Genomic DNA, 57059 nt, shown 5'->3' with positions numbered 1-57059 from the left:
CTGGTGCGCGACAGCCGTTTTCGCGAAGACCTTTTTTACCGGCTGCATGTGCTGCCGGTGCGCGTGCCACCGCTGCGCGAGCGGCGCGGCGACATCCCCGCGCTGGTGGAGGTGCTGGGCGAAGACCTGGCGCTGCGCAACGGCACGGTGCCGCCCGAGTTGCAGCCCGACGCCATGGCATTGCTGGCGGGCCAGCCCTGGCGCGGCAATATCCGCGAGCTGCGCAATGTGCTGGAGCAGGCCGCCATGCGCAGCGATTCGCAGTCCATCGATGCCTACCAGCTCGAAAGCATCCTGCGCGAAGCAGGGGTGGAACCGGCCGCACCCGTGCCGGCTGCCGTGGCCGACCCCGGGGCACTGGGCGACGAACATTGCCTGCGCCCACTGGCCGAACAGGTGGCGGAGCTGGAGCGGCGCGCCATTGCCGCAGCGCTCAAGGCCCATGGCGGCAACAAGCAGGCCACGGCCAGGCAATTGGGTATTTCGCGGGCCACGCTCTATGCACGTCTGGAAAACCCTGAATAAAAAACAGCCATATGTCTGAATTTAAGGCATGTACTGTGTCTGGAATTCAGGCGTTTTCATTGCGTTTGCACCATTGATTCCTATAAATCAACGCCTTGATGATTGGCACGAACTGTGCTGTGTGCAGGCATACCCAAAGGAGACAGTCCCCATGCAACGACGCACCCTGGTCGCGCTGGCCGCCTTGGCCGCCACCCTTTCGGCTCCGGTTTTCAGCCAGTCGGGCGAGATCCGCATCGCCCATGTCTACAGCAAGACGGGCCCGCTGGAAGCCTATGGCAAGCAGACGCAGACCGGCCTGCTGATGGGGCTGAACTACGCCACCGGCGGCAGCATGGCCATCAACGGCAAGAAGATCGTGGTGATCGAGAAGGACGACCAGGGCAAGCCCGACCTGGGCAAGAGCCTGCTGGCATCGGCCTATTCGGATGACAAGGCCGACATCGCCGTGGGGCCCACGTCCTCGGGTGTGGCGCTGGCGCTGCTGCCCGTGGCCGAGGAATACAAGAAGATCCTGCTGGTCGAGCCCGCCGTCGCCGACGCCATCACCGGCGACAAGTGGAACAAGTACATCTTCCGCACCGGCCGCAACAGCAGCCAGGACGCCATCAGCAATGCGGTGGCCATCGACAAGCCGGGCGTGACCATTGCCACGCTGGCGCAGGACTATGCCTTCGGCCGCGACGGTGTGAAAGCCTTCAAGGACGCCATCAGGAACGCCAAGCTGGTGCACGAGGAATACCTGCCCACCAGCACCACCGATTTCACCGCCGGCGCCCAGCGCCTGATCGACAAGCTCAAGGACCAGCCCGGCCGCAAGATCATCTGGGTCCTCTGGGCCGGCGCGGGCAACCCGTTCAAGATCGCCGACCTGGACTTGAAGCGCTACGGCATCGAGATCGCCACGGGTGGCAACATCCTGCCGGCCATGGCCAGCTTCAAGAACTTCCCCGGCATGGAAGGCGCCACCTATTACTACTTCGGTATCCCCAAGAATCCGGTGAACGAAGCCCTGGTGGCCGCGCACTACAAGGAGTTCAAGGCGCCGCCCGACTTCTTCACCGCGGGGGGCTTCAGCTCGGCCATGGCACTGGTCACGGCGCTCAAGGCCACGGGCGGCGACACCGCCACCAACAAGCTCATCAAGACCATGGAAGGCATGAGCTTTGACACGCCCAAGGGCAAGATGACCTTCCGCAAGGAAGACCACCAGGCGCTGCAGAGCATGTACCACTTCAAGATCAAGGTGGACCCGGCCTTCGCCTGGGGCGTGCCCGAGCTGGTGCACGAAATCAAGCCGGAAGAGATGCAGGTTCCGATCCGGAACAAGCGCTGACGGCCAGGGCCCGCTGCGCACCGGCGGGCCTGTAAATCCTTTTTTGATAGCTGAAAGCGCTTTCCATCAGGCGCCGGGGCTGCTTTCTACCTTCATTCCTGCGGAGCCTCGACCTGCGATGCTGGCGACCCATGACCTGACCATCCGCTTCGGTGGCCATGTGGCGGTGAATGCCGTGACCTGCGCGTTCGAGCCGGGCACGCTCACCGCCATCGTGGGCCCCAACGGGGCAGGCAAGACCACGTACTTCAACCTCATCTCGGGGCAGCTCAGGGCCACCAGCGGCAGGGTGACGCTGGGCGGGCAGGATCTGTCGGGCCTGTCTCCGTCGGCGCGCACGCGCGCGGGGCTGGGCCGGGCGTTCCAGCTCACCAACCTGTTTCCGGGGTTGAGCGTGCTGGAGAACGTGCGCCTGGCCGTGCAGGCCACGCAGGCCGGCAGCCACCGCCGGGGCCTGAACCTCTGGAGCATCTGGAGCGACCACGGCCAGCTCACCGCGCGGGCCGAGCAGATCCTGCAGTCCGTGGCGCTGCTGGAGCGGCGCGACACCCCCGTGGCCAGCCTGCCGCACGGCGACCAGCGCAAGCTCGAAGTGGCCCTGCTGATGGCACTGGAGCCGCAGGTCTACATGTTCGACGAGCCCACGGCCGGCATGGGCCACGACGAGGCGCCCGTGATCCTGAACCTGATCCGTACGCTGAAGCAGGACAAGACCAAGACCATCCTGCTGGTGGAGCACAAGATGGACGTGGTGCGCGAGCTGGCCGACCGCATCATCGTGCTGACCAATGGCACGCTGGTGGCCGACGGCCCGCCTGCCGAGGTGATTGCCTCGCCCGTGGTGCAGGAGGCCTACCTGGGCGTGGCAAAAGACGCAGACAGGGAGGCCGCATGAGCATGGTTCTGATGACTGCGGCCGGGCTGTCCCACGGGGCCAGCACCCCCCCGGTGGTGCGTGAAACACGCGCGGCGGCCAGCGCAGGGGCCTTGCTGGAATTGAAGGGCGTGCATACGCACATCGGCGCCTACCACATCCTGCATGGCGTGGACCTGGCCGTGCCCAAGGGCCAGCTCACCATGCTGCTGGGCCGCAACGGCGCGGGCAAGACGACCACGCTGCGCACCATCATGGGCCTGTGGCAGGCCTCGCAGGGCCAGATCGCTTTTGACGGGCACGACATCACGCGCATGCACACGCCGCAGATCGCGCACCTGAACATCGCCTATGTGCCGGAAAACATGGGCCTCTTCGCCGACCTCACGGTGAAAGAAAACATGTTGCTGGCCGCACGCAAGGCCGGCAACGCCGCGCAGATGGACGCGCAGCGCCTGCAGTGGATCTTCAAGCTCTTCCCGGCCGTGGAGAAGTTCTGGAACCACCCGGCCGGCAAGCTCAGCGGCGGGCAAAAGCAGATGGTGGCCGTGGCGCGCGCCATGGTGGAGCCGCGCGACCTGCTGATCATCGACGAGCCCAGCAAGGGGCTGGCACCGGCCATCGTCCACAACATGATCGAGGCGTTCGACCAGCTCAAGAAGAGCGGCGTGACGATCTTGCTGGTCGAGCAGAACATCCACTTCGCGCAACGCCTGGGCGACACCGTGGCCGTGATGGACAACGGCCGGGTGGTACACGCGGGCAGCATGGCCGCGCTGGCCGAGGACGAGGCGCTGCAGCGCCAGCTGCTGGGATTGTCGCTATGAATTACACACCCAAAAAACCTCCGGCGATTGATGGCCGTTGGCTAGAAGCTATCCAAAAAGAAGCGTTGAACATGTCCGTGGGAGGCTGCGCATGAACCGGCAGCTGGACTGGAGTCCGCTGGCGCTGGTGCCGCTGCTGGCCCTGCTGGTGCTGCCCTTCATCGGCTCGGCCAGCACCTGGCTCACGCTCACGGTGGCGGGGCTGGCCATGGGCATGATCATCTTCATCATTGCCTCGGGCCTCACGCTGGTGTTCGGGCTGATGGACGTGCTCAACTTCGGCCATGGCGTGTTCATCGCGCTGGGCGCCTTCGTGGCCACCAGCGTGCTGGGTGCCATGGGCGACTGGACCGGCTCCGACCAGCTGTGGCGCAACATGGTGGCGGTGCTGCCGGCCATGCTGGTGGCCATGGCCGTGGCCGGCGCCGTGGGCCTGGCGTTCGAGCGCTTCATCGTGCGGCCGGTGTATGGCCAGCACCTCAAGCAGATCCTCATCACCATGGGCGGCATGATCATTGGTGAAGAACTCATCAAGGTCATCTGGGGGCCCGCGCAGATTCCGCTGCCGCTGCCCCAGGGCATGCGCGGCAGCTGGCTGCTGGGCGATGCCGCCATCGAAAAATACCGCGTGGTGGCCGTGCTGGTGGGGCTGGCGGTGTTCGCGCTGCTGGCCTGGACGCTGTCGCGCACCAAGGTCGGCCTGCTGATCCGGGCCGGCGTGCAGGACCGCGAGATGGTCGAAAGCCTGGGCTACCGCATCCGCCGGCTGTTCGTCGGCGTGTTCGTGGCGGGCTCGGCGCTGGCTGGCCTGGGTGGCGTGATGTGGGGGCTGTACCAGCAAAGCGTGGTGCCGCAGATGGGTGCGCAGGTCAATGTGCTGATCTTCATCGTCGTCATCATCGGCGGGCTGGGCAGCACGGGTGGGGCGCTGATTGGCGCGCTGCTGGTGGGCCTCATGGCCAACTACACCGGCTTCCTGGTGCCGAAGGTGGCGCTGTTCTCCAACATTGCGCTGATGGTGGCCATCCTGCTGTGGCGCCCACAGGGTGTCTATCCCGTCACCAACCGTTGAAGAGGAACGCCACACATGCTGAACCGACTCCTCTCCGGCGACTACCCGCGCAGCCAGTTGCTGGCGCTCATGCTCGTGGCCATTTTTCTGGGGCTGGCGTTTGCGCCTTTCCTGTTTCCGGGCGTGAAGGCGCTCAATGTGGCCGCCAAGGTGCTGGTCTTCGTCGTGCTGGTGGCCAGCTTCGACCTGCTGCTGGGCTACACCGGCATCGTGAGCTTTGCCCACACCATGTTCTTTGGCATCGGGGCCTACGGTATCGCAGTGGCCACCACGCGTTTGGGGCCTACGTGGACGGCGCTGGGCGTGGGCATTGGCGGTGCGCTGCTGCTGTCGCTGCTGCTGTCCTTGGCCGTGGGGCTGTTTTCGCTGCGCGTGCGTGCCATTTTCTTCGCCATGATCACGCTGGCCGTGGCGGCGGCGTTCCAGACGCTGGCCTCGCAGCTCTCGGACATCACGGGCGGCGAGGACGGGCTCACGTTCAAGGTGCCCGAGATCCTTTCGCCGAGCTTCGAGCCGTTCGAGGAAGCCTTCCTGGGGGTCACCATCGACGGTCGCCTGATCTGCTACTACCTGCTCTTCGTGGCCGCCGTGGCCCTGTTGCTGGCCCTGCTGCGCATCGTCAACTCACCCTTTGGCCGCGTGCTGCAGGCCATTCGCGAAAACGAGTTCCGCGCCGAGGCCATCGGCTACCGCGTGGTGGTGTACCGCACCACGTCGAGCGTGCTGTCGGCCCTGTTTGCGACCCTGTCCGGTGCCATGCTGGCGCTCTGGCTGCGCTACAACGGGCCCGACACCTCGCTGAGCTTCGAAATCATGATGGACTGCCTGCTCATCGTGGTGATCGGCGGCATGGGCACCATTTACGGCTCGGTCATCGGTGCCGTGCTGTTCGTGGTGGCGCAAAGCTACCTGCAGGACCTTTTGCGCCTGGGCAGCGAGGCCACTGCCGGCCTGCCGTGGCTGTCTGCCTTGCTCTCGCCCGACCGCTGGCTGCTGTGGCTGGGCGTGCTGTTTGTTCTTTCGGTCTATTACTTTCCCGCGGGCGTTGTGGGACGCCTGCGATTCCTGCGCGCCCAGGCCTGAGCGCGCTTTTCTGTGGCAGTAGAAAAAGGAGACAACATGAAAGTGCATCTGCAGGACAAACGTGCCCTGAAAGTGGCCATGACCGCGTTGGCAGGGGCCGTTCTGGCCGCGTGCGGTGGCGGGTCTTCGGCCCCGACCAACCAACTTCCTACCGGCGTGACGCAGGTCAGTGCCACGGTCTATCCCGCGACCACGGTGGGCACGGGCGCCACCGCCGCCACGCAGGATCTGCTGACCGGCGGTATCGGCAAGACCGGCCTGGGCGGGGCCACACCGGCCTATGCCGATCCCGCCAATCCCACGGCCGCCGAGCTGCGCCGCAACGCGCTGTATTCCAACTACCGCGGCATCCTCGACCCCTCGGTGGGTGGTGGCTACGGCACGCTGTACGGCCCCAACGTGACTGCGGCCGGTGCCGTCACCACCAGTGAAGGCCTGATTCCGGGCCGCGAATATGTGGCGGTGCTCGACGATGGCTCGGGCCGCAAGCGCACCGTGATCGCGGTGCAGGTGCCCGACAGCTTCAACCAGGCCAGCCCCTGCGTGGTGCTGGGTGCTTCGTCGGGCTCGCGCGGGGTCTATGGCGCCATTGGCACGGCCGGTGAATGGGGCCTGAAAAAGGGTTGTGCCGTGGCGTTGACCGATGCCGGCAAGGGCGTGGGCCTGTACGACATGATGGATGACACCGTGCACAAGATCGATGGCACGCGCGCCACCCGCACGGCGGCCGGCACCCTCAATTTCTTTGCCGCCAATATCACCGATGCGGCCAGGGCCGCCTACAACGCCCTGTTCCCGAACCGGCTGGCCCTCAAGCAGGTGCACTCGCAGCAGAATCCGGAAAAAGACTGGGGTAACGATACGCTGGCGGCAGGCCGCTATGCGATGTTTGTGCTGAACGATCGCTATGGCACGGTCGACAATCCGGTGCCGTTCACGCCCGGCAACACGATCGTGATTGCCGGCTCGGCCTCCAACGGCGGTGCGGCCTCGCTGGGCGCGGCCGAAAAAGACAGCGGGGGGCTGATCGACGGCGTGGTGGCCTCCGAGCCCGTGACCGAAATGCCCACCGCCAGCGGCTATGGCATCCAGTTCGGCGGTGCGGCCGTGACCGGCTATGGCAAGACGCTGGCCGATTACACGACCTACGGCAACATCTACCAGCCCTGTGCTGCGCTGGCAGCGGGTGCGGCCATGGCGGAAACGTCGGTCTTCAACTACATCCAGCTGGTGGGCATGGCGGCGCGGGCCACGGCACGCTGCGACGGCCTGGCGGCCAAGGGCCTGGTCAGTGGCGCCGACACGGCGGCCCGTTCGCTGGACGCGCTCAACAAGCTGCGTGCCTTTGGCTGGACACCCGACAACGACCAGATGCACAACGCCCACTATGCGCTGGGCAACGGCCCCATCCTGTCGGCCATGTACCCGGTGAGCTATGGGCGCTTTCCTGTCGAGGCCAATGTCTGCAACACCAGCTTTGCGGCCGTGAATGCCGCCACGGGCGTGCCGGTGGCCGTGTCACCCACGGCACTGGCGCAGAGCTTTGCCACGGCCAATGGCACCGCCAACGGCACGCCGGCCACGGTGGTCTACAACGACTCGGTGGGCGGAGCCAAGGCCTGGCAATTCGCCATTTCGCCCTCGACCGGCGTGGCCGACTTCGGCCTCGATAACGCCCTGTGCCAGCGCGCGCTGGTCACGGGCACCGACCCGGTCAGCGGCACGGCGCTCACGGCCGCCACCATGCCCACCAAGGCGCAGAGCGACGCCGTGCGCGCCGGCATCGCCGAGGTGGTGCTCAATGGCAACCTGCGCGGCAAGCCCACCATCATCGTCAGCGGCCGCAGCGACGCCCTGGTGCCGGTCAACAACAACGCGCGTGCCTATGCCGCCTACAGCAAGGTGGTGGAAGGTGCTGCCAGCAAACTGCGCTACATCGAGGTGACGAACGGCCAGCATTTCGATGCCTTCCTGCCGTTCAGCGGGTTCGATACGCGCTTCGTGCCGCTGCACCCATACTTCAACCAGGCCATGGACGCGATGTATGCGCACCTGAAGTCCGGCACCGCGCTGCCCGCCAGCCAGGTGGTGCGCACCACGCCGCGCGGGGGCAATCCCGGTGCAGCACCGGCCATCACGGCCAGCAACGTGCCGCCCTTTGTGGCGGCGCCCGTGGCGGCGAACCAGATCGGGTTTGCCGGTACCTCGCTGAGCGTGCCCAACTGAGCACCTGCGAGTCCATCCGCCATGCCCTTGGGAGCGTGAACGCATTTTCACGACCCGCACGGGGCATGGCGGGTTCTTTCCCCTGATCGAACACGTGACTACTTTCGCCGCGAAATCCGAAGCATCGTGATCATGATCGCCATCTACAAACCGGCTGCGGCCTTCATCCAGCGCTACCGCGAACAAGGCGGCGGCGCGCAGCTGTACAGCATCTCGGTGGTGGCTCCCGTCGCGCTGGTCCAGCGGGCCGGCCAGCAGAACGCGCCGGGCCCGGGCATCCGCCATTCGCCCACCAACCGGGTGGGGTCGCGCTGTGTCGGGGCCACGGTGATCGGCATCAACGGCTGTCTGATGCTGTAGGCGCGGGGCCCCGCTGTTTTTCTCCAGGCTGACCACCATGCTGTTCTCTTCGCGCTACCTGCGTTGTGCCGGTTACGAAATTCACGCCACCGAATGGGGGACCCCGGATGCACCCGCCGTGATCGCATGGCATGGCCTGGCGCGCACGGGGCGTGACATGGATGAACTGGCGCGGCACCTGGCGCCGCGCTACCGGGTGATCTGCCCCGACACCATCGGCCGGGGTCTGAGCCAGTGGGCGCGCGCGCCGCAGGACGAATACCGCCTGTCGTTCTATGCCCGCATCGCCGCAGACCTGTTCGACCAGCTGGGCATCCGCCAGGCGCACTGGATCGGCACCTCCATGGGCGGCGCCATTGGCACGGTGTGCGCGTCGGGCCTGTTCGAGCCGCAGCTCAAGGGCCGCATCACCCGCCTGCTGCTCAACGACAACGCACCGCGCCTGGCCGATGCGGCGCTCGCGCGCATCAAGGCCTACGCAGGCCAGCCGCCCGCGTTTGACACCGTGCTGGAGCTGGAGGCGTTTTTCCGGCAGGTGTACCAACCCTATGGCTGGCTCAGCGATGCGCAATGGCGGCTGCTGACCGAAAGCAGCACGCGCCGCCTGCCCGATGGCCGCGTGACGCCGCACTACGACCCGGCCATGGTGCAGCAGTTCACGCACCACGCCAACGACTACCTGATCTGGGAGCACTACGACGCACTCGACATTCCGGTGCTGTGCCTGCGCGGTGCCGATTCGGACCTGGTGCTTCCCGAGACCACCGCCGAAATGCTCACGCGTGGCCCGGGGGCCAGGGGCCTGGTGCGCGTGGTGGAGGTGCCCGGCTGCGGGCATGCGCCAGCGCTGAACGTGCCGGCACACTTCGCCCTGGTGGACGGGTTCTTGTCGGGCGCCTGAATCCACAAACCTCCAGGTCTGTGCTGCCGACAGGCTCTCAGTGGCCCTGCCCAGGCATGGCGCCGCGCATGACCCGGCCCCGCCTGGTGTGCCCTGCGCTCTGGCAGGCACGCCGGAAGGCGCGCAGGGTTTGCTCGGCCCGGCTGAGCACGGTGCCCTCGACATCGGCGGCCCGTTCTGGCAACACGCCCGGCACCATGCCCGAAGCCTCGCCTGTCAGCAGCGCAATGCCTTCGCTCACATGGCCCACGGTATAGACATGGAACAGGCCACGCTCCACCGCCTCCACAATGGCGCGGCCCAGCATCAGGTGGCGCAGGTTGCGGGCGGGGATCAGCACGCCCTGGGTGCCATCGAGCCCGGCCGCTGCACAGGCGTGGAACCAGCCTTCGATCTTTTCGTTGATGCCGCCCACGGGCAGCACTTCGCCGTGCTGGTTGAGGGCGCCGGTCACGGCAATGCCCTGGCGCAGCGGCAGGCCCGACAGGCTGGACAGCAGCGCATACAGCTCGGCGCACGAGGCCGAGTCGCCCTCGACGCCGCTGTACTCCTGCTCGAACACGATGGACGCGTTGAGCGCCAGCGGCGCCACATGGCTGAACAGGGCGGTCAGGTAGCTGTGCAGGATCAGTACGCCCTTGTCGTGGATGGGGCCCGACATATCGACTTCGCGCTCGATGTTGAGCAGGCCCTCGTGCCCGGCAAAAGTGCGCGCCGTGATGCGCACCGGAAAACCAAAGCGGTAGTCGCCCAGATCGACCTGTGTCATGGCGTTGACCTGGCCCACCACGGTGCCGTGCAACGTGATCAGGCGCTCGCCCTCGGTGATGGACTCGTGCAGCTGCTCTTCGGGGTAGTTGTGGCGCAGCGCGTGGGCCTGCAGCGCTGCGTCCACATCGGGCGCTTGCACCAGCGTGCCGCCGCGCGAGCGGCACAGCGCGGCGCTCTCGATCACCAGGGCTTCGGTGTTGGCAAACAGCGCGCTCTGGCGGCTCTGGTCGTCGGCCTCGCGGTGGGTCTGTTCCAGCAGGCGCGCCACGGCATCGGGGGCAAAGTGGGGCAGGCCGCGCTTGTGGCAGCTGTGGGCCACAAAGATGGCCGTGGCGTGGCGCGTGGCGGGGCTGGCGGCAAAGCGCTCGGCAAAGTCCACCTTCACGCGAAAACGGCGCGCGGTGTCGGGGTCGGCCTCCTGCAGGGCGTAGTACTCCTCGACCGAGCCGATCAGCACGATCTTCACATCCACATCCACCGCCTCGGGCTGCAGCGCAATCGGCGCCGTGGGGCCGTGCGCTGCGGCGCTGCCCTCGTCGATCTGCAGGCGGCTGCAGCGCAGAAACCGGCGCAGCCGCGGCCACAGGCCTTCGTCTTCCACCAGGTCCCGCAGGTGCAGCACGATGAAGCCGCCATGGGCCTTGAGCAGGCTGCCCGCGCGAATGCTCGAAAAATCAGCGTGCGGCGGGTCGGTGTCGGTCTGCAGGTCGATGGCGCCAAACAGGCTGCGCATCTGGGGGTTGTCCTCCACGATCACTGGTGCGCCGTCGCGGCCGTCGTTATCGACCGCCAGGTTCACCTGGCAGCGGGCCAGCAGTTCGGCCAGATGTGCCTTGCGCTCGTCCTCGGCATCGTCGTCGGCATCGCCGGCTTCGAACAGCGCCAGCCGCGCCAGCACTTCGCGCTCCACCTGGTCGAGCCACTGGTCCAGCTTGGCGGCGTCCTTGATCTGTTTTTTGAGGCCCTGGCGGATGTCCTGCACCGCATGTTCGAGCAACGGCTCGATGGCCTGGCGGCGCAAGGTGGCCAGGGCCTCGTCGCGGGCGCGTTCCAGTGGGCGCATGGTGTCCAGAAAGCGGGCAATCTCGGCGCGCAGGGCCTGCTCGGCGGCATCGATTTCGGCGCGGCGTTCGCGTGGCAGGGCCAGGGCCTCGTTTTCGGTCAGCGGGTGGCCCTTGTCGCCCGTGAGGGTGAAGACCAGCTGGCCCCCTTCGCGCGAAAGTCGGAAGTGGCGCGCCTCGGCGAAAGCGTCGAGCGTGGCAAAGGCGCTGGCTTCTTCTTTTTGCCAGGCTTTGTGGATGGCTTCGGCCTCGGCCTTGCAATCGGGGCTGGCCAGGCGCTTGGGGATGTCGGCCTGCAGCATCCTGGCCATCTCCAGCAGGGCCACGCGCAGCTGGCGCCCCTGGCCGGCGGGCAGGCGCAGGGCGCGGGGGCGCTCGGGCGCGTCAAAATTGTGCAGGTAGCAAAGGTCGGGTGGCACGGCACGCTGGGCTGCCGCGGCCTGCGTGGCCTGGCGCAGCAGCGAAGTGCGCCCGCTGCCCGCCTCACCCAGCACGAACAGGTGGTAGTCGGGTTGCTGCAGGCCCAAGCCAAACTGGGTGGCGGCCTGGGCGCGCTCCTGCCCGATCCAGGGCAGGGGCAGGTCCTGCAGCTCGGCGGTGCTGGCAAAGCCCAGCGATTCGGGTGCGATGGTCAGCCGCAGCTGATGGGGTTCAAGGGCAATGGCGGGCATGGGAGATGGCGGTGGCGCCGTGGATATTGGACTCAAACAGTCTCTGGCACTTGATGGATAGGTGCTGGTAGCTATGAAAATAATAGTCAATGCGCCACTGGGCAAACCCCCGCAGGCGCACCGCCTGCCAGCGCCTTGGTGCGCGCATCGGCCAGCGCAGCGGCATCGGGTACGCTGGTGGGCCAGCCGGCCAGGTGCTGCTGGGCCACCTGGCTCAGGGCGGTGATCCAGTGGGTGCTGTCGTTCAGGCAGGGGATGTAGTGGAACTCCTGGCCGCCGTGGTGCAAAAAGGCCTCGCGCACTTCCATGTTGATTTCTTCCAGCGTCTCCAGGCAGTCGCTGGTGAAGCCGGGGCACACCACATCCACGCGCCGGGTGCCCGCCTTGCCCAGCGCTTCGACGGTGGGCTGGGTGTAGGGCGTGAGCCACTTGGCCTTGCCAAAGCGTGACTGGAAGGTGATCTGGTAGTGGTCCTTGCGCAGGCCCAGGCGTTCGGCCAGCAGGCGGCCGGTCTTGAGGCTTTCGCAGTGGTAGGGGTCGCCCAGGCGCAGCGTGCGCTCGGGCACGCCATGAAAGCTCATCACCAGCTGGTCGGGGCGGCCGTGGTGCTTCCAGTGGGTTTCGATGCTGCGGGCCAGCGCGTCGATGTAGCCGGGGTGGTCGTGGTAGCGGTTCACAAAGCGCAGCTCGGGCACGCTGCGGGTGCTGGCAGCCCAGGCATACACCGCGTCGAACACACTGGCCGTGGTGGTGCCCGAGTATTGCGGGTACAGCGGCAGGATCAGGATGCGGGTGGCGCCCTCGGCCTTGAGGGCATCGAGCTGGCTGGCAATGGAGGGGTTGCCGTAGCGCATGGCATGGCGCACCAGCACGCTGTGCCCGGCCTGGCCCAGCCAGCCGCGCAGCAGCGTGGCCTGTTTGGCGGTCCACACCGCCAGGGGCGAGCCCTCGGGGGTCCAGACGCTGGCGTACTTGGCGGCGGATCTGGCCGGCCGGGTGCGCAGGATGATGCCGTGCAGGATGGGCCACCAGGCCAGCTTGGGAATTTCGACCACGCGCTGGTCACCCAGGAAATCGGCCAGATAGCGCCGCACGGCAGAGGCCGTGGGTTCGTCGGGGGTTCCCAGGTTGCACAGCAGCACGGCGGTGCGTTCGGCCTGGCCGTGGTTAAAGGGTGGTTCGGTTTGAAAAGGCATGCGGCATTTTCACGCAAGGCAGGGCCGGTGCGCCGGCATGGGCTTTGGCCGCAGGCCCGGTTGCGGCCCCGGCGCTGCAGGATCAGGCGCGCGTCTTGGCGTGGCCCTGTTCCCAGCGCGACTTGCAGGCCACGCAGTGCTGCGTCTGCGGCTCGATCTTGAGGCGCTCGAACGGGATGGCGCAGCCACATTCGGCGCACAGTCCATAGCTGCCATCTTCCATGGCCTCCAGGGCGTGGTCGATGCGCTTGACGTCAGCGGCGTCGATGTTGGTGAGCGCCTGGTCCACCTCTCGCACCACATTGCCCTGCTCGATGCCGTCCTGGTCGGCGGCGGGCGGCGCGAGGTTCTCGCGGTTTTGCTGCATCTGGGACTCAAGGCTGCGGCGCGCCGCCAGCAGCAGGGCCTTGAGTTCTTCGCGTTGGGCGGCGGTCAGTGTTGCGTTCATGGTTTTCTCCGTTAGGGTTGATCTGTGCGTTCAGGTGCTGGCAGCGGCGCCTGCTTCTATTATGGGCAGAGTGCCAGGGCAAAAAAATCTCTCGCGCCCTCGTCGCTCCACTCTCGGTGGCTGCGTGGGGTATTCTCTGGCTGGACTTTCCAGGGCAACGCCCGCAACCCCCGCTTTCCCTGCATCGACTGTGTCCGCTTGCTCCCTCGATATCTCCCGCATCCGTGCCGTTACCCTTGACCTGGACGACACCCTGTGGCCCATCTGGCCCACCATCACCCGGGCCGAAGCAGTCTTGCTGCAATGGCTGACCGTGCATGCCCCCGCCACCGCAGCGCTGTATTCCGACACCACGGCGCTGCGCGCCATCCGCAACCAGATGGGGAGCCTGCGCCCCGACCTGCGGCACGACCTGGGTGCCTTGCGCCGCGAGTCCATCCGCCTGGCCCTCACCCAGGCCGGGGATGAAGCGGCGCTGGCCGAGCCCGCGTTCGAGGTGTTCTTTGCCGAGCGCCAGCGGGTGGAGCTGTTTGACGATGCACACACCACGCTGGCGTTCCTTTCCGGACGCTACCCGGTGGTGGCCGTGTCCAATGGCAACGCGGATGTGCACCGCGTGGGCATCGGGCATTACTTCCAAGCCAGCATCAGCGCACACGAATTTGGTGTGCCCAAGCCCGACCCGCGCATCTTTCATGCCGCCGCCAGCACCCTGGGGGTCGAACCCCATGAGGTGCTGCATGTGGGCGACGACGCCACGCTCGATGCGCTGGCGGCCATCACCGCCGGCATGCAGGCCGTATGGCTGAACCCGGTGCGCAAGGACTGGCCCCACGACACACAGCCCCATGCCACCGTGGCCAGCCTCACCGAGCTGTGCCGTCTGCTGGACGACCCGGCGATACCCCGTTAAACCGCTTTTGCCGGAAGAACCGATGCGCTTTACCCCGCCCCCCCTGCCCGTCGTCCGCACCGTCGGGCTGATGCAACCGCTGGCCTGGCTGGCCCTGGGCTGGCGCGACATGGCGCGTGCCGGCTGGATCAGCTTTGCCCACGGCCTGGCCATCACGCTGCTGGGCGCCGCCATCATGGCCGTGGCCTACAACCGTTTCTGGCTGCTGGCGGGTGCGCTGTCGGGCTTTCTGGTGGTGGCGCCGGTGCTGGCCACCAGCCTGTATGCCCTGAGCCGTGCGCTGGAGCGGCGCGAAAGCGCCAACACCGCCGTGGTGCTGAAAACCTGGCTCAACTGGCAGAACAGCCATGTCAACAAGTGGGGCAACGATTATTGGTGCATGGTGCAGTTCGGCGTGCTGCTGGCGCTGGCCGCCACCGGCTGGGTGGTGACCTCGGCGGCCCTGATCACCCTGCTGGCGCCCGTGCCCATCGAGACGCCGCGAGACTTTTTGCTGCATGTGGTGCTGGCCCGCGAGGGCTGGCTGTTCGAGCTGTGGCTGGCGCTGGGCAGCCTGATGGCCGCGCCCATCTTTTTGTCCAGCGTGGTGGCCATGCCCTTGCTGCTGGACCGGCGCGCCAGCCTGCGCCAGGCCATCCTGACGAGCTGGCAGGCGGTGCTGGCCAACCCGGTGCCGATGGCGCTGTGGGCTGCGCTGATTCTGGGGTTCACGCTGCTGGGGCTGGGTTCGTTGCTGCTGGGGATGGTTGCCGTCATGCCCATGCTGGGCCATGCCAGCTGGCATGCCTACCGCGACCTGGTGGATGCCTCCAGCCTGCCGCCGCGCGATTCGTACAAGGGTCCTGCCCAGGGGGGGCGCTCGTGATTTTTGGATTTACCGAAGCGCAGATTTCGAGCTTCTTCCTCACCTACGGGGTGGGGGCTTTCATCCTGTACATGGTTTTCATCATCGGGCAACTGGCCTGGGCTTCCAAGGCCGGCCGGTTTGGCACCTTTGTGCTGTTCCTGGGGCTGGGCGTGGGCTTCCTGGGGTTCCTGGCCAAGGTGGTCATCCAGTGGTGGCTGGAGAAATAACGCGACCCCCCGGCCGGCCAGTGGCCCGGGGCGATCATTAACGCGACTCCCGCAGCAGGCCCAGGCCCAGGCCCCCGCTGCGGGGCCTGGCGCACCCCTCATACGGTTTTGCATTCAATCGGATAACTAGGCGGGAAGCCGCAGACAGTGCTGTAGCACGGCAAGGCGAGCTAACGACGTTATACGTTTGAAGGCAAAGCCGTATCAGTCGGGCTTGACCTTGGCGCGCAGCAGCACCTTTTTCCAGCGCCCCTGCTCGGCTGCGATGAACTGGGCAAACTGCGCAGGCGTGCCGCCAATGGCTTCGGCCGCATCGGCATTGAGGCGCCTGAGCGATTCCGGTGCCTTGACGGCCTTCATGGTTTCGGCGGCGAGCTTGTCGATGTGCTCCTGCGGGAGGCTGGCAGGGGCCAGCATGCCGTACCACTGCGTCATCTCGAAACCGGGAAAGCCTTGTTCGGCCACGGTGGGCACATCGGGCAGCTGGGGCAGGCGCTGGGCTGAGCCGGTGGCGATGCAGCGCACCTTGCCCGACTTGATGAACGGCAGCATGGCGGCGGCGCCCACGGCGGCGGCGTCCAGCCGGCCCGACAGCAGGTCGGTCATCATGGGGCCGGTGCCACGGTAGGGCACATGCAGCATGAACATGTCGGCCGTCATCTTGAGGTATTCAAACGCCAGGTGCCCCGCGCTGCCGTTGCCCGCCGAGCCGTAGCTGAGCTTGGCCGGGTTCTTCTTGGCATAGGCGATGAATTCCTTGAGGTTCTTCGCCGGCACATCGGGGTGCACCACGTACAGGCTGGGCACCTTGGCCAGCAGGCTCACCGGCTTGAAGTCCTTGTTGGCGTCGTAGGGCAGCTTGTCGAAGATGAAGGGGTTCACCGCCAGCGTGCCGATGTGGCCCAGGATCAGCGTGTGCTGGTCTTCGGCGCGCGCCACTTCCTGCATGGCGATGTTGCCCGCTGCGCCCGGCTTGTTGTCCACGAACACGCTCTGGCCCAGCGTCTTGGAGAGCTCGGCGGCGGTGGAGCGGGCCACGATTTCCGAGCTGCCACCCGGTGCAAAGGGCACGACGAAGCGCACTGATTTGCTCGGCCAGGGGGTCTGGCTCCACGAAGTCGCGGGCAGCAGACCACCCAGGGCCATCGCGCCGCTGGCGGTCAGCAGCTGGCGGCGGGTGGGGCACAAGGCGGAAGAGGGGTGGGGCGGCATGGTGCAGTCTCCTTGGCAGGAATTACAGTCAAAAATGGGCTGCGGCCATGGTGCACTGCCACGCTGTCGAACGGCTGTCAAACTGCGGTCGGTGGGCTAGGGAGTTTCCCGGGGGCGGTCGCAGGGGCCTTTGCGTTTCCTCAGGCCAGGCCTGCCGCTGCCGTGCCACTCAGCACCGCGCCTTCCAGCGTGGCCGGGTAGGGGCCTTCGATGTAGTCGCCGCAGGCGCACAGGCCGTCCGCCAGTGCCGGCGCGGGCCGCTGCAGGCCGGGCGTGCAGGCAAAGGTGGCGCGTTTTTCAATCACCGTCTGGACGATGCCCAGGCCCTGCAGCCCCAGCTGTTCGCGCGCCTGCTGCAGCACCGCGCGCTCCAGGGTGGCGCGGTCGCCCGCGCTGGCGCTGACCACAAAGGCCAGCAAACCCGCCGGGCCGCCCAGCTGGCCCCGGTCGAACACGAACTGCGCGGGCCGGCCCGCGCCAGGGCGCAGCGCCAGCATGGGCCGGCTGAGCAAGTGGCCATGCGATGGCGCCGGCGCCTGGGCGTAGACGGTGGAGATGGCCGTGAAGCGCAGCGCCTGTGCGCAGCCGACCCAGGCGTGCAGGGCGGCTGCCTCGGGGCCTGGCAGCGTGCTTTGTGCCGTCAGCGCCAGGCGGGCCGCCTCGGTGCTGGTGGTGGCCAGCACCACGGCGTCAAACGGCAGGTCGTCCACCCGCCAGCCTGCGCCGCCGTGGGGACCACCTGCGGGACTGCGCGCCAGGCGCTGCACCCGGTGGCCGGTGTGCAGCGCGCCACCCTGGGCCTGCAGCCAACGCCCGGCCGCTTCAGGAAACAGGGCCCCCAGGTCGGTGCGCGGCAGCAGCAGGTTGGAGCCGCCCTGGCCGCTGAACAGGCTGTCCTGCAGTACGCGCAAAAACACCTGGCCGCTGGCTTCGTGCGACAGGGTGTTGAGGGCCGACACGCACAGCGGATCGATGAACTCGGCCATCAGGCGCGGCGTGAGCCCGGCGCACAGCTGGGCTACCGAAACCTCGGGCGCGCAGCGAAAGCCGCGCCGCTGCCAGCCCGAGGCCGTGCGCAGCAGCGCCAGCTTGTCGCGCCAGCCCCAGCCCCGTGCCGTGGCGATGCCCGCCAAGGCATCCAGCGGCGGCGGCAGATCGGGCAGCCGCAGCCCCTGGCCATCGGGGAACTGCAGCGTGAGCGGCAGGCGCAGCAGCGCAGCGTCGGGGTTCACCCCCACCAGTCGCATCAGGCGCAGGCTGGTCGCATAGGCGCCAATCAGGATGTGCTGGCCGTTGTCCAGCGTGGCCGCGGTGCCGTCGGGCAAGCGGGCGGGCACGGCGCGCGCACGGCCGCCCACGGTGCGGGCGGCTTCAAAAACGGTGACCTGGCGGCCCGCCTGCGTGTGCGCAATGGCGGCGGCCATGCCAGCCCAGCCGGCACCGATCACGGCGATCTTCATGCGAGCAAAGCCGTCATCTGTTTCGCCGCCGGGCCGCCCCAAGGCGAAACGCGGCCCCATGCACCAGCGACGCGCAGGGCAAGACTGCTGCGGGGGGCAGGGAGCGACACGCAGCGCGCGACCGTGGGGGCCATCACATGCGCCCGAGCGCCTGCACCTTCCACGCCAGCCAGAACTTGCGCAGCGGCGTCAGGCGGATGCGTTGGTGCAGCACCTGAAAATTCTCGTGTTCGATCTCGCGCAGCAGCGTGCGGTAGATGCTGGCCATCATCAGGCCTGGCTTTTGCGCGCGGCGGTCGGCATCGGGCAGCAGGGCAAAGGCCTCTTCGTACAGGCGGTGCGCGCGCTCGGCCTGAAAGCGCATCAGGGCCGTAAAACGGTCGGAATACTGGCGCTTCAAGATCTCGTGCGCCTTCACGTCAAACTGCTGCAGCTCGCTCACCGGCAGGTAGATGCGGCCCAGCATGGCGTCTTCGCCCACGTCGCGGATGATGTTGGTGAGCTGGAATGCCAGGCCCAGCCGGTGGGCGTATTCGGTAGTGCGCGCATCCGTCTGGCCAAAGATGCGCGCCGCCACCTCGCCCACCACGCCCGCCACCAGGTGGCAATAGCCCTTGAGGCCGGCAAAATCGAGGTAGCGCGTCTGCTCCAGGTCCATCTGGCAGCCGTCGATCACCGCCTGCAGGTGGCGCTGCTCGATGCCGTAGTCCAACGTGTGCGGCATCAGCGCCTGCATCACCGGGTGCGTGGGCTGGCCGGCAAAGGCCTTGGCCACCTCGGCCTGCCACCAGGCCAGCTTGGAGCGGGCCACGCCGGGGTCGGTCACCTCATCGACCACATCGTCCACCTCGCGGCAAAACGCATAAAACGCCGTGATGGCCGCGCGGCGCGGCGCGGGCAGGAAGAGAAAGGCGTAATAAAAGCTGCTGCCCGAGGCCACGGCCTTTTGCTGAACGTACTGCTGCGGTGTCATGGGGCCGGATTGTCCCATGCTGAACAGCGTCTGCCGGGGTGGCGAGGTTTGAAGTATTTTGGGCCGCTGGCGATTGTTGAATAAGCGCTGGCAGCTATTGATTTGAGAGTGACTGCTTCTGAAGCGCTTCAGCACTCCACCACGTTCACCGCCAGCCCGCCGCGCGAGGTTTCCTTGTACTTCACCTTCATGTCGGCGCCGGTCTGCATCATGGTCTTGATGACCTTGTCGAGCGAGACCACATGCTGGCCGTCGCCGCGCAGGGCCATGCGGGCGGCGTTGATGGCCTTGATGGCGCCCATGGCGTTGCGTTCGATGCAGGGGATCTGCACCAGGCCGCCCACGGGGTCGCAGGTCATGCCCAGGTTGTGCTCCATGCCGATCTCGGCGGCGTTCTCGATCTGCTCGGGTGTGCCGCCCATCACGGCGGCCAGGGCGCCGGCGGCCATGGAGCAGGCCACGCCCACCTCGCCCTGGCAGCCCACCTCGGCGCCCGAGAGCGAGGCGTTTTCCTTGTAGATGATGCCGATGGCGCCGGCGGTGAGCAAAAAGCTGGCGATGCCGTCCTCGTTGGTCTTGACGCCGCCTTGCAGGAAGTTGACGTAGTAGTGCAGCACGGCGGGGATGACGCCCGCGGCGCCGTTGGTGGGGGCAGTGACCACGCGGCCGCCGGCGGCGTTTTCTTCGTTGACGGCCATGGCGTACAGGTTCACCCAGTCGAGCATGGCCAGCGGGTCGCGCAGGGAGGCCTCGGGGTGGCTGCGCAGGTTTTTGTGCAGCTCTGCGGCGCGGCGGCGCACATGCAGGGGGCCGGGCAGGTTGCCGGTGCTGGCGCAGCCGCGCTGCACGGCGCCGGCCATGGTCTGCCAGATGGCCAGGAGCTGGCGGCGCACTGCGGCGGCACTGCGCCAGTGCTCTTCGTTGGCGGCCATGAGCTGGGCGGGGGTGAGGCCGGTGGCCTGGCACTGGGCCAGCAGCTCGGCGCCGGTGCGGAACGGGTAGGGCAGGCCACGGCCGTGACCGGCTGTGTCGGCATCGGCAGCGGCGCCGGCGGCCAGGTTGAGCACGCGCTCGCCGGTGGCATCGATCACGAAGCCGCCACCCACCGAGTAGTACTCGCGCACCGCGATCTCTGCGCCCTGCGCGTTGAAGGCGTGAAAGCACATGCCGTTGGGGTGCAGCGGCAGGCTTTTGCGGCGAAACAGCAGCTGCTCTTTTTCGATGAAGGGCACGGTGTGCGTGCCCAGCAGCGCCAGCGTGCCGCTGCCGCGGATCTGCGCAATGGCGGGCGCGATCAGCTCGGGATCGATGCGGTCGGGCTCGTGCCCGGCCAGGCCCAGCAGCACGGCGCGGTCCGTGCCGTGGCCCACGCCGGTGGCCGAGAGCGAGCCGAACAGTTCCACCGTGACGCCATGCACCGCCGCCAGGCCCACGCTGGCCTGCAGGTGGCAGGCGAATTGCCGCGCGGCAATCATGGGCCCCACGGTGTGCGAGCTGGAGGGGCCGATGCCGATCTTGAAGAGGTCGAAAACGCTGACGGAGAGGGGAGAGGTGGTCATGGTGGCGAGGCTAATCGGACGGCGGGCCTGCAGCATGCGCGCAATCCCTGCCCACCACGCACCGCCTGTGCTGCAACCATGGCGGCTGGCAGGTTGATTGCTTCATATTTAATAGCTTCTGGTGCTTATGTAGTAAGCCATTGTGGCTGTTTTGGCTTCAAGCCGTTTGACCAAGGCGCACCCCGTGTCAGATCGCCTTGCCGCCCATGAATCTTTCTTACATTGCCAGCGCGCGGCCCAGCATCAGGCCCCAGTCCCAGGCGTGGAGCTTGGGGCGCGTGTGCAGGCTGCCGCCTTGCAGGGCATCGACCTTGTCGAGGATGCGCAGGCCGCCTTGCACCACCAGGCGCAGCTCCCAGCCCGCGCGGCCGGGCAGGCGGTGGACCAGGGGGGTGCCGCTTTGCATGCTGGTGCGGGCCCAGCGGGCGCAGTCGGCAATCAGGCGCGCGTTGTCGGGGGTGCTGCGCAGCGCCTGCAGGTCGGCCGGGTCGGCGCGGTGGCGGGCGCAGTCGGCGTGGGGCAGGTAGTGGCGGCCGCGGGGGATGTCCACGCTCAGGTCTTGCCAGAAGTTGATGAGCTGCAGGGCGGTGCAGATGGCGTCGCTTGCTTGCAGCGCCTGTGCGCCGGTCACGCCATACAGGTGCAGCAGCAGGCGGCCGACGGGGTTGGCGGAACGGCGGCAATAGTCGAGCAGCTCGGCGCGGTCGGTGTAGCCCTGGGCGTCGCGGGTTTTTTCCACGTCCTGGATGAAGGCGCTGAGCAGGTCGTCAAGCAGCGGCACCGGCAGCTGGTGCTGGCGCAGTACGGCCTGCAGCGGGCCAAACACGGCGGTCCAGGGCGCCGCGGGGGGCTGGCCTGCGGCCACGCGGGCCAGTTCGGCACGGTAGGCGGCCAGGTCGGCCAGGCGCTGGGTGGGCGTGGCGTCGCCTTCGTCGGCCAGGTCGTCTGCCGTGCGGGCGAAGGCGTAGATGGCGGCAATGGGCTGGCGCAGGTGGGGCGGGCACAGCAACGAGGCCACCGGGAAGTTCTCGTAGTGCGTGACGGGTGCGGCCACCACCGGCGCGGTCGGCTGTGGTGCAGCGGCAGTATCAGGGTCAGGAGAGTGCGGGCGTTGATTCACAGGCGGGATTGTCGCTTGACATTGTCAGGGTGTCCCTCTAGATTACTAACCGGTCAGTCAGTAAAATTTGCGGTTTGGTTGCCTTGTCCCGCTGAAAACATGGGAGCACATGGGGCGGCGCTGTGATCGTCGTCGCATGGGTGCGGGGCAGCTGCCGTTCTTACCCCGGATGTCCCATGCGCACACCCTTCACCCGGCGGCATTCGCTGCGGTCTTTGTTTCTTGTTGTCTCTGCCGCCTCGCTGGTGGCCTGTTCCCGGCCGGCGCCGCCCGAGGAGCCCGTGCGCGCGGTGAAGTTGCTCACGGTGGGCGTGGGGGCGCTGCAGTCCAGCCTGGAATATGCGGGCGAGGTGCGCGCGCGCGTGGAATCGCGCCTGGGCTTTCGGGTGGCGGGCAAAATTGTGCAGCGCCAGGCCGAACTGGGCCAGCGGGTGAAGGCCGGGCAGGTGCTGGCGCAACTTGATCCACGCGATTACCAGTTGGCGGCAGATGCCGCGCGTGCACAACTGGCAGCGGCGACCACGCAGCGTGATCTGGCGGCGGCCGACTTCAGGCGCTACCAGGCCCTGAAGGAACAGAACTTCATCAGCGGCGCCGAGCTGGAGCGCCGCGAGGCCACGCTCCAAGCCGCGCAGGCCACGCTGGACCAGGCGCGCGCGCAGCTGTCTTCGCAAGGCAATCAGGCCGGTTACACCACGCTGGTGGCCGATGTGTCGGGCGTGGTCACGGGCATCGAGGCCGAGCCGGGCCAGGTGGTGGCAGCGGGCACGCCCGTGGTGCGCATTGCACAGGACGGCCCGCGCGATGTGGTGTTTGCCGTGCCCGAAGACAAGGTGGCGCACATCGCGCGCGGCCAGGATGTGGCAGTGCGTGGCTGGTCGGGCGGCGCGCCGCTGGCGGGCCGTGTGCGCGAGGTGGCGGCCAGCGCTGATGCGGCCACGCGCACCTACCAGGTCAAGGTGGCGCTGGAAGGCAGCGATGCGCCGGCCCTGGGCGCCACGGTGTATGTCACGCCCAAGGCCTTGAGCCACGCGGGTGTTGCGGCCATCAAGCTGCCCACCAGCGCGTTGCGCCAGGAGGGGCAGGCCACGGCGGTGTGGGTGTATGACCCGGCCACCAGCACGGTGCGCTCGCAGGTGGTGCAGATTGCCACGGCCGATGGCAACGACGCCGTGGTGGCGTCGGGCCTGGCGCCCGGCATGCAGGTGGTGGCCACGGGGGTGCATGTGCTCTCGCCGGGGCAGAAGGTCATGGTTTATCGGCCAAAAGTGGTTGTTGCCCCCGTGCCTGAAGCGCAAACGGCTGCGAATTCAGCAGCGATTCCTCCGGTGCCTGCTGCCTCTGCGGCGGCTGCAGCCTCTTCCGCAAAGTAAGGCAGGCCATGACCCGACGACAACCCAAAGAGGGGTTCAACCTCTCCAAATGGGCGCTCGACCACCCGGCGCTCACCCGCTACCTCATGGTGGTGCTGATGCTGCTGGGCTTCGCCGCCTATTTCCAGCTGGGGCAGGATGAAGACCCGCCCTTTACGTTCCGGGCCATGGTGGTGCGCACCTACTGGCCGGGTGCCACGGCGCAGCAGGTGGCCGAGCAGGTGACCGACAAGATCGAGCGCACGCTGCAGGAGGTGCCGTACGCCGACAAGATCCGCAGCTATTCGAAGCCCGGCGAGTCGCAGATCATCTTTCAGATCAAGGACTCGTCCAAGGCCAGCGAGGTGGCCAACGTCTGGTACACCGTGCGCAAGAAGGTGGGCGACATGCGCTACACCCTGCCCGGTGGCATCCAGGGGCCTTTCTTCAACGATGATTTTGGCGATGTGTATGGCGTGATCTATGCGCTCGAATCCGAAGGCTTCAGCTATGCCGAACTGAAAACCTTTGCCGACGATGCGCGCCAGCAGCTGCTGCGCGTGCCCGATGTGGCCAAGGTCGAGCTGTTTGGCGTGCAGGACGAAAAGCTGTTCATCGAGATCTCGCAGAAGCGCCTGGCCCAACTGGGCCTGGACATGAGCCAGGTGCTGGCCCAGCTGGGGCAGCAAAACGCGGTGGAGAGTGCCGGCGCCTTCCAGACCCCCCAGGACCAGGTGCAGGTGCGGGTGGGAGGGCAGTTCAACGCCATTGAAGACCTGCGCGCCATGCCGATCCGGGGGCCGTCGGGTGCGCAGCTGCGCCTGTCGGACATTGCCGAAGTCCAACGCGGCTATGTGGACCCGGCCACCGTGAAGGTGCGCCACCAGGGGCAGGAGGTGATCGCGCTGGGCGTTTCCATGGCCAAGGGCGGGGACATCATTGCGCTGGGCAAGGCACTGCACGCAGCCACCGACCGCATTGGTGCCAGGCTGCCAGCGGGGGTGAAGCTGGTCAACGTGCAGGACCAGCCCAAGGCGGTGGCCAGCTCCGTGAATGAGTTCGTCAAGGTGCTGATCGAGGCCGTGGTCATCGTGCTGGTGGTGAGCTTCGTCAGTCTGGGGCTGCACAAGCGCCCCGGCAACCAGCCGCTGTGGAAACGCTGGTACATCGACCCGCGCCCCGGCCTGGTGGTGGGCATCACCATCCCCATGGTGCTGGCTGTGACTTTCCTGGCCATGTGGTACTGGAATATCGGCCTGCACAAGATTTCGCTGGGTTCGCTGATCATTGCGCTCGGTCTGCTGGTGGACGACGCCATCATTGCGGTCGAGATGATGGTGCTCAAGCTCGAAGAGGGCTACGACAAGGTGCGCGCCGCCACATTTGCCTATGAGCTCACCGCCATGCCCATGCTCACGGGTACGCTGATCACGGCGGCCGGGTTTTTGCCCATCGGCATCGCCAAATCCATGACCGGCGAGTACACGTTCGCCATCTTTGCCGTCACGGTGATTGCGCTGGTGCTCAGCTGGATCGTGTCGGTGTATTTTGTGCCCTACCTGGGCACGCTGCTGCTCAAGGTGCCGCCCCATGTGCTCGCGGCGCAGGCCAGCCAGGGCATTACCGACGATCCGCACGAGGTGTTCGACAGCCCGTTCTACACCGCCTTCCGTCGGCTGGTGCATTGGTGCGTGGAGCACCGCTGGCTGACCATCGGCGCCACGGTGCTGACCTTTGCGCTGGGCATTGCGGGCATGGGCAAGGTGCAGCAGCAGTTCTTCCCGGATTCCAGCCGCCCCGAGATCCTGGTGGACATCTGGTTCCCCGAAGGCACCTCTTTTGCGGGCAACGAAGAAGTCACCAAGCGCGTGGAGCAGCGCCTGCTCTCCGAGCCGGGCGTCAGCACCGTGAGCGCCTGGGTGGGGTCGGGCGTGCCGCGGTTCTACCTGCCGCTGGACCAGGTGTTCCCGCAGACCAACGTGTCGCAGTTCATCGTGCTGTCGCAGGATCTGAAGGTGCGCGAATCCCTGCGGGTGGCGCTGCCTGAATTGCTGGCGAAAGAGTTTCCGGAGGTGCGCGGCCGCGTCAAGCTGCTGCCCAACGGCCCGCCGGTGCCGTATCCCGTGCAGTTCCGCGTGGTGGGGCCCGACCCGCTGGTGCTGCGCGAGCGCGCAGACGAGGTCAAGGCGCAGCTGCGCCAGAGCCCCAACATGCGTGGCGTGAACGACAACTGGAACGAGTCCGTGAAGGTGCTGCGCCTGGAAGTGGACCAGGCCAAGGCGCGCGCACTGGGCGTGACCAGCCAGTCCATCGCCCAGGCGTCCAAGGCCATCCTGTCGGGCACGCAAGTGGGCCAGTTCCGCGAGGGCGACAAGCTCATCGACATTGTGCTGCGCCAGCCGCTGGATGAGCGCAACGCCATCACCGACATCGCCAACGCCTACCTGCCCACGGCCTCGGGCAAGTCGATTCCGCTCACGCAGATCGCCAAGCCCGTGTTCACCTGGGAACCCGGCGTGATGTGGCGCGAGAACCGCGACTACGCCATCACCGTGCAAGGCGATGTGACCGAAGGCTTGCAAGGTGCCACCGTGACGGCGGCGCTGCTGCCGTCCCTCAAGGAGATGGAGGCGAAGTGGCGCACTGCAGGGCAAGCGGGCTATCGCATCGAGGTGGCGGGCGCCGTGGAGGAGAGCTCCAAAGGCTCGGCGTCGATTGCGGCGGGCATTCCGATCATGCTGTTCATCACCTTCACGCTGCTGATGCTGCAGCTGCACAGCTTCAGCCGCGCGATGCTGGTGTTCCTGACCGGGCCGCTGGGGCTGGCGGGTGTGGCGGCAGCGCTGCTGCTGCTCAATCGTCCGTTCGGTTTCGTGGCGCTGCTGGGCGTGATCGCGCTCATGGGCATGATCCAGCGCAACTCGGTGATCCTGATCGACCAGATCGAGCAGGACCGCGCCCGGGGCGTGCCGGCCTGGGATGCCATCGTGGAGTCGGCGGTGCGGCGCTTGCGCCCCATCGTGCTCACGGCCGCTGCCGCCGTGCTGGCCATGATTCCGCTGTCGCGCAGCGTGTTCTGGGGGCCGATGGCCGTGGCCATCATGGGCGGGCTCGTCGTGGCCACGGTGCTGACCTTGCTGGCCCTGCCAGCCATGTATGCCGCCTGGTTCCGGGTGCGGCGCCCGGTTCCCGAGCTGGCATGAGCGCCGGGATTCAAAGCGCCTGCCGCATCAGGGTAAAATAGAAGGTTGACCGATTTCACACAGGCGGCAGCCCAGCTTGCCGCCTGTTTGTTTGTAGAACCGCGCGGGTGGCGAAATTGGTAGACGCACCAGGTTTAGGTCCTGACGCCAGCAATGGTGTGGGGGTTCGAGTCCCCCCCCGCGCACCACCCATGTGAGACTTTGCGGAACACGGCGCCGCTGCGCTGCAGCCAGCACGATCCACATTCATAAGAGGAAGAGCGATGTCCGTTACTGTTGAAACCCTTGAAAAGCTCGAGCGCAAGATCACGCTGAGCCTGCCCCTGACCACCATCCAGACCGAAGTCGATTCCCGTCTGAAGCGCCTGGCCCGCACCGTGAAAATGGACGGTTTCCGTCCTGGCAAGGTGCCCATGAACGTCGTCACCCAGCGCTACGGCTACTCGGTGCAGTACGAAGTGCTGAACGACAAGGTGGGCGAGGCTTTCGCCGTGGCGGCCAACGAAGCCAAGCTGCGCGTGGCCGGCCAGCCGCGCATCACCGAAAAGGAAGGTGCGCCCGAAGGCCAGGTCACGTTCGACGCCATCTTCGAGGTGTTCCCCGAAGTCAAGATCGGTGAGCTGGCGGATGCGGAAGTGGAAAAACTGTCGGCCGAAGTGACCGATGCCGCCATCGACAAGACCATCGACATCCTGCGCAAGCAGCGTCGCAGCTTTGCCCAGCGCGCCATCGACGCTGCGGCACAGGACGGCGACCGCGTGACCGTGGACTTCGAAGGCAAGATCGATGGCGAGCCATTTGATGGCGGCAAGGCCGAAGACTTCCAGTTCCTGGTGGGCGAAGGCCAGATGCTCAAGGAATTCGAAGATGCCGTGCGCGGCATGAAGTCGGGCGAAAGCAAGACCTTCCCCCTGGCATTCCCCGCCGACTACCACGGCAAGGATGTTGCCGGCAAGACCGCCGACTTCCTGGTCACCATCAAGAAGATCGAAGCGGCCCACCTGCCCGAAGTGAACGATGCCCTGGCCAAGTCGCTGGGCATTGCTGATGGCTCGGTGGAAGGCCTGCGCGCCGACATCAAGAAGAACCTGGAGCGTGAAGTCAAGTTCCGCCTGCTGGCCCGCAACAAGGCAGCCGTCATGGACGCCCTGGTCGCCAAGGCCGAACTCGACCTGCCCAATGCCAGCGTGCAGGCTGAAATCGCCCGCCTGCTGGAAGGTGCCCGTGCCGAGCTCAAGCAGCGCGGCATCAAGGACGCTGACAAGGCGGAAATTCCGGAAGACGTGTTCCGCCCCCAGGCTGAGCGCCGCGTGCGTCTGGGCCTGGTGGTGGCCGAACTGGTGCGCGCCAACGAACTGCACGCCAAGCCCGAGCAGCTCAAGGCCCATATCGACGAGCTGGCTGCCAGCTACGAGAAGCCCGAAGACGTGGTGCGCTGGTACTTTGGCGACCGCCAGCGTCTGGCCGAAGTCGAGGCGGTCGTCATCGAAAACAATGTGACCGATTTCGTTCTGGGCAAGGCCAAGGTCGTTGACAAGGCGGTGTCGTTCGACGAGCTGATGGGCCAGGGCTGAGGCCGGGCCATCGGGAGCGCGTTCCTTGCGGATGATCTCGCGGTAGCCACCCATCAGGGGCTTGTGCTTTTGTGCACAGGCCCCAATTCATTTCTGGATACAGTATCTGCTTGACTGGAGAAACAATGAGCGCACTGGAAACACAAGGCTTGGGCATGGTCCCCATGGTTATCGAGCAGTCGGGCCGCGGTGAGCGGTCCTATGACATCTATTCGCGCCTGCTGAAGGAGCGCGTCATTTTCCTGGTGGGCGAGGTCAATGACCAGACGGCCAATCTGGTGGTGGCTCAGTTGCTGTTTCTGGAAAGTGAAAACCCTGAAAAGGATATTTCTTTCTATATCAACTCCCCCGGCGGCAGCGTGACGGCTGGCATGTCGATCTACGACACCATGCAGTTCATCAAGCCGGATGTCTCCACCCTGTGCGTGGGCTTCGCTGCCAGCATGGGCGCATTCCTGCTGGCCGCCGGTGCCAAGGGCAAGCGCTTTTCGCTGCCCAACTCCAAGGTCATGATCCATCAGGTGCTCGGCGGCGCGCGCGGTCAGGCTACCGACATCGAGATCCATGCGCGCGACATCCTGCGCACCAAGGACCAGATGAACCGCATCCTGGCCGAGCGCACGGGCCAGTCGCTGGAAAAGGTCAAGGCAGACACCGAGCGCGACTACTTCCTCACGGCCGACGAAGCCAAGGATTACGGCATCATCGACCAGGTGATTCACAAGCGCTCCTGAGTCGGCCCCTGGTGGCCGCGCGGCGTTTTCCCAAAGGGAAGACGCCGTTTTTTATTTGGTTATCATCCCGACAACTTTCCGAAACAAGGCATTGCCCCCATGGCCGAGAAAAAAGGCTCTTCCAGCGAAAAAACCCTTTACTGCTCTTTTTGCGGCAAAAGCCAGCATGAAGTGAAGAAGCTGATCGCCGGCCCGTCGGTCTTTATCTGCGACGAGTGCATTGACCTGTGCAACGAGATCATCCGCGATGAGCTTCCAGCCGGTGATCTGGCGCGTGAAGGGCGTAGCAATCTGCCCACGCCGGTGGAAATCAAGAAGAATCTTGATAACTATGTCATTGGTCAGGACCAGGCCAAACGCACGCTGGCGGTGGCGGTCTACAACCACTACAAGCGTCTGCGCCACAAGGACAAGGCCCACAAGGATGATGTGGAACTTGCCAAGAGCAATATTTTGCTGATCGGCCCCACGGGTTCGGGCAAGACACTGCTGGCGCAAACCCTGGCGCGCATGCTGGACGTGCCCTTCGTCATGGCCGACGCCACCACGCTGACGGAGGCAGGCTATGTAGGCGAGGACGTCGAGAACATCGTTCAGAAGCTGCTGCAAAGCTGCAACTACGAAGTCGAGCGTGCCCAGCGCGGCATTGTCTATATCGACGAAATCGACAAGATATCGCGCAAGTCGGACAACCCCAGCATCACGCGCGACGTGTCGGGTGAGGGCGTGCAGCAGGCGCTGCTCAAGCTCATCGAAGGCACCATGGCCAGCGTCCCGCCCCAGGGTGGGCGCAAGCATCCGAACCAGGATTTCCTGCAGATCGACACGACCAACATCCTGTTCATCTGCGGCGGCGCGTTCGCCGGGCTGGAAAAGGTCATCGAAAACCGCACCGAAGCCTCGGGCATCGGCTTCGGCGCCTCGGTCAAGAGCAAGAAGCAGCGCTCGCTGTCCGAGGTGTTCACCGAGATCGAGCCCGAAGACCTGATCAAGTTTGGCCTGATTCCCGAACTGGTGGGGCGCATGCCCGTCGTGACGGCCCTGGCCGAACTGAGCGAAGACGCGCTGGTGCAGATCCTGACCGAGCCCAAGAATGCGCTGGTCAAGCAGTACAGCAAGCTGCTGGCCATGGAGGGCGTGGATCTGGAGATTCGCCCGACAGCCCTGAAGGCCATTGCCCGCAAGGCGCTGGCACGCAAGACAGGGGCCCGCGGCCTGCGCTCCATCCTGGAGCAAGCGCTGATCGGAACCATGTTTGACCTGCCCAACACCAGCAACGTCGAGAAAGTGGTGTTGGACGAATCCACCATCGAAGAAAACAAGCCTCCTTTGCTGGTGTACCGCGAGGCCGCCAAGAAGGCTTGAGAAGCCCGGAGCGGGCGCCATGCTGCGACCCCCGAATCATCAACCCTTGCAACAGCGCGGCTGCGCGCAAGGGTTGAAAATCCCCACATGTGGACCATATTCCACAGAGCACTTTGAGGATTTCCATGTCCGGACATAACCCCCTGCCAGCCACCCCCATTGATCTGCCGCTGTTGCCACTGCGCGACGTGGTGGTATTCCCCCACATGGTCATCCCGCTGTTCGTGGGACGCCCCAAAAGCATCAAGGCGCTGGAGTTGGCCATGGAGTCCGACCGCCGCATCATGCTCGTGGCCCAGAAGGCTGCGGCCAAGGATGAACCGTCGGTCGAAGACATGTTTGATGTGGGTTGCGTGTCCACCATCCTGCAGATGCTCAAGCTGCCCGACGGTACCGTCAAGGTGCTTGTAGAGGGTCAGCAGCGTGCCCTGGTGACATCCATTGCGGATGCCGAGACGCACTTCACGGCCACCGTGGCACCTGTCGAGCAGGACCAGGAAAAGCACAAATCCAGTGAAATCGAGGCGCTTCGCCGCGCCGTGATGCAGCAGTTTGACCAATACGTCAAGCTCAACAAGAAGATTCCACCCGAGATACTGACCTCGATCTCCAGCATCGACGATCCTGGCCGCTTGGCCGATACCATCGCCGCGCATCTGCCCCTGAAACTGGAAAACAAGCAGGTGGTGCTGGATCTTTCCGACGTCAAGGCACGCCTCGAGAACCTGTTCGAGCAGCTGGACCGTGAAGTGGACATCCTGAATGTCGACAAGAAGATCCGTGGGCGCGTGAAGCGCCAGATGGAAAAGAACCAGCGCGACTTCTATCTCAACGAGCAGGTCAAGGCCATCCAGAAGGAGCTCGGTGAAGGGGAAGAGGGCGCCGACGTAGAAGAGATTGAAAAGAAGATCAAGCTGGCCAAGATGCCGGCAGAGGCCCGCAAGAAAGCAGAGGCCGAGTTCAAGAAGCTCAAGCTGATGTCACCCATGTCGGCCGAGGCTACGGTGGTGCGCAGCTATATCGATGTGCTCACGGGCCTGCCCTGGAGCAAGAAGAGCAAGATCAAGCACGACCTCGGCAATGCCGAAACAGTGCTCAATGAAGACCATTTCGGCCTCGACAAGGTCAAGGACCGCATCCTTGAATACCTTGCGGTGCAGCAGCGTGTGGACAAGGTCAAGGCGCCCATCCTTTGCCTGGTGGGGCCACCGGGCGTGGGCAAGACCTCGCTGGGGCAGTCGATTGCCAAAGCCACCGGGCGCAAGTATGTGCGCATGGCGCTGGGCGGCATGCGCGATGAGGCGGAAATCCGCGGGCACCGCCGCACCTACATCGGTGCCATGCCCGGCAAGGTGTTGCAGAGCCTGGGCAAGGTGGGGGTGCGCAATCCGCTGTTCCTGCTGGATGAAATCGACAAGCTGGGCACTGATTTCCGGGGTGACCCGTCGAGCGCACTGCTGGAAGTGCTGGATCCCGAACAGAACCATACCTTTGGCGACCATTACGTGGAGGTCGACTTCGACCTGAGCGACGTCATGTTCGTGGCGACATCCAACTCCATGAACATTCCGCCAGCCTTGCTCGATCGCATGGAGGTGATTCGACTGTCGGGTTACACCGAAGACGAAAAAACCAGCATTGCCATGAAGTATCTGCTGCCCAAGCAGTTCAAGAACAATGGTGTGAAGGCTGAAGAACTCCTCATCACCGAAGCCGCCGTGCGCGACATGGTGCGCTACTACACCCGCGAGGCCGGGGTGCGCTCGCTGGAGCGTGAACTCTCCAAGATCTGCCGCAAGGTGGTGAAGGGGCTGCAGCTGAAGAAGCTGACCCCGCAGGTGGTGGTGAATGAGGACAACCTGCCCGACTTTCTGGGTGTGCGAAAGTACACCTATGGCCGTGCGGAGCAGCAGAACCAGATCGGCCAGGTGGTCGGGCTGGCATGGACGGAAGTGGGCGGCGATCTTCTCACCATCGAGGCGGCCACCATGCCGGGCAAGGGCGTCATTACCCGAACGGGGTCGCTGGGCGACGTGATGAAAGAGTCCGTCGAGGCCGCCCGCACGGTGGTGCGCAGCCGCGCGCGCATGCTGGGCATCAAGGATGAAGCTTTCGAAAAGCGCGACATCCACATCCACGTGCCCGATGGCGCGACGCCCAAGGATGGCCCCAGCGCAGGTGCCGCCATGACCACTGCGTTCGTATCGGCGCTCACGGGAATTCCGGTGCGCGGCGATGTGGCCATGACGGGGGAAATCACCCTGCGCGGCGAGGTGACGGCAATTGGCGGGCTCAAGGAGAAATTGCTGGCTGCTTTGCGCGGCGGCATCAAGACCGTGTTGATCCCGGAAGAGAACGTCAAAGACCTGCAGGAGATCCCGGACAACGTGAAAAGCGGGCTGGAGATCGTGCCGGTCAAGTGGATCGACAAGGTGCTGGAAGTGGCGTTGGAGCGCAAACCTGTCGCCTTGAGCGAAGAAGAAGCGGCCGTGGTGGTGGCGTCGGCTGCAGAAAAATCAGCCGGGGGCGTGGCCAACGCCGATCCATTGAAACATTGATGCAAAAATTGCTGGCGCACCCCGAAAATTGCGCTACAATTCATTCCATCGCAGCAAACGTTGTACAATGTGAGGCTTCGGTAAAATGCGGGAATAGCTCAGTTGGTAGAGCGCAACCTTGCCAAGGTTGAGGTCGAGAGTTCGAGACTCTTTTCCCGCTCCAATTTCCAAAAAAAGGGAAGCAAATGCTTCCCTTTTTTGTCAGGGAAGCGTGATTTTCTGGCGCGGTAGCAAAGCGGTTATGCCCCGGATTGCAAATCCGGTTAGTCCGGTTCGACTCCGGACCGCGCCTCCAGAACACCATTGGTTCAGACCAGTGGATCAAGGTCCTTCGGGGCCTTTTTTGTCGGTTCGGTTCGGTGGAGTCAGAGAAGTGTTTTTCTGAAAATTTCTCCGAGTTCGCCGGAGAGGCAGAAAATGGCGCTATAATTTGAGAATTGCTGATGCACACTGAAGGTGACTGAAGAGTGCAAAAGTAAATGCGGGAATAGCTCAGTTGGTAGAGCGCAACCTTGCCAAGGTTGAGGTCGAGAGTTCGAGACTCTTTTCCCGCTCCAGATATGCAAGGGAAGCTTCGGCTTCCCTTTTTTCTTGGTGATGGCGATATGTTGGCGGTGCCGGCATGGCCCTCACTGGATACGACAGGGGCATTGCGTGTCCGCGTGCCCCGGGTTACGCTGCGATGCAGGTGTGCGTTGGGCAGCCGGCGCCCCGATGGTGAAATTGGTAGACACTGCGGACTTAAAACCTCCTTTGTCAAGTCTTTTCCATCACGAGAGAATAGGCCGAAAAGCTAGCAATGGCGCGGGTTTCAAGCCTCCAGGCATTGCTTCCGAGTTGGTCCCTTGGACGGCTAGGAGCCAGCCAGGGGCCAAGCGAGCGGTACAGTTAGAGCAAGCTCGGCAGTAGCCGTGCGAAAATGGCCTCGGTAACGAGGCAAGCCAGCCCGAGTGGTGAAATTGGTAGACACAAGGGACTTGAAAAATTTGAGCCCTCCGGAGGAAACTCCGAAGGTGAAGCCCGTCAAATTCGGTGAACGCCCTGGATGCGCAAACGTCCGAGCCAACGCCGAGCCAAGCCCTGAATCTAAAGGTTCGTGGGAAGGTGTAGAGAGCAGACGGCGGGCACCTACGGCCGCAAGGCTATGGTGAAGGCGTGCTCCAGACCACGAACAGCGTTCACGCTGGCGGCGAAAGTCGAAGTGGTAAGAAAATCCCTCGACCTCACGGTCATGCCGGTTCGATTCCGGCCCCGGGCACCAACTCAAAAACCGTTCCTGCGAAAGCGGGAACGGGTTTTTAGCTGGATGGTTGACCTGTATTCGATCCTCTTTGATTCACTCCAGAAGGCTTGCGTCCGATTAACTCGATTGCATTGGCTTTCCTGAACCCCCGATCCCCAGCCATGAATGCTTCGAGCATGTGCGGGATCAACGTCGCCACATCGACCGCTTTGCCATAGGTTTGCGCGTGCATCGAGGCGTAGCGGTCGAGGTCTGCTTTCAAGCTGGCCGGGCATGTGAAGGTCACCTTCGTGGACTCCAGTTTCGGGAGCGGCCCAAGCCGCAATTTTCTGCTCGTGTTCATCGGGCACCTCCGCGCTGAAGAAAGAGTGGTTGGTAGGGCCGAAGGGCGACATCCTTATTGACGATGATGCGCACCGGCAACCCCGGTCGCGCCGTCAGCGTCGGCTGGATGTTCATGTTGCGTCGGGTCATCTCCTGGCCCACCTGGTTCACGCTGTCCTGCAAGCCGTCGCGCCCGGCGATGATGATGCGGTTGCCGTCCTGCCGGTTCTCCGGCGCGGCCAGCTCGGCCCCCACGCCCAGCAGCGTGGTCAGCGCCGCGCCGGCCAGGATGCGGCCCCAGTGCCGGTCAACCTCGTCCTCCACGCCGGCATAGCCCGCCGGATCAGTGCCGACAAGGTTGTCCAGCGTCAGCGAGGACGTATCCGGCAGGATGATTCGGTTCCACACCATCTGCACACGACTCTGGCCGTAGCTGACCTGGCTGTTATATCGGCCCAGGATGCGCGATCCCTGCGGGATCAGCAGGAACTTGCCGGTGGCCGTGTCGTAGACCGGCTCCGTCACCGTGGCGATCACGTCGCCCGGCAGATCGGACTTGATGCCCGTTACCAACGCCGCAGCGATCACCGTCCCTGCCATGACCTGGTACGGTGAGGCCGGCATCTGGAGATTCCCTGAATTGCGCGTTTCCGTAGAACCGGCTTTCAGGAACGCCTCCTTCTGATCTTGCCGGTTCTGCGTGGCAGTCGGGTCGGCCGGCTGTGCCGCCGTCGAGGCCGGGCCAGCGGCCAGCGGGTCAAAGGCCGCCAAGGCGTTGCCCATGCCGGGCGCACCGGGCGTTGCCTGCACGGCCGCGCCAGCGGTCTGCCCTGGCTTGCCCGAGCGGAAGAACACCGACGAAGCCGCCGCCGCATCGGCTTCCTTGCGCAAGGCATCTTCGGGATCATGGCCCGGCGGCGCATAGGTGGGCGTCACCGGCTGCTGCGACTTCACGATAGCAGGGCCAAGATCGCCCGGCAACGGCGGCCCCAGCTCGGGCACCTTTGGCGGCAGCTTCGAGTAGTCGGCCGGCAACCCATCCAGCCCTTCGGACTTCGAGACCCGATCCACGTTGTACAGCTCGGTCTGCTCGCCCGCGCCGCGCCGGTGCGGCTGCAGTGACCAGATCGTGGCCCCGAGCACGGCGACCGAAAGGCCGCCGGTGAGGATGGCCAGCGTGCGCCGGTTCAGGCGCGTGACCGGGCGCGGCTGGGCGCGCAGCGCCACAGGATCGGGCGCCACCTTGCCCGCTTGCGGGGCAAGATCAGGAGAGTCGTCCTGGTTCATGGTCAATTCCTCCGCGCGCCATCCGTGCGCTCGATCCGCACCACGTCGCCTCCACCACTTCCTTTTCCGCCGCCCAAGCGCAGTTCTGCCGCGCCAAACAGGCGATCCACGATGTAGTACGGTGTGCGAAAGCGGTAGTTCACCAATTGCCCATCGCCCTGCGCGCCGATGACGAACAACGGCGGCAGCTCGCCCTGGGCGATGCCTTGCGGAAACTGGATATAGACCTTTTCACCGTCGTCAAAGGCGCGTAGCGGCTTCCACGGCGGATTACTGCCGCTGACTGCGTAGCGGAAGCGGATCTTGTCCAGCGACAGGCCGGTATCGACCGGCGTGGCGGCGCTGGCCGCCTGTGCCTGGCGCTGCAAGGCCAGCATCTTGTCCTTCGGATACTCCCAGGACACCGAAGCCATCCACGTTTTGTCGGTCGATGTCAACTCCAGCAGATAGGTGCGCCGGCTGGTGGTGATGACCAGATTGGTCTTCAACCCTGAGCGGATCGGTTTGACCATCACATTGACGCGCAGCGCATCGCCGCTGCCGCTCGACGTGTCTCCGACGATCCAGCGCACCGTATCGCCGGCGGCCACCGTCACCAGCTCCTCGCCCGGCTGGAGCGCGATCACGGTCACGCGGCCCACAGCCGCATAGACCTGGTACAGCGCGCCATCGGTGAAGGGCCAGACCTGGATCGCATTGACGTAGCCCTCACGCGTGGGCGCGATGCGGGCTTCGGCGTTCGCACGCGATACCCGGACTTTCTCGTCAGTGGGCTCCGGCGCTGGCTTGGCGCCCTCGCCCTCGGGCAGCGGCTTCAACTGCGCTGGAAGCGCCAGCGGCTCGGGAACCGTGACCACATCCACCGGATTGGGCGGCTCCGGCAGCGGCTGTGCCTGCACCGGCTCATCGAGCGAAATGGTCGGCGGTGGCTTGCCCTGCGTGGCGCAGCCCGAGAACAACAAGGCCGAAGCCAACAAAATCACCGGCAAAGCGGATTTACGGAAAACATCATTCATGGTTTGGCTCCTTCGTTCGCTTCCAGTTCTCGGCTCCACGACAGGCCGTTGACGTAGATGCCCAAGGGGTTCTTGCGCAGGCGCTGCTCGGTGCGCGGGGCTTGCAGCACGGTGGAAATCACCGCGTTCCAGCGCTCGGTGCGATCCAGTGCACCGTTGACAAAGCGCTGCTCCGTCCAGCGCACGTTGAACGACGTGTCGCTGGCGCGGGTCACGCTGCTGATCTGCACCGTCACCGACTCCTTGCCGATGCGCGCGAACGGGTCATTGGTGCGGGCGTACTCGTTGAGCCCAGCCGCCCCCTTGTCGGTGGTGTAGTCGTAGGCATCCAGCCAGTTCTGGCGCACGACGATGGGGTCGATGGACAGCGAGCGCACCAGGCCGATGAAGCGGCCCAGGTGGTACGCGATCTGCGCATCGTTGGGTCGGTACGGCGTGGCGGCTTCGCCGACGGTCCGCACTTGGCCCGCGTTGTCCACCTCGATGACGTAAGGCGTCACGATGGACTGCGCCGAGCGCCAGACCAGGCCGCCCGTCATCAGCAACGCGAGCGCAAGACAGCCAAAAGCCATCAGCCGCCAGTTCTTGGCCTGCACGCGGGCTGAGCCAATGCGCTCATCCCAGACCTGGGCCGCGAATTGGTAGGGAGTGGCAGGCTGCGGCGTATCGGCGTAGCGCACCTGAGGTCGTTTGAATCGCATGGGAAGTTCTCCTTTCAATCGTCAGGACTACGCAGACTCGGGCCTTGACTGGAGCTACCGGCGTCGCCGCCGCGTAGCGTGTGGGCGGCGGTCGTGGCGGCATGGGTGATTTGTTGCCTGCGATGCAGGCGTTTGGCCCAAGCGGGTTGTTCGGTGGATGTGGGTGACGCTGCGGCATCGCTTGTGCCCTGGGCTGCAGCACCGGCCCCGGATGCCGTCATAGCGTCATCGGGCCGCAAGGCAGAGGCAGCACGCTCCTTGAGCGAGCGCGCTCCATCGGCCACCTTCTGCCCTGCTGCCTGCGCCCCGGTCTTGGCGACATTGCCCAGGCCAGCGGCAGCGCCCTTGAGGCCGCCACCGGCCGAAGCTGAACCAGCCTGGTATGCGGACTTGGCACTGCTGGCGTTCGATGCCATCGAACGCGCACCACTGGCTGCTGCTCTCGCGGCTGCCGGGGCCATGCGTGCCCCGGCGGCCACGGCACTACCAACGCCAGAAGCTGCGGCACCGACTGCGACAGCGGCTCCGGCCGCGCCGATGGCAGCACCGGCCATCGCGCCCGCGCCGAGCTGCGGTCCACCGGATACCAATCCGGTCGCGATGCCCGGCCCGAAGATGCCCAGGGCCAGCATGGACAGCGAGGCCAGCATGATGACCAGCGCCTGGTCGATGGAGGGCTCGGAGCCGGCCGGTATATTGAACTCGGCGAACAGTCCCGAGCCGATGCCCACGATAACGGCGAGCACCAGCACCTTGATGCCCGAAGACACCACATTACCCAAGACCTTCTCGGCAAGGAACGCCGTCTTGTTCCACAGCGCGAATGGCACCAGTACGAAGCCCGCCAGCGTAGTCAGCTTGAACTCGATCAGCGTGACGAAGAGCTGCACCGCCAACACGAAGAAACTGACGATGACCACGATCCAGGCGAGGAACAGCACAACGATGGGCGCGATGTGGATGAACACCTCCGGGAATCCCGCAAGCTCCCTAATCTGGTCGAGGATCGGCGCCCCGGCGTCGATACCGACCTTGGCCAGCCGCCCCGGTTGCAGGAAGTTGCCCATGCTCAAGGTTGAGCCGCTGGCCGTCAGGCCCAGGCCGGTGAACGAACGAAACAGGACGCCCGCCAGCGTGTTGAAATTGCCGATGATGTAGGCGAAGGCGCCGACGTAAAGCACCTTGCGGATCAGCTTCGCGATCACGTCCTCGCCCTGCCCGGTGGCATGGCCCATCGCCCAGAACAGCCCGGCGAGCGTCATGTCGATGACGATCAGCGTGGCGGTCAGGAACGCCACTTCGCCTTGCAGCAGCCCAAAGCCCGAGTCGATGTAGCGCGAGAAGACATCGAGGAAGCGGTCGATCACGGAAACGTCGTTCATGGCCCGCACCTGTCAGCGACTGTAGAAGTTCACGGGCTGCGGCGTGTACGGCGTGCCCTCGCCCAGAAAACGCTGCGTCACCTCGCGGCCACGCTCGACGGCAGCGGCCTGCCGCGCCAGCTCAAGCGAAGCCGCGCGACCCTGCGTGATCTGCAACCGCTGCGTCTGGATGGACTGCTTGGCCTGCAGGGCCAGCAACTGGTTCATGGCCTGCATCGCCTGCAGAGCACCTTCCGCTGACTGGCTCTTACTCACCAGGTCGGCCAACACGCTTTCGTCATCGCTCAAGTTCTGCGATGCCTGGGCCTGCATCTTCATCGTGGTCTGCAAGCCGTTGAGCGTGTTCTTCCAACGCTCCTGGGCGTCGCGGTACATCTGGTCGCCGCTGACGGTGGCGGCGTACTGCTCGGGGTACAGGCGCGCGAACTCGCGGTCGATGCTCGTCACGTCGTAGGCCAGGCCCTTGGCCTGCGCGATCAGCCGCTGGGTGGTCGCCAGGTTTGCGCGCAACTGACCGACCACGCTGGACGGCAGGCTGGCCAGGTTGCGCGCCTGGTTCATCAGCATCTGCGCTTCGTTCTGGAGCTGCTGGATCTGGTTGTTGATCTGCTCCAGCGTACGGATGGCCGTGAGTGTGTTCTGCACGAGGTTCGTAGGATCAATCACGACCCTTTGTGCATAGGCAGTCGTCGCCGCGCAAAGCATGGCCGAGACGGCGGCGGCGAGAAGACGCTTTTTCATGATCGGTTCTCCTGTGGGTGGGGGGACGGAAACGAAGGCAACAAGTCAGCGGCCCAATGCAGGCCGCGATGGCGCAGCCAGGCGGCTGCGAATGCGGAGGACGTCGAAGAGGTCGCAGCGAGCACCGCGTCCATGTCGCGCTGGTCCTGCGGCTTCGATGCACCCGCGAAGGCCAGCGTGGCCGCCCCCAGGTCGAGGTCGAACAGCCGATTGCCTAGGCGGGATTGGTAGTAATAGTCGCGCTTCGGCACTGCCGTCGCCACGATCTCGATCTGGCGCGAGTTCAGCCCGAAGCCTTCGTAGATGGCGCGAATCTGCGGCTCGGTCGCCTGCGGGTTGGGCAGAAAGATGCGGCTGGCGCAGCTTTCGATGATCGCGGGCGCGATGGTCGAATCCTTGATGTCGGCCAGCGACTGCGTGGCGAAGATGACGCTGACGTTCTTTTTGCGCAGCGTCTTGAGCCATTGACGGATGCGCGCGGCAAACACCGGGTCATCGAGGAACAGCCACGCTTCGTCGAGGATCAGCAGCGTTGGCGCACCGTCGAAGCGTTCATCAAAGCGGGCAAAGAGGTAATGCAGAACGGCCATGACAGCGGCCTTGCTGTGCATCAGTTCCTCCATCTCGAAGCACTGCACAGTACCGGAGCCCAGGCGATCCGAATCCGCGTCTAGCAGCTTCCCGTGCGCTCCGCTCAGCACGTAGGGTGCGAGCGCCTGGCGCAGCGCGTTCGATTGCAGTAATACCGAAAGACCAGTCATCGTGCGCTGCTCCAGCGGCGCGCCGGCGAGACTCCCCAGTGCCGACCAGATCGCGGCTTTCTCGTCCGGGCCGATGGCCACGCCTTCATGTCGCAAGCGGCCTTCGACCCATTCGGCTGCCCAGGTGCGGTAGCCTTCGCGGTCGATGCGGGCGAGCGGCTGGAAGGCGATTTCTCCATCGGCCCCCAGGTCGTAGTGCTCGCCGCCCAGGCCCAGGATGGTGGCGCGCATCGAGCGCCCCATGTCGAAGGCAAAGATCCGCGAGCCGGAATAGCGTCGGAACTGCATCGCCAGCGTGGCGAGTAGCACCGATTTGCCCATGCCAGTCGGGCCAGCCACCAGCGTGTGTCCCACGTCGCCGATGTGCGTGACCAGCCGGAACGGTGTCGCGCCCTCGGTGCGGGTCACGATCAGCGGCGGGCCATCGAGATGCGCATTCTTCTCCAGCCCGGCCCATACGGCGGACACCGGCATCATGTGCGCCAAGTTCAGCGTCGAGACGATGGGCTGGCGGACATTGGCGTAGGCATTACCAGGGATTGAAGACAGCCAGGCATCGACCGCGTTCAATGTCTCGGGGATCGTCACGAACCCGCGTCCTTGAATGACGCGTTCCACCATGCGCAGCTTCTCGTCGGCCACAGCGGGGGCAGCATCCAGCACCGTCAACGTGGCGGTGACGTAGCCAAAGGCCACTTGGTCGTCGCCCAGCTCCTGCAAGGCGGCATCCGCGTCGGCCGCCTTGTTACTGGCGTCGGTATCGACCAGCGGCGATTCCTGCTGGAAGATGGTTTCACGCAACAGCGCCACCACGTTTTTGCGCTTGGCGAACCACTGGCGGCGCAGACGGGCGAGTTCTTTTTCGGCGTCGGCTTTGTCGAGGCACAAGAACCGGGTTGACCAGCGATAGGCAAAGCCGAGTCGGTTGAGATCGTCCAGAATCCCCGGCCAGGTCGAGGTCGGAAAGCCGCGCACCGTCGCCACGCGCAGGTGCTGGTCGCCCAGCATCGGTGTCAATCCACCGATCAGGGCGGAATCGGCCAGCAGCGCGTCAAGGTGGAACGGCACTTCTGGCACGCCGATGCGGTAACGACGCGTCGAAACCGTGGCGTGCAGATAGGTCAGCGTCTGCCCGTCATCGAGCCAGGCAATCTCCGGCATCACGCCATCGAGCAGATCGAAGATGCGATCCGTTTCCGAGATGAAGGCTCGCAGCCGCTCGCGCCAGTCCACGCCTTCGGTGGGACGGTTCTCATACAGCAGGCCCGCCGCTCGGGCACGGGATTCCTCAGGCGGTAGATACACCAGTGTCAGGTGATAGGCACTCTCGAAGTGGTTTCCCGAATCCTCGAAGGCTGCGCGGCGCTCCTCATCCACCAGCCAGGACAGCGGTTCCGGGAAATCCGAGTGCGGGTAATCCGCCGCCGATCGACGCTCAGCCTCGATGAACAGCGCCCAGCCGGACCCTAGTCGGCGCAGCGCGTTGTTCAGCCGCGCCGACGTGGCGATCAGCTCGCCCTGTGTGGCGCTGTCGAGGTCGGGGCCACGAAAGTGCGCCGTGCGCTGGAATGCACCGTCCTTGTTCAGCAGTACGCCGGACGCGACAAGGCCCGCCCATGGAAGCCAATCGGCAAGCAACGCGGGCCGCTGGCGGTATTCGGCAAGGTTCAGCACGGCATTCCCCTCACACGTCCAGCAGCGGCTTGTGTTTGATGTGCCACACAAAGACCTGCATAAACTGCGGGTCGACGCGCGCACCCCAGACCGCCAGAGCATGGCCGGCAATCCAGAGCATCAGCCCAGGAATCCACAGCTGCAGGCCCAACCCGACGGCAGCGGCTAGCGTGCCGTTGGCAATCGCCACGGTGCGCGGCGCACCGCCCAGCAGGATCGGCTCGGTCAGCGAACGATGCAGCGGCACTTCAAAGCCAGTGGCGAATTCCTCGGGCGCGCTCATACGACGGCTCCGCCCGAGAAGCTGAAGAACGACAGGAAGAAGCTCGAAGCCGCGAAGGCGATGGACAGACCGAAGACGATCTGGATCAGCTTGCGGAAACCACCGCTGGTATCGCCAAAGGCCAGCGCCAGGCCTGTGGCGATGATGATGATGACCGCCACAATCCGAGCTACCGGCCCCTGGATGGATTCGAGAATGGATTGCAGCGGGCCTTCCCACGGCATCGAGGAACCGGCGGCTTGGGCCGTGCCGGCGATCAGCAGCATCAGCGCGGCCAGCAGCAGCCCTTGTCCCGCAGGACGGGCAAGACCGCGCAGTCGTACGAGGCGGGATAGGCAGGAAAGTGGATTTACGGGAATGCGGAAAGCATGGGTGTACGTCATGGAAGTTCTCCAGAGGGGTTGAGGGATGAGGAAAGCTCAGAGGGAACCGGCGGTGGCTCGGGAAACGGCGCTTCCAGCGCGTCCACCAGGCGATAGCCCACGCCGTCAAAGCCGATGACGCGGGCGATGCTTTCAATGCGGCGCTTGCGTCCGCGCCCAGCGATGTAGATCACCACGTTGACCGCCTCGGCGATTAACGCGCGGGGCGGTTTCACCGCCACTTCGAGGATCAGTTGCTCCAGGCGCAGCAGCGCGCCCAAGGCAGAGCCGGCATGGATGGTGGCGATGCCGCCCGGATGGCCCGTGCCCCACACCTTGATGAGATCCAGCGCCTCGGCGCCGCGCACCTCGCCGACGACCACGCGATCCGGGCGCAGGCGCATGGACGAGCGCACCAGCTCGGTCATGGACACCACCCCCTGGCGGGTACGCAACGGAACGTGGTCACGGGCTGCGCACTGCAGCTCCACCGTGTCTTCCAGCACCAGCACGCGGTCGCCAGTGGCGGCGATCTCTGCGAGCAAGGCATTCGCCAAGGTCGTCTTGCCCGTGCTGGTGCCGCCGGCAATCAGGATGTTCTGGCGTTCGCGCACAGCCCGCACCACAAAGCCAGCCTGGGCGCTGGTCATCATTCCGTCTTCGACGTAGCGCGCTAGCGGGATGACGCCCACGGCGCGCTTGCGCAGCGCGAAGGCTGGCCCTGGCGCGGCCGGCGGCAGGATGCCCTCGAAGCGTTCGCCCGTCTCGGGCAGTTCGGCCGTCAGCAGCGGCTGACCGCGATGCACTTCCGCGCCGACGTGAGCCGCGACGAGGCGGATGATGCGTTCACCATCGGCTTCGGACAACTCCGCTCCCATCGGTGCGCGGCCGGTAGAAAGCCGGTCGAGCCAGAGCGTCCGGTCAGGATTGAGCATGATCTCCACCACGTCCGGGTCTTCGAGCACGGTAGAAATCAGCGGACCCATTGCGGTGCGCAGCATCTGGATGCGGCGATCCAGAGACGTGGCAGCGGACGAACGAGGTTCTGCCGGGAGTTGGGGTACGGCGCTCATGAGGCACGCTCCTGCGCTTCGGCCAACGTCGCTGCTTCATCCATGTGCATGCCGAACTCGTGACCCTGGGGATGCAGTTCTTCCACCACGTCGCGCACCAGGCTGCGCCCGCGCAGCAGGTGGCGACCCAACTGTTCGACGAACTGCTCGAAACGCGCCTTGCCCTGGGCGCGTGCCGCGTCCTGATGCGCTTCGGGAACCGGCGTGCTGACCGTGAGGTAGTAGCGGATGAACAGAGCCAGCGTCTCAATCTGGATGTTCTGGTCGCGCTCCAGGCGCTCGGCCTGGCGCGACAGGCGATCCAGCCGCTTGGAAATCGCTGCCTCGCGCTGGTTGGCCGCGTCCGGTGACAGCCATGATGCGAGCGCCGCCGCGACGATGCTGGACTTGGACACACCTTTCTTGGCGGCCAGCTCATCGAGCCGCTTGGCGTGTTCAGGTTGGATGAAAAGATTCAGGCGGTAGGTGGAGTGGCTGGGACTCATAGATCGATTCCGTCGTTGGGGTCGAGGGATGCCAGCCGGGCCGTGCGCTGCATGGCCGGATCGAGCTGACGCGGAAGGGGAAGCGGGACGTCGTCGTCATCAAGCAGCGACAGGTCGCTGGCCGGGTGTTCCTGTTCGGGGTTGTAGGTGACGACTTCGGACAGTTCGGGTTGCTGGCGTGGGCCGCCGTCATCGGCCGTGCCCAGGTGCTCCAAGCCATCAGCGGTTGTGGAAGCGGGCGGCGTGGGGACAAGAGGAATCGCCAGCCCGCTCCAGTCGTCAGGACGCGCGCGCGGCACGTCGGCGTAGCAATCCGCCGCGAGCGCGGGCGGCGACAGCACGCGCCGCTTGAAGTTGGCGTCCGCGTAGTAGCGCAGCTTCTTGGCCTTGATCGGCGCATGGCCGGACACCATCACCACCGATTCATCGGTGGGCAGTTGCATGACCTCGCCAGGGGTGAGCAGCGGCCGGGCCGTCTCCTGACGCGACACCATCAGATGGCCCAGCCACGGGGCGAGCCTGTGGCCCGCGTAGTTGCGCTGCGCGCGCAGCTCGGTCGCTGTGCCCAGCGTTTCAGAAATTCGCTTGGCGGTACGTTCGTCGTTGGTGGCGAACGTCACGCGCACATGGCAGTTGTCCAGGATTGAATGGTTCTGCCCATACGCCTTGTCGATCTGGTTGAGCGACTGTGCAATCAGGAAGCTCCGGATGCCATAGCCCGCCATGAAGGCCAGGGCCGTCTCGAAGAAGTCCAAGCGGCCCAGCGCGGGGAACTCATCGAGCATCAGCAGCAGCTTGTGACGGCGGGCGATGCCGTCGCTGCCGTCGAGTGATTCCGTGAGCCGCCGACCGATCTGGTTGAGGATCAACCGGATCAGCGGCTTCGTGCGGCTGATGTCCGAGGGTGGCACCACGAGGTACAGCGATACTGGATGTTCGGCGGAAATCAGGTCCGCAATGCGCCAGTCGCAGCGCGAGGTGACTTCGGCCACCGTGGGATCACGGTACAGGCCGAGGAACGACATGGCCGTGGAGAGAACGCCGGAGCGTTCGTTGTCGCTCTTGTTGAGCACTTCGCGGGCAGCGGAGGCAACGACCGGATGCGGGTCGTTGCCCAGATGCCGCGTGCTCATCATCCGGTGCAGCGTCAGCTCGAACGGACACGCCGGATCACTGAGGAAGTTCGCCACACCCCGCAGCGTCTTGTCTTCGTCGGCATAGAGCACATGCAAGATGGCACCGACCAACAGCGCGTGCGAAGTCTTCTCCCAGTGGTTTCGCTTCTCCAGCGCGCCTTCGGGATCGACCAGGATGTCTGCAATGTTCTGCACGTCGCGCACTTCATGTGCGCCGCGCCGAACTTCCAGCAGTGGGTTGTAGGCGGCCGACTTCGCATCGGTCGGGTTGAACAGCAGACAGTGCGAAAAGCGCGCGCGCCAGCCGGCGGTGATGGTCCAGTTCTCGCCCTTGATGTCATGGATGACGGCGGATGCGGGCCAGGACAGCAGTGTGGGCACCACCAGGCCAACGCCCTTGCCCGAGCGTGTGGGCGCGAAGGTCAGGACGTGTTCCGGACCTTCGTGGCGCAGGTACTCATCACCATGCCGACCGAGGAACACACCAGCGGGCTGGGTCAGCCCTGCCTTGCTAATGTCGCTGGCGTCGGCCCAGCGTGCCGAACCGTAGGTCGTGACCAGGCGCGACTGGCGCGAGCGCCAGATAGACATGCCGATGGCGACCACCACGGCAAGCAAACCGCTGCCGGCGGCAATGGCGCCGCCCACGTCGAAGATGTGGGACGCATAGGCATCGAAGAAGAACCACCACTCGAACAGCTTCCACGGGTGGTAGATCGGTGTGCCCAACAGATCGAACCAGGGCGAACCCAGGCGTAGTTGATAGCCCAGGGCCGCTGCTGTCCATTGTGTGGCGCTCCACACTCCGGCGATCACGATGCCGAATACCACGGCGATCTGACCGAACAGCACGTTCGTTCCTTGCATCTCCCGGCCTCCGATTTTTCCTGCGCGCACTCCGCTCAACGGCTGCACAACAACGTGCCGCTGGCGTCAGGATCGGTGCCGGGTCAGTGCCGGTCAAAGACTGTTATCAGAACGAAGATGATGCAAAAAACATCGATTCAAGCAAGGACGAAGACAGTAAAAGCGCCGCAAGCAAAGGCGCGTTGCGGCGTAGCGAGCAGAAAATCGAGCGATGTGTGGCTTACCGGCCACGGTTAAAAATTCGACGATTCCTTAGGCAGTGTATAAGGCACCTTGCCATTGCCGAAGAAGCGGCGGTTCGTCGCTTCGGCCACGCGGTTGCAAAGTTCGTCGCCCAACTTGGCGCGGTTCAGCTTGCACTGCTGGCGCAATTCTTTCAGCCGCTCGGGATCGGCTGCCAAGGATTCCACCGTCTCGCCTGGAGCAGAAGACTGACCGCAAGAGGCCAATAGCGTGGCTAACGACAATGAGGCGAAGATGTTGAACGGGCTCATGACCTGATTCCTCGAAGGCGTGACACTTGAGAAGCGGGTTTGGGCGTTAGGCGTCATCCGACCCCTGGGAGGCCAACCGCTCAATAAAGCGAGCCAGCGCCTGAGACGGTTCGGTATCCCGGCGCAGCAGATAGGTGGTCAGCATAGGGGAGCGCCCTGCGAGCGGGCGGCCCACTACCCCTGGTTCGCGGCTGGCAGCAATATGCGCTGTGCCCGCAAGCCCTAACGCCAAACCGGCCGACACAAGCGCCATCATCACATCAAATGTAGCGACGTGCTGAACCACCAAGGGTTCCTTTTCCTGCTTGCGCAGGATTCGGTCGATTTGGCGGGCATGGCCTTCGCAGACGGCGGGATCGCCCAGCACAAGGGGGTAACGTAGCACTTCCTCCAGCGGGATTCGCTTATAGGCCAGAGCCGGATGGCGTGCGGGCACGGCCACCATCAACTCGTCTTCCCAGGCCGACTCGACGATGATGCCGTCGCCCACTTCGTCGGCCATCGAGAAACCCGCGTCATACAGGTCATCATGCAAGCCCTTGAGTTGTTGGGCCAACGGAACCTCGAACAGTCGTATTTCTATTTCCGGGTCTTCCTCGCGGCAGTGCGCCAGCAGAGCAGGCAGGCGCGACGGCGTAATGCCATCGGATAAAGCAATGCGCAACTGCCCATGGAAGCCATTGGCGGCCGATTTCACGCTTTCGCGGGCTTGCTCTAACGCGGTAAAGACACGAGGGACATGCGTCAGGAATAGCCTACCTGCAAGGGTCAGCCGCGTGCTGCGACTGGTGCGGATGAACAACTGCACCCCCAACTCTTCCTCCAGTTCCTTGACGGTACGTGAAAGAGGCGACTGTTCTATATGAAGTTTTTCAGCCGCGCGTGCAAAATGAAGCTCTTCCGCGACCGCCAAAAAGCAGCGGAGATGACGCAATTCCATGGGGCGATGCCTCCGTGAAAGTAGGTTGCATGAATTGCGTATTCATTGTTCCGTTCATTCGTGACGAAGTGATGAGTAATCGGTTACATTTTGTTGGAAACCCTTCTTAAGGAAGTCTCTACAGAAAAATTGATCCCGATCAGTAAGTAGATAAGGTGCTGTTACGCTGGTGGAAGTTCTGTTGGCGTTAGTTATTTCTATTACGCCAGCCTGCTAGGAAATTCTAGACTGAACTTTGTTCTCCCCGCACCGGATTCAACCGTGACGCGTCCTCCGTGCGCTTGTGCGATGGCACGGGTAATTGATAGTCCGAGGCCCGCACCATCGGATTGTGGGTGGGACCGAGACGGGTCGGCACGGTAGAAGCGGTCAAAAAGGCGAGGAATGATTTGAGGGTCAATGTCCTCCCCCGTGTTCTCGACCGTCACGACAACGGCCTTTGCTGTCTCGCTGATGTCAATCGTTACATCGCTATGGTCATTGGTATGGCGCAATGCGTTCGACAACAGATTGCTCAGCGCTCTTCGAAACATCAATCGGTCACCCAGGATGTCTCCATCACCGAACTGGCGTAGTGTGACGTTCTTTTCTTCAGCGACGGCTTCGTAAAATTCTAGTAATGCCTGGGCTTCTTTCGCGGCGGAAAACTGCTCCTTGTTCGGCAAGTCAACCCCACGATCTGTCTTAGCCAGGAACAACATATCCGACACCATGCGCGCCAAGCGTTGGAACTCCTCCGCGTTCGACGCCAGAATGTCGCGGTAAGTGTCTGCGTCTCTCTTGCTGGCGAGTGCGACCTGGGTTTGCGTCAGCAGGTTGCTGATGGGCGTGCGAATTTCATGCGCCAAGTCCGAGGAGAACTCGGAAAGTCGTTGAAAGTCGTTTTGCAGTCTGTCCAGCATTTTGTTGAGTTCCTGTGCCAAGTCAGCCATTTCCACAGGAACTGCTTCGATGGGCATCCGCTCGCCGAGACGATGGGAGCTGACCGTTGTGGCTCGGGTCTTCATGGCGCGCAACGGTGCCATCCCTTTGTAGGCTGCGAACCATCCCAGCATCCCGCTGACAAAGATGGCACAAATAGCATAGAGCATAAGCGTACGCTGTAATTGCGCCATGAATTGCATGTGATCTTCCATGTCAATAGCGATCAGGACATCCAGGGGTGGCGCCGCACTATTAGCAGGGTCGAAACGCAAGTTCAACGCGCGAAATTCGCGGCCTTTGCTCTCCCAACTCTGAATCTCAGAAGTGCGATTTTTTGGTGTTGGCGCATCTAAAGTGGCTGGTGGTTGAAACCCTTCGGTCCTGAAAAGAACATCCCCATTAGCGTTTTTGACAAGGACAAACAACCCGTGATGATTGTTCAATGACTCGCGTAAGCGCGATGGGATTTCATCGGTGGAGTTGGCATTGACTACTATGTTTTCGATCAGGTGCTGCTTATCTTTCAGAGTGATTCGATCCAGTTCCAGGAAGTGGCGTTCGGTCGCAACCAGAAACAACATTCCAAGCCCCAGCACGACGGCTGCAGCCACGATCGTGAAAAAGATGGCCAAACGATGGGTGAGCGATAGGAACCGGAACATCTAAACGCTCTCCGGCGCTTCCAGCACGTAGCCCATACCCCGCACGGTCTGGATCAACTTGACGTCCTGGCCTTCGTCGATCTTTAGGCGCAAGCGGCGCATCGCCACTTCGATCACGTTGGTGTCGCTGTCGAAGTTCATGTCCCAAACCTGGGAGGCAATCAGCGAGCGAGGCAGCACTTCTCCATGCCTGCGCAACAGCAACTCCAGCAAACCAAATTCTTTGGCTGTCAGGTCAATGCGGCGGCCACCCCGCGAGACCCGTCGGCGCAGCAGATCAAGTTCCAGGTCAGCCACGCGCAATGTGTTGGTTTCGGTGCCTCCTCGGCCCCGGCGCAAGATTGTCCGTACACGGGCCAGCAACTCGGCGAATGAAAAGGGCTTGACCAGATAGTCGTCAGCGCCCAATTCCAACCCTTTGACCCGATCTTCCACCTGGTCTCGCGCCGTGAGGAACAACACAGGCATCTGCAATCCGCGATTGCGCAGGGACTGCAGCACCTGCCAGCCATCCAGTCCGGGCAGCATGACATCCAGGATCACGAGGTCGTACTCACCATGGAGTGCCAGGTGCAGCCCATCGCTACCGTTTTGAGCCAGATCGGCCACAAATCCGGCCTCGCTCAATCCCTGGCGAAGGTATTCACCGGTTTTAGGCTCATCTTCGACGATCAATATCTTCATGGTCACTCTCCGCTATCTGGCGTAGACGTGAGTTTGACGAGTTTCTGCGTGCCTGACACGCAGATAACAAATTTGTAATCCGGCGCACAGCTTTCTGACATGACCGCGCTTCAGAATCACCTCCATGAGATCGGTCATTTTTTGTGATGTGCCCAGCAAGGTCACGCGGGCCCTTGGCAAGCAAGGTGAGATCGTCTGGCAATTCGCCAAGAAGGCGGGCACTGCCAAGTTCGCGTGCCTGATGTCTGGTCATTCGAGGCCGGCATGAAAGGCGCTGTCAAAGTGGCCATGAAATAACCCACTTTTTTTACTCTCAATCGTGAGGAAATCATGAAAACCATCAAGAACATTCTTGCCATCTCCGCTCTTGCCATGGGCACATTCACGCCCATGGGCAGTTTCGCCCAGACCATGATGGATCACGGCAAGATGGATATGTCCCAAGCATCGGCATCCCTGACCGACGGCGAAATCAAGAAGGTCGATCAGGAAACTGGCAAGGTCACCATCAAGCACGGAGAAATCAAGCACATGGACATGCCCGGCATGACCATGGTGTTCACCGCAAAAGACAAGAGTCTGCTGGGCAAGGTGAAGCCCGGCGACAAGGTCAAGTTCATGGTCATCAACGAGGGCGGGAAGATGGTTGTCACTGACATTCAGCCCGCTCAGTAAGAACACGCTGCTCGGGCGTGCTGTGTCGTCGCGGTCAGAGGGTTTGAATGCTGAATGCGACGGTTTTTCACCGTAAGAAGGAGAACGCCATGTCAAAAATTCGCCATACCCTGGTTGGTATCTGTGTCGCTTCGCTCTCACTGAGCGTGATGGCGCAAACCGCCGATGAGCACAAGGCCCATCACCCTGCAGGAAGCACATCGCCTGCGTCCACCCAAATGAAGGCGGCCGCGAAGCCAACGGGTGCGGGGCAGATGGCTGGAATGGCCAAGATGGACGAGCACATGAAAGCCATGCAAGCGATGCACGAAAAGATGCTGGCGGCCAAAACGCCAGAAGAGCGGCAGGCGCTCATGGACGAGCACATGAAGCTGATGCAGGACGGCATGGGAATGATGCAGCAGATGGGCGCAGGCATGCAGGGCATGGGTGGCATGCAAGGTGGCAAGGGCATGCCCACCAACATGGCCGAGCGCCATCAGATGATGGAAAAGCGCATGCAAATGATGGAGTCCATGATGCAGATGATGCTGGACCGTCTGCCAGCTACGCCAGCCAAGTAACGCATCCACCGAAATGGGAGTCACCATGAACCATCAACACGGCGGGCACGAGTCGCCCCCCAGCTTTTGGAGTTCTCGCTATGCCATCGGCCTCGTGGTGATCGGTGGTGTAGCAGCGTATTTCCTGTTGACCGAACACCTCGCGCATGTCGTCGGGGCGCTGCCTTTTCTCCTGCTCCTCGCCTGCCCGCTGATGCATGTCTTCATGCATGGCGGACATGGCCAGAGCAACCCTGATGCCAAGAAAACTGCCGATTCACGCAAGGACGGAGGTCAACTGTGAACCATACCGAATCCGCTTATGGTCTGTGGTCGCTCGTCATCATCAATTCAGCGATCTTCATCATGTTTGCGTTCAGCTTTTTCAAGCCTGCGACGGCCCGTGACTGGAGGACGTTTGGCGCATTCGCAGCCTTCGTCGTTGCCTTGTTCGTAGAGATGTATGGCTTCCCGTTGACGATTTATCTGATGTCAGGATGGTTGCAAACCAAGTTCCCTAACCTGGATCTGCTCTCCCACAGCTCGGGTCACCTGTGGTCTACCCTCTTGGGCGAAAAGGGCGACCCGCATTTTGGCGTGCTGCACATCGCCAGCTACGTTTTTCTGGGCTTTGGTTTCTACCTGTTGTCCACCGCGTGGAATGTGCTGTACCACGCTCAGCGTCGCCAGTCGCTCGCCACAGCAGGCCCCTACGCACGCATTCGCCATCCGCAGTACGTGGCTTTCGTGATGATTTTGCTGGGCTTCCTGCTGCAGTGGCCCACGTTGCTGACCTTGGTCATGTTCCCAGTCTTGCTCCTGATGTACGGGCGTCTGGCCATCACCGAAGAGAACGAAATGCGCAGGCAATTCGGTGCTGCGTACGACAGCTACGCCCAGCGAACACCCCGGTTTATTCCTCGCATGGGCAAGTTCGAGTCGACGAATGACTCCGTATCAAAAAGATGATCTGGATTTCTTCCCTGCGGTACACGTTTCACTTTTTAGGAGTTTGAAATATGAGCACGATTGATCTGCAAGTTGAGGGCATGAGCTGTGGCTCATGCGTCAAGCACGTCACGCAGGCATTGCAGCCGCTGCCGGGGGTTCGCGGGGTAGAGGTGGATCTCCCGTCTGGCCGTGTCCGGGTGAGTGGGGAGCTGGCGCAGGGCAGCGCTCCTTTGCTGAGGGCCTTAACGGATGCGGGCTACACCGCAAAGCTGGCCACAGATGCGGCCATTTCTACTGGAACCTCGCAGCCTAAAGCCTCGGGCTGCCACGGCGGCGTCACGGGGGCCTGTGGTTGCCGATAACGGCCACGGCATTTGATTTCGGATTGTCTGGCCGGATGACTCCGCACACATACTTTTTCTGACAACTCTGAAGGAGCAACGCCATGGATCAGCCTGACAACGACTCTCATTCGCCTACGTTCTGGCGCCGCCCAGCCGGCATGGCGCTGGCAACGGCGGCCTTGATCGCCGGTTTTTACCTGCTGCGAGAGCATTGGGGCCATGTTTTAGGTTATTGGCCCTACCTGCTGCTCCTCGCCTGTCCGCTGATGCACCTGATGCACGGCCACGGCGGTCATAGCGGCCATGGTGGGCATGGAAGCCATGCGCAGACGCCCCGGCGCTCCAAAAACGACAAGGAATAAGCAATGGACATGCATGCACACCATCATCATGGCAGTCCCCCTACTGCCGAGCCAGCCCCACCATCGGATCTGAAGGATCCGGTTTGCGGCATGACCGTTACGGAGCAGTCTGAACACAAATTGACGCACGACGGTCGACCCTACTATTTCTGTAGCGCCAAGTGCCAAGGCAAGTTCGCGGCGGCCCCACTGCAGTACCTTGCATCCACAGCACCCGAGGACACCGCGCCAGAGCCGGTCGGCACCATCTACACCTGCCCCATGCACCCCGAGGTGCGGCAGGATCATCCTGGCACCTGCCCCAAGTGCGGCATGACATTGGAGCCCATCATTCCCCTGGACGAGGAAGACAACCATGAGTTAAAGGATTTTCAGCATCGCTTCTGGTGGACACTGCCCTTCACGGTCATCGTCACCGTTCTTGCAATGTTCGGCCATCGCCTCGGATGGTTTGACATGAAGGTGCAAACCTGGGTTGAACTGGCGCTGTCCTTGCCTGTCGTGTTGTGGACGGGTTGGCCCTTCTTCGTGCGCGGATGGCAGTCCCTCGTCCTTCGCAGCCCCAACATGTGGACATTGATTAGCTTGGGTACAGGCGCGGCCTTTCTCTACAGCCTGGTGGCCACCCTGGCGCCGGGCGTGTTCCCCGATTCGTTTATCTCCATGGGGCGTGTGGCTGTTTACTATGAAGCGACCGTGGTCATCATCTCGCTGACCATGTTGGGCCAGATCATCGAGTTGAAGGCCCGTTCACAAACTTCTGCGGCGATCAAGGCGCTACTCGGTTTGGCACCCAAGACGGCACGTCGCATCAATGCGGACGGCAGCGAAGAAGACGTACCGCTGAACCATGTTCACGTCGGTGACCTGTTGCGTATTCGCCCCGGAGAGAAAGTGCCGGTCGATGGCGTTGTGACCGAAGGCAGCAGTGCGGTCGATGAATCCATGCTGACCGGTGAGCCTGTGCCGGTGACAAAACGCCTTGGTGACAAGGTGATCGGTGCCACGATGAACACCAGTGGCGCCTTGGTGATGCGCTCCGAGAAAGTCGGTGCGGCCACCATGCTGTCGCAGATTGTTCAGATGGTGGCCAATGCCCAGCGCTCGAAGGCGCCCATGCAGCGAATGGCGGACGTGGTCGCAGGCAAATTCGTGGTGGTGGTGGTGCTCATCGCCATTGCCACCTTCTTTGTCTGGGGTTTTTTCGGTCCGGAACCGAGCTGGGTGTTTGGCTTGATCAACGCAGTGGCCGTGCTGATCATCGCGTGCCCCTGTGCGCTGGGACTGGCCACGCCCATGTCGGTGATGGTGGCCACAGGGCGTGCCGCGACACAGGGTGTGCTGTTCCGCGACGCTGGCGCCATCGAAAAAATGCGCGAGGTGGACACGCTGATTGTGGACAAGACAGGAACGCTGACCGAAGGTAAACCCGCTTTCGACACCGCAGTCGCTGCCCCCGGCTATACAGCGGATGAAGTTCTGCGTCTTGCGGCAAGTTTGGACCAAGGCAGCGAGCATCCTTTGGCAGAGGCCATCGTCAGCGCAGCACGCGCCAAAGGCCTGGAACTGATCAAACCGCTTGATTTTGAGTCCGGCAGCGGCATAGGCGTGCGCGGCATGATCGATGGCAAGCATCTGGTGTTGGGCAACACCGCATTGATGCAGCAGGAGGGCGTGGCCACGGATGCGCTCAAGATCGATGGCGAGCGTCTGCGCAGTGAAGGCGCCAGCGTGATGCATCTGGCCGTGGACAGACAACTGGCTGGAATCTTGGCCGTGACCGATCCCATCAAAGCCACCACGCGGGAAGCTATTCAAAATTTGCACGCCAGTGGCTTGCGCATCGTGATGGCGACTGGCGATGGCCTGACCACGGCCAAGGCAGTGGGCGCCAAACTGGGAATCGACGAGGTGCATGGCGAAGTCAAGCCCGCCGACAAGCTGGCGCTTGTGGAGCGGCTCCAGAAAGAGGGCCGCATTGTCGCGATGGCCGGCGATGGCATCAACGATGCGCCGGCGTTGGCCAAAGCCGATGTCGGCGTGGCCATGGGCACGGGGACCGATGTGGCCATGAACAGTGGCCAGGTCACGCTGGTCAAAGGCGACTTGCGCGGAATCACTGCGGCGCGTGATATCTCCACTGACACGGTCCGAAACATGCGCCAGAACCTGCTGTTCGCATTCGTTTACAACGGCATTGGGGTGCCGATTGCGGCAGGCGTGCTGTACCCGTTCACTGGGTGGTTGTTGTCCCCGCTGATCGCAGCGCTGGCCATGAGCTTGAGCTCAGTGTCGGTGATTGGGAATGCGCTGCGTTTGCGGGGTGGCAAAAAATGACGCCGTAGTTCGGAGGAATGATGAAAACCCCCATGTCACCACAAAAACCTCGGACCTCTCAACGTACCACGGCGGGGGGTAAGGAAGCAGCGGTGCAAAGGACGCACCGCCAGGCAGCGGATCTACCACCGACCGTCTTGGATCATTCAGAGGAGTTGTTGAAGCCTGCGGCACAGGATGCGTCCGGGGGTATGAAAAGAGCAGCTGAAACTCCCTCGGCGCAGGACTATTTCGATTACCAGCGCGACTTCTTCGAACGCACCATTCTGTTCTGGGACACGCTTCGCCAGCGGGCGAACAACATGCTGGAGCACGAGCGAGCCGGATTGCCGCCGCTTCTGGACTTCAAGTATGAAACGCTGCTGGACGCGCGCAGCTTCGAACGGCCCGTCAACTATGCACTGCTGCGCATCACAGAAATCGACGGGCATTGCTGGGACGACTGCGTCGACTCTGAAAAACCGCCGGTCATCATCGTCGATCCACGCGCCGGCCACGGCCCCGGCATTGGCGGCTTCAAGCGCGACTCCGAAGTCGGGATGGCCATGCGTGAAGGCCATCCGGTTTATTTCGTCATCTTCTTTCCGGAGCCGACTCTGGGTCAAACCCTGGCAGACGTGTTGCATGTGCTTCGGCGTTTCGTCGAAGAGGTCGCACTACGCCATCCTGGCAAGCCACCTGTGCTCTATGGCAACTGCCAAGCCGGGTGGGCTGTGACGCTGCTGTCCGCAGACTGCACCGGTCTGGTCGGGCCGGTAGTGCTCAACGGCTCGCCCTTGTCGTATTGGGCCGGTGAGTCCGGTGTCAATCCGATGCGTCTTTCCGGTGGGCTCCTTGGCGGCAGCTGGTTGGCGCATTTAACTGCCGACCTGGGCAATGGCCGCTTCGACGGGGCCTGGCTAGCGCAAATACTGTTCAGATACGAAGCACCGGCACTGGCTGATGCCGCAAATGGAGCGCTGCGCCGCGATGCCGAACATTGAAGTTGCTCATCTTGCGCTTGACGCCGCGCGGGTTCAGGCGCCCACGACTGCTCACGCAGCGCCCGCGCGCGATCTCGGCCAGCAGGGCCTCGCGCCAGGCAGGCAAACGCTCAGGGGGAAACGGCCGCAGCTTGCGGCATCTTGCGCTTGATCACGCGCACGGCGTGCATGAAGCTCAGGCGATCCGGATCGAGTTCGCGCGCCCAGGCCGCCTGCGCCATCAACTGGCGAATCGCAAAGTGCGCCAGCAGCAGCCCCCACAGCTCCTGCTGCACCAGCTCGGGCGTCTTGCTGCGCAGCACCGTGCTGTTGGCGCGCAAATGCGTCTTGAACTCATCGAACACCCCCTCGATCTCCCAGCGCTCGTGGTACAGCGCGGCCAGCTCCAGGGCCGGCGCCGCATCGGGGTCCAGGAGGTTGGTCAGCAGCCGGTAGCTGCCCTGCGCCGGCGTGGCCGAGCCCTCGAGCGCGTAGTCGATCACACGCACCGTTTGCCCTGCGCGCCGCGCGCGGTCGTCGCTGTCGAACACGCGGCTCAGGTACGAGCCATCGGGCAACATCTGCTCTACCGGCAGCTTGAGGTTGGATTTGACCCGCCAGGCCAGCTTGGCGCCCGTAGCGCAGGCGGTCTGCCAGAGCTTGAAGCCGTAGAAGTTGCGGTCGGCCAGCACCAGCATCTCGGGCGTGAGCTTGGCGGGCAGCAACTGGGCGGCCATGACCTGCTCGCTGTGGCCGTAGGGTGCGATGCCGGCTGCCACCACCGCGTGCGTGCCGCATTCCACCAGGCCCAGAACGCGCGCCTGCGGGAAGGCGCTTTGGCCGCGCGAGGCGCCCGGGTAGCCGAAGAACTTGGCGTTGGCCGCCTCGTCGGCCACGTCCATGCAGCTGCCGTCCAGGGCCATCACGCGCAATCCCCGGTACCACGCCCCTGGCGCCCCCGGCGCGGCCAGCGGGCGCAGCACCCGATCGGCCAATTGGCGCATGACCTCGGGGCCCAGCCGGCTGCGCGCCTGCGAGATCGCGGACTTGCTGGCCTGCACCGCCTCAGTGTGGCCGCCGCCGAGCCATTGCAGGCCTTCGCACACCACGCGCAGCACTTCCTCCAGCGGCGCTTCGCGCCACAGCGCCAGCGCCATCACGTAATACACCACTGCCGGCGCGGGCAGCAGCCGCTCCCGCTGGCTGGCCTTGCCGGTCTCGGCCAACACTTCTTCGATCAACGTCCGTGGACACACGCTGGCCAGCACCCCGGCGCTGATCAAATGCGCAACGTCAACTCTCGACGGCAGCGTCTTGCGTGTTCTGGCCATCACCCTCATCCATTGAAGCTTCGATGGATGAGGATTATGGCTTTAAAAATACTATCTGAACAGTATTG

50 protein-coding genes, 4 tRNA genes and 1 pseudogene (1 of these 55 running past the window's edge) are annotated in these 57059 nt (G+C 64.1%); 30 read left to right on the top strand and 25 right to left on the bottom strand.

The genetic code is table 11. The features are described 5' to 3' along the window. From K225_RS0108265 to K225_RS0108225, 9 genes are all read left to right on the top strand, one after another. On the top strand, positions 1 to 525 hold the end of the coding sequence (locus K225_RS0108265; protein WP_026435955.1) for a sigma-54-dependent Fis family transcriptional regulator. 978 nt of this gene lie to the left of the window's left edge; only the last 525 of its 1503 coding nucleotides appear in the window; the start codon falls outside the window, past its left edge; the stop codon is at positions 523 to 525. A 151-nt stretch (positions 526 to 676) separates the two neighbouring features. Then, positions 677 to 1861, top strand: coding sequence for a substrate-binding domain-containing protein (locus K225_RS0108260; protein WP_026435954.1), 1185 nt, complete (start codon positions 677 to 679; stop codon positions 1859 to 1861). A 118-nt stretch (positions 1862 to 1979) separates the two neighbouring features. After that, entirely contained in the window at positions 1980 to 2756 is a 777-nt protein-coding gene (locus tag K225_RS0108255; protein ID WP_026435953.1) for an ABC transporter ATP-binding protein, read from the top strand. Next, positions 2753 to 3562 carry an ABC transporter ATP-binding protein gene (locus K225_RS0108250; protein ID WP_238323206.1) on the top strand — a complete coding sequence of 270 codons (810 nt, stop codon included), beginning with the start codon at positions 2753 to 2755 and terminating at the stop codon, positions 3560 to 3562. The genes K225_RS0108255 and K225_RS0108250 overlap by 4 nt, the downstream gene beginning before the upstream one ends. A gap of 91 nt (positions 3563 to 3653) precedes the next feature. Continuing rightward, the gene (locus K225_RS0108245; RefSeq protein ID WP_034712126.1) at positions 3654 to 4634 is read left to right on the top strand and encodes a branched-chain amino acid ABC transporter permease; all 981 of its coding nucleotides are present in this window, start codon (positions 3654 to 3656) and stop codon (positions 4632 to 4634) included. Positions 4635 to 4649: 15 nt separating this feature from the next. Beyond that, a complete protein-coding gene (locus K225_RS0108240) occupies positions 4650 to 5717 on the top strand; it encodes a branched-chain amino acid ABC transporter permease (protein WP_026435950.1) in 1068 nt (355 codons plus the stop codon). A gap of 36 nt (positions 5718 to 5753) precedes the next feature. Next, positions 5754 to 7943: a 3-hydroxybutyrate oligomer hydrolase family protein gene (locus K225_RS0108235; protein WP_034712123.1), complete on the top strand. Its 2190-nt coding sequence runs from the start codon at positions 5754 to 5756 to the stop codon at positions 7941 to 7943. A 132-nt stretch (positions 7944 to 8075) separates the two neighbouring features. Next, positions 8076 to 8303: a hypothetical protein gene (locus tag K225_RS0108230; protein ID WP_026435948.1), complete on the top strand. Its 228-nt coding sequence runs from the start codon at positions 8076 to 8078 to the stop codon at positions 8301 to 8303. Between the two features lie 37 nt (positions 8304 to 8340). Next, a complete protein-coding gene (locus K225_RS0108225; RefSeq protein ID WP_026435947.1) occupies positions 8341 to 9204 on the top strand; it encodes an alpha/beta fold hydrolase in 864 nt (287 codons plus the stop codon). Positions 9205 to 9241: 37 nt separating this feature from the next. Here the strand turns inward: K225_RS0108225 and K225_RS0108220 are convergent, their stop codons facing one another. From K225_RS0108220 to K225_RS0108210, 3 genes are all read right to left on the bottom strand, one after another. After that, entirely contained in the window at positions 9242 to 11707 is a 2466-nt protein-coding gene (locus tag K225_RS0108220) for a Lon protease family protein (protein WP_026435946.1), read from the bottom strand. Positions 11708 to 11793: 86 nt separating this feature from the next. Further along, the gene (gene hemH / locus K225_RS0108215; RefSeq protein WP_026435945.1) at positions 11794 to 12903 is read right to left on the bottom strand and encodes a ferrochelatase; all 1110 of its coding nucleotides are present in this window, start codon (positions 12901 to 12903) and stop codon (positions 11794 to 11796) included. 82 nt (positions 12904 to 12985) lie between these two features. Continuing rightward, entirely contained in the window at positions 12986 to 13351 is a 366-nt protein-coding gene (locus K225_RS0108210; RefSeq protein WP_026435944.1) for a TraR/DksA C4-type zinc finger protein, read from the bottom strand. 190 nt (positions 13352 to 13541) lie between these two features. On the opposite strand from K225_RS0108210, the gene K225_RS0108205 reads away from it, so the two are divergent. The 3 genes from K225_RS0108205 to K225_RS0108195 are packed head-to-tail and all read left to right on the top strand — an operon-like array spanning position 13542 to position 15338. After that, complete coding sequence (locus K225_RS0108205) at positions 13542 to 14264, top strand: HAD family hydrolase (protein ID WP_026435943.1); 723 nt, start codon at positions 13542 to 13544, stop codon at positions 14262 to 14264. A 22-nt stretch (positions 14265 to 14286) separates the two neighbouring features. Beyond that, on the top strand, positions 14287 to 15129 hold the full coding sequence (locus K225_RS0108200; RefSeq protein WP_026435942.1) for a DUF2189 domain-containing protein: 843 nt from the start codon (positions 14287 to 14289) through the stop codon (positions 15127 to 15129). Continuing rightward, the gene (locus K225_RS0108195) at positions 15126 to 15338 is read left to right on the top strand and encodes a DUF2788 domain-containing protein (protein WP_026435941.1); all 213 of its coding nucleotides are present in this window, start codon (positions 15126 to 15128) and stop codon (positions 15336 to 15338) included. The genes K225_RS0108200 and K225_RS0108195 overlap by 4 nt, the downstream gene beginning before the upstream one ends. Positions 15339 to 15542: 204 nt before the next feature. Here the strand turns inward: K225_RS0108195 and K225_RS0108190 are convergent, their stop codons facing one another. The 5 genes from K225_RS0108190 to hpnC form a co-directional block, all read right to left on the bottom strand. Further along, positions 15543 to 16550 (bottom strand): tripartite tricarboxylate transporter substrate binding protein, encoded by a 1008-nt coding sequence (locus K225_RS0108190; RefSeq protein ID WP_026435940.1) that lies wholly within the window; start codon positions 16548 to 16550, stop codon positions 15543 to 15545. A 140-nt stretch (positions 16551 to 16690) separates the two neighbouring features. Next, positions 16691 to 18010, bottom strand: coding sequence for a hydroxysqualene dehydroxylase HpnE (hpnE, locus tag K225_RS0108185; RefSeq protein WP_026435939.1), 1320 nt, complete (start codon positions 18008 to 18010; stop codon positions 16691 to 16693). Between the two features lie 133 nt (positions 18011 to 18143). After that, on the bottom strand, positions 18144 to 18983 hold the full coding sequence (gene hpnD, locus K225_RS0108180; RefSeq protein ID WP_026435938.1) for a presqualene diphosphate synthase HpnD: 840 nt from the start codon (positions 18981 to 18983) through the stop codon (positions 18144 to 18146). A gap of 128 nt (positions 18984 to 19111) precedes the next feature. Beyond that, positions 19112 to 20542, bottom strand: a complete 1431-nt coding sequence (locus K225_RS0108175) for an L-serine ammonia-lyase (protein ID WP_034712155.1) — start codon at positions 20540 to 20542, stop codon at positions 19112 to 19114. Positions 20543 to 20759: 217 nt separating this feature from the next. After that, positions 20760 to 21662, bottom strand: a complete 903-nt coding sequence (gene hpnC / locus K225_RS0108170; RefSeq protein ID WP_051248789.1) for a squalene synthase HpnC — start codon at positions 21660 to 21662, stop codon at positions 20760 to 20762. A gap of 176 nt (positions 21663 to 21838) precedes the next feature. Here hpnC and K225_RS0108165 point away from each other — a divergent pair, with 176 nt between their 5' ends. From K225_RS0108165 to K225_RS0108120, 10 genes are all read left to right on the top strand, one after another. Further along, a complete protein-coding gene (locus K225_RS0108165) occupies positions 21839 to 23035 on the top strand; it encodes an efflux RND transporter periplasmic adaptor subunit (protein ID WP_051248787.1) in 1197 nt (398 codons plus the stop codon). Between the two features lie 8 nt (positions 23036 to 23043). Then, on the top strand, positions 23044 to 26217 hold the full coding sequence (locus K225_RS0108160) for an efflux RND transporter permease subunit (protein ID WP_026435934.1): 3174 nt from the start codon (positions 23044 to 23046) through the stop codon (positions 26215 to 26217). A gap of 101 nt (positions 26218 to 26318) precedes the next feature. After that, positions 26319 to 26405: transfer RNA gene (locus K225_RS0108155), tRNA-Leu, on the top strand. A gap of 75 nt (positions 26406 to 26480) precedes the next feature. After that, a complete protein-coding gene (gene tig, locus K225_RS0108150; protein WP_026435933.1) occupies positions 26481 to 27791 on the top strand; it encodes a trigger factor in 1311 nt (436 codons plus the stop codon). A 125-nt stretch (positions 27792 to 27916) separates the two neighbouring features. Next, on the top strand, positions 27917 to 28525 hold the full coding sequence (gene clpP, locus K225_RS0108145; RefSeq protein ID WP_026435932.1) for an ATP-dependent Clp endopeptidase proteolytic subunit ClpP: 609 nt from the start codon (positions 27917 to 27919) through the stop codon (positions 28523 to 28525). 99 nt (positions 28526 to 28624) lie between these two features. Beyond that, positions 28625 to 29890: an ATP-dependent Clp protease ATP-binding subunit ClpX gene (gene clpX, locus K225_RS0108140; RefSeq protein ID WP_026435931.1), complete on the top strand. Its 1266-nt coding sequence runs from the start codon at positions 28625 to 28627 to the stop codon at positions 29888 to 29890. A gap of 125 nt (positions 29891 to 30015) precedes the next feature. Continuing rightward, positions 30016 to 32448: an endopeptidase La gene (gene lon, locus K225_RS0108135; RefSeq protein ID WP_026435930.1), complete on the top strand. Its 2433-nt coding sequence runs from the start codon at positions 30016 to 30018 to the stop codon at positions 32446 to 32448. Positions 32449 to 32535: 87 nt separating this feature from the next. Beyond that, positions 32536 to 32611 (top strand) — tRNA-Gly (locus K225_RS0108130). A 58-nt stretch (positions 32612 to 32669) separates the two neighbouring features. Beyond that, positions 32670 to 32743 (top strand) — tRNA-Cys (locus K225_RS0108125). 186 nt (positions 32744 to 32929) lie between these two features. Continuing rightward, positions 32930 to 33005, top strand: a tRNA-Gly gene (locus K225_RS0108120). Positions 33006 to 33746: 741 nt separating this feature from the next. Here K225_RS0108120 and K225_RS0108115 read toward each other — a convergent pair. The 16 genes from K225_RS0108115 to K225_RS0108040 all read right to left on the bottom strand — a co-directional run bounded on the left by K225_RS0108115 (position 33747) and on the right by K225_RS0108040 (position 49487). Then, positions 33747 to 34034 carry a DUF2274 domain-containing protein gene (locus K225_RS0108115; protein WP_026435929.1) on the bottom strand — a complete coding sequence of 96 codons (288 nt, stop codon included), beginning with the start codon at positions 34032 to 34034 and terminating at the stop codon, positions 33747 to 33749. Continuing rightward, positions 34031 to 35302 (bottom strand): TrbI/VirB10 family protein, encoded by a 1272-nt coding sequence (locus K225_RS0108110; RefSeq protein WP_026435928.1) that lies wholly within the window; start codon positions 35300 to 35302, stop codon positions 34031 to 34033. Before K225_RS0108110 ends, K225_RS0108115 begins: the two co-directional genes overlap by 4 nt. A gap of 2 nt (positions 35303 to 35304) precedes the next feature. Next, on the bottom strand, positions 35305 to 36318 hold the full coding sequence (gene trbG / locus K225_RS0108105) for a P-type conjugative transfer protein TrbG (protein ID WP_026435927.1): 1014 nt from the start codon (positions 36316 to 36318) through the stop codon (positions 35305 to 35307). Then, positions 36315 to 37019 (bottom strand): conjugal transfer protein TrbF, encoded by a 705-nt coding sequence (gene trbF, locus K225_RS0108100; protein ID WP_026435926.1) that lies wholly within the window; start codon positions 37017 to 37019, stop codon positions 36315 to 36317. The genes trbG and trbF overlap by 4 nt, the downstream gene beginning before the upstream one ends. Before the next feature lie 14 nt (positions 37020 to 37033). Next, positions 37034 to 38401: a P-type conjugative transfer protein TrbL gene (gene trbL, locus K225_RS0108095; protein WP_026435925.1), complete on the bottom strand. Its 1368-nt coding sequence runs from the start codon at positions 38399 to 38401 to the stop codon at positions 37034 to 37036. A 12-nt stretch (positions 38402 to 38413) separates the two neighbouring features. Continuing rightward, positions 38414 to 39142, bottom strand: a complete 729-nt coding sequence (gene trbJ, locus K225_RS0108090) for a P-type conjugative transfer protein TrbJ (protein ID WP_026435924.1) — start codon at positions 39140 to 39142, stop codon at positions 38414 to 38416. Further along, positions 39139 to 41577, bottom strand: a complete 2439-nt coding sequence (gene trbE / locus K225_RS0108085) for a conjugal transfer protein TrbE (RefSeq protein ID WP_024815641.1) — start codon at positions 41575 to 41577, stop codon at positions 39139 to 39141. Before trbE ends, trbJ begins: the two co-directional genes overlap by 4 nt. A 10-nt stretch (positions 41578 to 41587) precedes the next feature. Continuing rightward, on the bottom strand, positions 41588 to 41860 hold the full coding sequence (locus K225_RS0108080) for a VirB3 family type IV secretion system protein (protein WP_024815640.1): 273 nt from the start codon (positions 41858 to 41860) through the stop codon (positions 41588 to 41590). Beyond that, positions 41857 to 42243, bottom strand: coding sequence for a TrbC/VirB2 family protein (locus tag K225_RS0108075; protein WP_024815639.1), 387 nt, complete (start codon positions 42241 to 42243; stop codon positions 41857 to 41859). Before K225_RS0108075 ends, K225_RS0108080 begins: the two co-directional genes overlap by 4 nt. Then, positions 42240 to 43295, bottom strand: a complete 1056-nt coding sequence (gene trbB / locus K225_RS0108070; protein WP_024815638.1) for a P-type conjugative transfer ATPase TrbB — start codon at positions 43293 to 43295, stop codon at positions 42240 to 42242. The genes K225_RS0108075 and trbB overlap by 4 nt, the downstream gene beginning before the upstream one ends. After that, entirely contained in the window at positions 43292 to 43780 is a 489-nt protein-coding gene (locus tag K225_RS0108065) for a ribbon-helix-helix protein, CopG family (protein WP_034712117.1), read from the bottom strand. Before K225_RS0108065 ends, trbB begins: the two co-directional genes overlap by 4 nt. Further along, a complete protein-coding gene (locus K225_RS0108060) occupies positions 43777 to 45783 on the bottom strand; it encodes a conjugal transfer protein TraG (protein WP_026435922.1) in 2007 nt (668 codons plus the stop codon). The genes K225_RS0108065 and K225_RS0108060 overlap by 4 nt, the downstream gene beginning before the upstream one ends. Positions 45784 to 46016: 233 nt before the next feature. Further along, positions 46017 to 46277, bottom strand: coding sequence for an EexN family lipoprotein (locus tag K225_RS0108055; RefSeq protein WP_026435921.1), 261 nt, complete (start codon positions 46275 to 46277; stop codon positions 46017 to 46019). Positions 46278 to 46323: 46 nt separating this feature from the next. After that, complete coding sequence (locus K225_RS0108050; RefSeq protein ID WP_026435920.1) at positions 46324 to 47217, bottom strand: LysR family transcriptional regulator; 894 nt, start codon at positions 47215 to 47217, stop codon at positions 46324 to 46326. Positions 47218 to 47417: 200 nt separating this feature from the next. Next, positions 47418 to 48803 carry a heavy metal sensor histidine kinase gene (locus tag K225_RS0108045; RefSeq protein WP_026435919.1) on the bottom strand — a complete coding sequence of 462 codons (1386 nt, stop codon included), beginning with the start codon at positions 48801 to 48803 and terminating at the stop codon, positions 47418 to 47420. After that, positions 48804 to 49487, bottom strand: coding sequence for a heavy metal response regulator transcription factor (locus K225_RS0108040; RefSeq protein ID WP_026435918.1), 684 nt, complete (start codon positions 49485 to 49487; stop codon positions 48804 to 48806). Positions 49488 to 49817: 330 nt separating this feature from the next. On the opposite strand from K225_RS0108040, the gene K225_RS0108030 reads away from it, so the two are divergent. The 8 genes and pseudogenes from K225_RS0108030 to K225_RS20585 form a co-directional block, all read left to right on the top strand. Continuing rightward, the gene (locus K225_RS0108030; RefSeq protein WP_026435917.1) at positions 49818 to 50162 is read left to right on the top strand and encodes a copper-binding protein; all 345 of its coding nucleotides are present in this window, start codon (positions 49818 to 49820) and stop codon (positions 50160 to 50162) included. Between the two features lie 89 nt (positions 50163 to 50251). Beyond that, positions 50252 to 50725, top strand: a complete 474-nt coding sequence (locus K225_RS0108025) for a hypothetical protein (protein ID WP_026435916.1) — start codon at positions 50252 to 50254, stop codon at positions 50723 to 50725. A gap of 25 nt (positions 50726 to 50750) precedes the next feature. Continuing rightward, the gene (locus tag K225_RS0108020) at positions 50751 to 51008 is read left to right on the top strand and encodes a DUF2933 domain-containing protein (RefSeq protein ID WP_026435915.1); all 258 of its coding nucleotides are present in this window, start codon (positions 50751 to 50753) and stop codon (positions 51006 to 51008) included. Beyond that, positions 51005 to 51673, top strand: coding sequence for an isoprenylcysteine carboxylmethyltransferase family protein (locus tag K225_RS0108015; RefSeq protein ID WP_026435914.1), 669 nt, complete (start codon positions 51005 to 51007; stop codon positions 51671 to 51673). Before K225_RS0108020 ends, K225_RS0108015 begins: the two co-directional genes overlap by 4 nt. Positions 51674 to 51723: 50 nt before the next feature. Next, on the top strand, positions 51724 to 52017 hold the full coding sequence (locus K225_RS0108010) for a heavy-metal-associated domain-containing protein (RefSeq protein WP_026435913.1): 294 nt from the start codon (positions 51724 to 51726) through the stop codon (positions 52015 to 52017). An 83-nt stretch (positions 52018 to 52100) separates the two neighbouring features. Continuing rightward, a complete protein-coding gene (locus tag K225_RS0108005; protein WP_026435912.1) occupies positions 52101 to 52361 on the top strand; it encodes a DUF2933 domain-containing protein in 261 nt (86 codons plus the stop codon). Positions 52362 to 52364: 3 nt separating this feature from the next. Continuing rightward, positions 52365 to 54698, top strand: a complete 2334-nt coding sequence (locus tag K225_RS0108000; RefSeq protein WP_026435911.1) for a heavy metal translocating P-type ATPase — start codon at positions 52365 to 52367, stop codon at positions 54696 to 54698. A gap of 20 nt (positions 54699 to 54718) precedes the next feature. Further along, positions 54719 to 55606 (top strand): annotated as a pseudogene (locus K225_RS20585) (DUF3141 domain-containing protein); the annotation flags it as partial. Between the two features lie 185 nt (positions 55607 to 55791). On the opposite strand, the gene K225_RS0107990 reads toward K225_RS20585, so the two are convergent. Beyond that, the gene (locus K225_RS0107990; RefSeq protein WP_011517431.1) at positions 55792 to 57000 is read right to left on the bottom strand and encodes an IS4-like element ISBvi1 family transposase; all 1209 of its coding nucleotides are present in this window, start codon (positions 56998 to 57000) and stop codon (positions 55792 to 55794) included. Positions 57001 to 57059: the final 59 nt, after the last annotated feature.

Source organism: Acidovorax sp. JHL-9 (assembly GCF_000426205.1).
GTDB classification, from domain to species: Bacteria; Pseudomonadota; Gammaproteobacteria; order Burkholderiales; family Burkholderiaceae_C; genus Acidovorax; species Acidovorax soli.
Note: the sequence above shows the minus strand (reverse complement) of the source record. Positions and strands in the feature narration are given on the sequence as shown.

Bases quoted from the DNA above. Each gene is read 5' to 3' on its own strand.
- K225_RS0108260 (WP_026435954.1), top strand. From the start codon at position 677: ATGCAACGACGCACCCTGGTCGCGCTGGCCGCCTTGGCCGCCACCCTT.
- K225_RS0108255 (WP_026435953.1), top strand. From the start codon at position 1,980: ATGCTGGCGACCCATGACCTGACCATCCGCTTCGGTGGCCATGTGGCG.
- K225_RS0108250 (WP_238323206.1), top strand. From the start codon at position 2,753: ATGAGCATGGTTCTGATGACTGCGGCCGGGCTGTCCCACGGGGCCAGC.
- K225_RS0108245 (WP_034712126.1), top strand. From the start codon at position 3,654: ATGAACCGGCAGCTGGACTGGAGTCCGCTGGCGCTGGTGCCGCTGCTG.
- K225_RS0108240 (WP_026435950.1), top strand. From the start codon at position 4,650: ATGCTGAACCGACTCCTCTCCGGCGACTACCCGCGCAGCCAGTTGCTG.
- K225_RS0108235 (WP_034712123.1), top strand. From the start codon at position 5,754: ATGAAAGTGCATCTGCAGGACAAACGTGCCCTGAAAGTGGCCATGACC.
- K225_RS0108230 (WP_026435948.1), top strand. From the start codon at position 8,076: ATGATCGCCATCTACAAACCGGCTGCGGCCTTCATCCAGCGCTACCGC.
- K225_RS0108225 (WP_026435947.1), top strand. From the start codon at position 8,341: ATGCTGTTCTCTTCGCGCTACCTGCGTTGTGCCGGTTACGAAATTCAC.
- K225_RS0108220 (WP_026435946.1), bottom strand. From the start codon at position 11,707: ATGCCCGCCATTGCCCTTGAACCCCATCAGCTGCGGCTGACCATCGCA.
- hemH (WP_026435945.1), bottom strand. From the start codon at position 12,903: ATGCCTTTTCAAACCGAACCACCCTTTAACCACGGCCAGGCCGAACGC.
- K225_RS0108210 (WP_026435944.1), bottom strand. From the start codon at position 13,351: ATGAACGCAACACTGACCGCCGCCCAACGCGAAGAACTCAAGGCCCTG.
- K225_RS0108200 (WP_026435942.1), top strand. From the start codon at position 14,287: ATGCGCTTTACCCCGCCCCCCCTGCCCGTCGTCCGCACCGTCGGGCTG.
- K225_RS0108190 (WP_026435940.1), bottom strand. From the start codon at position 16,550: ATGCCGCCCCACCCCTCTTCCGCCTTGTGCCCCACCCGCCGCCAGCTG.
- hpnE (WP_026435939.1), bottom strand. From the start codon at position 18,010: ATGAAGATCGCCGTGATCGGTGCCGGCTGGGCTGGCATGGCCGCCGCC.
- hpnD (WP_026435938.1), bottom strand. From the start codon at position 18,983: ATGACACCGCAGCAGTACGTTCAGCAAAAGGCCGTGGCCTCGGGCAGC.
- K225_RS0108175 (WP_034712155.1), bottom strand. From the start codon at position 20,542: ATGACCACCTCTCCCCTCTCCGTCAGCGTTTTCGACCTCTTCAAGATC.
- K225_RS0108165 (WP_051248787.1), top strand. From the start codon at position 21,839: ATGCGCACACCCTTCACCCGGCGGCATTCGCTGCGGTCTTTGTTTCTT.
- K225_RS0108160 (WP_026435934.1), top strand. From the start codon at position 23,044: ATGACCCGACGACAACCCAAAGAGGGGTTCAACCTCTCCAAATGGGCG.
- tig (WP_026435933.1), top strand. From the start codon at position 26,481: ATGTCCGTTACTGTTGAAACCCTTGAAAAGCTCGAGCGCAAGATCACG.
- clpP (WP_026435932.1), top strand. From the start codon at position 27,917: ATGAGCGCACTGGAAACACAAGGCTTGGGCATGGTCCCCATGGTTATC.
- clpX (WP_026435931.1), top strand. From the start codon at position 28,625: ATGGCCGAGAAAAAAGGCTCTTCCAGCGAAAAAACCCTTTACTGCTCT.
- lon (WP_026435930.1), top strand. From the start codon at position 30,016: ATGTCCGGACATAACCCCCTGCCAGCCACCCCCATTGATCTGCCGCTG.
- K225_RS0108115 (WP_026435929.1), bottom strand. From the start codon at position 34,034: ATGAACACGAGCAGAAAATTGCGGCTTGGGCCGCTCCCGAAACTGGAG.
- K225_RS0108110 (WP_026435928.1), bottom strand. From the start codon at position 35,302: ATGAACCAGGACGACTCTCCTGATCTTGCCCCGCAAGCGGGCAAGGTG.
- trbG (WP_026435927.1), bottom strand. From the start codon at position 36,318: ATGAATGATGTTTTCCGTAAATCCGCTTTGCCGGTGATTTTGTTGGCT.
- trbF (WP_026435926.1), bottom strand. From the start codon at position 37,019: ATGCGATTCAAACGACCTCAGGTGCGCTACGCCGATACGCCGCAGCCT.
- trbL (WP_026435925.1), bottom strand. From the start codon at position 38,401: ATGAACGACGTTTCCGTGATCGACCGCTTCCTCGATGTCTTCTCGCGC.
- trbJ (WP_026435924.1), bottom strand. From the start codon at position 39,142: ATGAAAAAGCGTCTTCTCGCCGCCGCCGTCTCGGCCATGCTTTGCGCG.
- K225_RS0108080 (WP_024815640.1), bottom strand. From the start codon at position 41,860: ATGAGCGCGCCCGAGGAATTCGCCACTGGCTTTGAAGTGCCGCTGCAT.
- K225_RS0108075 (WP_024815639.1), bottom strand. From the start codon at position 42,243: ATGACGTACACCCATGCTTTCCGCATTCCCGTAAATCCACTTTCCTGC.
- trbB (WP_024815638.1), bottom strand. From the start codon at position 43,295: ATGAGCGCCGTACCCCAACTCCCGGCAGAACCTCGTTCGTCCGCTGCC.
- K225_RS0108065 (WP_034712117.1), bottom strand. From the start codon at position 43,780: ATGAGTCCCAGCCACTCCACCTACCGCCTGAATCTTTTCATCCAACCT.
- K225_RS0108060 (WP_026435922.1), bottom strand. From the start codon at position 45,783: ATGCAAGGAACGAACGTGCTGTTCGGTCAGATCGCCGTGGTATTCGGC.
- K225_RS0108055 (WP_026435921.1), bottom strand. From the start codon at position 46,277: ATGAGCCCGTTCAACATCTTCGCCTCATTGTCGTTAGCCACGCTATTG.
- K225_RS0108050 (WP_026435920.1), bottom strand. From the start codon at position 47,217: ATGGAATTGCGTCATCTCCGCTGCTTTTTGGCGGTCGCGGAAGAGCTT.
- K225_RS0108045 (WP_026435919.1), bottom strand. From the start codon at position 48,803: ATGTTCCGGTTCCTATCGCTCACCCATCGTTTGGCCATCTTTTTCACG.
- K225_RS0108040 (WP_026435918.1), bottom strand. From the start codon at position 49,487: ATGAAGATATTGATCGTCGAAGATGAGCCTAAAACCGGTGAATACCTT.
- K225_RS0108030 (WP_026435917.1), top strand. From the start codon at position 49,818: ATGAAAACCATCAAGAACATTCTTGCCATCTCCGCTCTTGCCATGGGC.
- K225_RS0108025 (WP_026435916.1), top strand. From the start codon at position 50,252: ATGTCAAAAATTCGCCATACCCTGGTTGGTATCTGTGTCGCTTCGCTC.
- K225_RS0108020 (WP_026435915.1), top strand. From the start codon at position 50,751: ATGAACCATCAACACGGCGGGCACGAGTCGCCCCCCAGCTTTTGGAGT.
- K225_RS0108010 (WP_026435913.1), top strand. From the start codon at position 51,724: ATGAGCACGATTGATCTGCAAGTTGAGGGCATGAGCTGTGGCTCATGC.
- K225_RS0108005 (WP_026435912.1), top strand. From the start codon at position 52,101: ATGGATCAGCCTGACAACGACTCTCATTCGCCTACGTTCTGGCGCCGC.
- K225_RS0108000 (WP_026435911.1), top strand. From the start codon at position 52,365: ATGGACATGCATGCACACCATCATCATGGCAGTCCCCCTACTGCCGAG.
- K225_RS0107990 (WP_011517431.1), bottom strand. From the start codon at position 57,000: ATGAGGGTGATGGCCAGAACACGCAAGACGCTGCCGTCGAGAGTTGAC.